Genomic DNA, 57,671 nt, shown 5'->3' with positions numbered 1-57,671 from the left:
GTGGTTCGTCGGCATACAGTGTCGCGTCCGATCACGTGCTCGTGAATCTGACCAGCGTGAATGACGCACCGGTACTGGACAATTCCGGGACGATGACACTGAATTCGATTACCGAGGACAGCATCAACAATGCTGGGCAATCGATCGCTTCTGTCATCGCTTCCGCAGGTGGTGACAGGATTACCGATGTTGACAACGGTGCCGTCGAAGGCATCGCGATTACGACACTGACGCAGGCCAACGGCACGTGGCAGTTTTCGACCAATGGTGGATCGACTTGGGCCGATGTCGGTGCAGTGAGCGACTCGTCGGCATTGCTGCTGCGTAGTTCAGACTTGATTCGTTTCCAGCCGAATGGAATTGACGGAACGACCGCCGACTTTACCTTCCGTGCCTGGGACCAAACGACGGGATCGGCTGGCACCAAGGTCAATGCATCATCCACCGGGGGAACCACGGCGTTTAGTACCGCAACAGAATCTGCGTCGATTTTGGTGACAGCGATCAACGATGACCCCACCAACGCCGGGAGTCTTCCCACCGATATCAGTGTCACCGAAGACCAACTCAGTAATGTTGACTTGTCATTGATTGACCTAAGCGACGTGGATGCCGGTGCGAACGCGATTACCGTGACGCTGACGACCAGCACCGGAGGCCAGCTTTCCGCTTCTTCCGGTGGTGGTGTAACAGTCGGCGGCACGTCAAGTGCGATGACGTTATCAGGAACCGTTGCAAATCTGAATACGTTCTTGAACAACGCTAGCAGCATTCAATACGTGCATTCCACTGCCAACTTGAACGGGAATGACGCCGATACGGTCAATGTCGTTGTCAACGATGGTGGAAACACAGGAACCGGTGGCGGCGGCGACGTCGATTTAGGAACTGTAAATATCGATATCACGGCGGTGAATGACGAGCAGGTTTTGGCAACGAATACCGGTACGACAGTTAGTGAAGGATCGACCGGTAACACCATTACCACCGCGATGCTGCAAACGACCGACGTGGACAATGCGAGTTCACAACTGGTCTATACACTTGATGTCGTCCCGAGCAATGGAACGCTCTATCGCAACGGCGTCGCGCTTATCGCATCCGACACGTTCACGCAAGCAGATATCGATGCCAACCTGATTACATACAGCCACGATGGCAGTCAATCCGCAAGTGATGCATTCGACTTTACCGTCGACGACGGAATCGGGGCGACGACAAGTGCGACATTCAATATCACGGTCAGCAATGTGAATGACGCCCCGGTTGCTTCTGCGATCGAAGGTTCCACACTGAGCTATACCGAAAACGCTGGTGCGGTAGCGATCACATCGACGCTTTCGTTAACCGACGTTGACGATACCAATTTGGAATCAGCGGTTGTCCAAGTCAGCGGCAACTACGTCAATGGTCAAGACGTTTTGGGATTCACCAATCAAAATGGAATCACCGGTTCGTGGGATTCGTCGACCGGGATATTGACATTGACCGGTACGGCAAGTGTTGCCAATTACCAAACGGCTCTGCGAAGTGTCACCTACACCAACAATAGTGATGCCCCAAGCACGAGCCAACGTACGGTCACCTTCACGGTTAATGACGGGGACATCGCCTCGAATTCACAATCACGGACGATCGATGTCACGCCTGTCAACGATGCACCTATACTTGTGCCGTACGCGCCGGTTTACAACACCAGCGAAGATGCGCCGGCATTTGCTACTAATATTGCAACGCTATTGGGGTCCACTTTGACCGATCCGGATAGTGGTGCTCAGGAAGGCATCGCCGTCTTCGGATTCAGTGGTTCCGGTGGTGCGATCGAGTATAGCATTGATGGCGGTGCGAATTGGATCACGCTACCGAGTGTCTCGCCGTCGTCTGCTCTTTTGTTGCGGGACTCGGATTTGGTTCGGTTTGTTCCGGCGACCGACAACGGCGGCACGCTGTTGTTCGATTATCGAGGTTGGGACCAAACGTCAGGTTCCGCAGGCAGTCAAGTGGACGCTACGTCAACTGGCGGGACGACCGCATTTAGTTCCGCATCGGATCGTGTCACGGTCAACGTCGCAAGTGTCAACGACGAACAGGTGTTGGCAACGAACACGGGTGCGACCGTCGCGGAAGGTTCGAGCGCCAATCTCGTTACCACCGCGATGTTGCAAACAACAGATGTTGATAATTCGAGTTCACAACTTGTCTACACGGTCAGTTCCACGCCAGGCAATGGGACGCTGTATCGAAACGGGGTGGCTTTGTCAGCTACGGATACCTTCACGCAGGCCGACATTGATTCGAACCTGATCACGTACACGCATGACGGAAGCGAAACGCTTTCTGACGCGTTTAACTTCACAGTCGATGACGGTGTCGGTGCGACATCCAGTGGCACGTTCAACTGGACGGTGACTCCCGTCAACGACGAACAGGTTCTGGCGACGAATACGGGGGCGACTGTCGCGGAAGGTTCGAGTGCGAACATCGTGACGAACGCGATGCTCCGAACGACCGACGTTGACAACACGAGTGGTCAACTGGTCTACACGGTGGATTCGATCCCAGGAAACGGGACGCTGTATCGAAACGGCGTGGCTTTGTCCGCTACGGATACCTTCACGCAGGCTGACATCGATTCGAACCTGATCACGTATTCGCATGACGGAAGCGAAACGCTATCCGACGCGTTCAACTTCACGGTGGATGACGGTGTCGGCGCGACATCGAGTGGCACGTTCAACTGGACGGTGACTCCCGTCAACGACGAACAGGTTCTCGCAACCAATACGGGTGCGACCGTCGCAGAAGGTTCGAGCGCCAATCTCGTTACCAACGCGATGTTGCAAACAACTGATGTTGACAACACGAGTGGTCAACTGGTCTACACAGTGGATTCGATCCCAGGAAACGGGACGCTATATCGAAACGGCGTGGCTTTGTCTGCTACGGATACCTTCACGCAGGCTGATATCGATTCGAACCTGATCAAGTACACGCATGACGGAAGCGAAACGCTTTCTGATGCGTTTAACTTCACGGTGGATGACGGTGTCGGCGCAACATCCAGTGGCACGTTCAACTGGACCGTAACCCCCGTCAACGACGAACAGGTTCTGGCGACCAATACGGGTGCGACCGTAGCGGAAGGATCCAGTGCGAACATCGTGACGAACGCGATGCTCCGAACGACCGACGTTGACAATACGAGTGGTCAACTGGTCTACACAGTGGATTCGATCCCAGGCAATGGGACGCTGTATCGAAACGGCGTGGCTTTGTCCGCTACGGACACCTTCACGCAGGCTGACATCGATTCGAACCTGATCACGTACACGCATGACGGAAGCGAAACGCTATCCGACGCGTTTAACTTCACAGTCGATGACGGAGTCGGCGCGACATCCAGTGGCACGTTCAACTGGACCGTAACCCCCGTCAACGACGAACAGGTTCTGGCGACGAATACGGGGGCGACTGTCGCGGAAGGATCCAGTGCGAATGTCGTGACGAACGCGATGCTTCGAACGACCGACGTTGACAACACGAGTGGTCAATTGGTCTACACGGTGGATTCGATCCCAGGAAACGGGACGCTATATCGAAACGGCGTGGCTTTGTCAGCTACGGACACCTTCACGCAGGCCGACATCGATTCGAACCTGATCTCGTACACGCATGACGGAAGCGAAACGTTATCCGACGCGTTCAACTTCACAGTCGATGACGGAGTCGGCGCGACATCGAGTGGCACGTTCAACTGGACGGTGACTCCCGTCAACGACGAACAGGTTCTGGCGACGAATACGGGGGCGACTGTCGCGGAAGGATCCAGCGCGAACATCGTGACGAATGCGATGCTCCGAACGACCGACGTTGACAACACGAGTGGTCAATTGGTCTACACGGTGGATTCGATCCCAGGCAATGGGACGCTGTATCGAAACGGCGTGGCGTTGTCTGCTACGGACACCTTCACGCAGGCCGATATCGATTCGAACCTGATCACGTACACGCATGACGGAAGCGAAACGCTATCCGACGCGTTTAACTTCACAGTCGATGACGGTGTCGGTGTAACATCGATCGGTACGTTCAACTGGTCCGTGACAGCCGTCAATGACGAGCAGGTTCTGTCAACCAACGCAGGGGCTACTTTCAATCAGGGTTCGATTGGCAACGTGATTACACAAGCCATGTTGGAAACGACGGATGCCGATAACGCCAGCAACCAATTGGTGTATACGGTGGACGTTATTCCGACAGACGGAACGGTTTATCGGAACGGCGTTGCATTGTCCGCGACAGACACGTTTACTCAAGCGGATATCAATGCCGGATTGATTACGTACGACCACGATGGGACGTTTGCGACAACTGATTCATTCCAATTCACGGTTGACGATGGAGTTGGAGCGACCACCAGCGGAACATTTACCTTGAGTCTTTCGCCTATCAACCATGCTCCGGTGGCAACGGGCGAATCGTTCACGATGAGTTCACCGAGTACTGACCTACGAATTGATATGGCAGGCTTGGTCGTCAATGATACTGATATCGACGGCGATACCTTGTCGGTAGTGCTGGTTTCGAATCCTGCAAATGGAACATTGACTCTCGAGCCCGGTGGGATCCTGCGTTACGTTCCTCGGTCGGGTTTTTCGGGAATCGATCAGTTTACCTACCAAGTCACTGACGGATCGTTGAGTAGCAATACGGTTGCTGTTGATCTCAATGTGCAGATTTCGGCTCCCTACAGTCCACCGCCAAGTCCCGCAGAGTCTGGCAATAGTGACTCCGGCGATGCCGAACCTGAGCAACCAGAGGACAACGAAAGCGATACGAATACAGAAGAAGCGAATGAGAGCGAAGATTCGAATACTGATAACAATTCGACCGAATCAAAAACGCAGGAAACTCAATCGGCCGCGGCTGTTCCGCCACCTGCAAGTGGGCCCGATGCTGCCGGGGCGGTGCCAGTTGTAGGCCAGCAATCCGAATCGGATGCTGATGAGCAGAAGGCGGACAACGAGAAGAAGGAGATTGAGCGAGAAAAGATCGAACGGTTGACGTCTTCGTATCGCTCTGCCCGAACCATTATCTCTGGTGATGGCGTTTTCTCACCTGAATTGGCTCAACTTGATCGGTTGCTCCGCGAAGACATGCAGCAAGCGATTATTTGGAGCCAGTGGGACAGCCGACAGGACTATCAAGAGAAAACGACTGCTTCGGTTAGCTACGTTGGCTATGCGGGGGCAAGTATCGGAATGTTCTCCGTCGGCTACGTCATGTGGGCGCTACGCGGCGGGGCAATGGTCGGCGTGTTCGCTTCGGCATTGCCAGCTTGGCGATTCATCGATCCGATCGCAATGCTTTCGGCATATCGCGATTTCCGAGACAGTACCGAAGATGGCCTAGAATCGTTGATCCGAACAAAACGGTAGTGTTCCAGGCAATCTGCGTGGCGACTTCGGTCTTTCGAATTCAGTGACCCGGTGAAACCTTTGTGTTTTGCCGGGTCTTTCTTTTGCAGGCTGATGACGGCATCGTAGCTTTCACAAATCGATATAATTCCAGTCTGATTGCAACTTATTCCGCCGGAGCATTTCCGTGTTCGAAGCACTTCGTTTTACCAGCCAGTTCGGAAATGCGCCTCAAGGCAAGCCGCGTGATCCAAGCGAGCCGATGCGATTGCTGGTTATGGGGGATTTCGGTGGATCAAGAGAAACACCCGTCGAAAGTCGTAAACTGCACCGTGTTGATGTAGACAACTTCGACGAGGTTCTTGAATCGCTTCGCCCAACAATTGTGATTCCAACTGGCGTCGGTAGCGAACCGATGCGACTTGAAATCACAGAGATGGAGCACTTTCATCCCGATCATCTGGTCGAGGTGTTGCCGGAATTCGAAGACTTAAAATCAGTTCGCATTTCACTGCAACATCCCAAAACGTTTGAAGCGGCCGCAAAACAGCTTCGTGAAATGGTTCCCGGCTTCGATGGCGGTACCGAGGATTCGCCCGCTGCTGGTTTGGTTGATTCAGCAGCAGAAACGGTTCCTGAGGAGTCCAACGCAGACCTCTTTGAACGCGTCCTCGGTCAAACTTCCGTGCAGAATGAGTTGGGGCGAAACGCGTCGGGAGATCGAACGTGTCAAACGTCGATCGACCGTCTGATTCACAGCATCGTCGCGCCCTATATCGAACCCAAGCAAGACCCTCGCCAAGACGACTATGTATCCGCCGTTGATTCGGCTATCTCGGGACATCTTCGAGAAATTTTGCATCATCCCAGATTTCAATCACTCGAAGCAAATTGGCGTGGGTTGGAAGCGTTGGTCCGAAAAGTGACGCTTTCGGTGAACGTTCAGCTCTATGTGCTCGATGCAACAGCCGAGGAGCTTGCCGCCGCAACACAGTCAGATGATTCGATCGAACAGTCGCTGTTGCTAAAACGTTTGGTGCATGATCGCGATCAGCAACCTTGGTCTTTGATCGTGAGCACCATGGAGTTTGGAAACCGGGCGGATGAATTGATTCTTCTTGCCAACTTGGGGGCGATTGCTGCGTTCGCTGGCTGTCCGTTCATCGCATGCGCTAGCCCGACACTTGTTGGCACGTTTGATTGGACAGATGATATTCAGACTGTCGAGAACACATTGACCGCTGACCAAGAAAACTGGGAATCACTTCGCTTGAATCCCGTCGCCAACTTCATCGCCTTGGTCGGTCCGCGTGTCTTCGCCAGGTTGCCCTACGGAGCAGCAACCGACCCGGTGGAGGCGTTTGAATTCGAAGAGATTCCCGACCCGATCAACTCGCATGACGCTTTCCTGTGGGGGCCACCTTCACTCGCCGTAGCTGGTCTGATTGGGAAATCGTTCTTGGATCGTGGTTGGGCGATGAGTCTGGAGGACCAATGCGAATTGTCGTCGCTCCCGGCATACACCTACAAAGTTGATGGTGAGGTCGAATTGAAGCCTTGTGCCGAAGCGTATTTGTCCGAACGACTGGCCGATCATCTCGCGCAGCAGGGAATCCTGCCGCTGGTAAGTTTCAAGAATCGTGACGCGGCACGTCTTTATCGATATCAGTCGATAGCCAACCCTGCTTCAAGTCTCCGCGGGCCCTGGAACAACTAACTGAACCTCCGATGAATCCATGTTGATCTTTGACGCCCATCTGGATCTAAGCTTGAACGCGATGACATACAATCGCGATCTTCGACAAAGCGTTCGCCGAATTCGACAGGAAGAGTCTGGCGAAAGTCACCTTGCGGGATGGGGATGCAACACCGTCGCGTTTCCAGAAATGCGAAAGGCAAACATCGGAATCTGTGTTGCGACACAACTGGCGGGTTGTATGAAGCCGGCCGCTGCCGGCGGCGGATGGAATTCGCCCGAACAAGCTCGCGCAATGACGCAAGGTCAGCTGACATGGTATCGAGCAATGGAAACCTGTGGCGAACTTCGCCAAATCCGTTCACTTGCTGAGTTGGAGTCTCACCTGCAGCGCTGGCAAACGGATGCGTCCCAAACGCCGATCGGATACGTCCTCAGTCTGGAAGGTGCTGATTCGCTTCGGACCCTCGATGATCTATACGAGTCCTACGAAGACGGCTTGCGTGCGATCGGGCCGGCACACTATGGCGAAGGCCGGTACGCCATGGGTCACGACAAAGACGGGCCGCTGAGCAAACCATGTCGCGAGCTTCTCAAGGAGATGGACAGACTTGGGGTGATTCTCGATGCGACGCACCTCTGTGAACGCACCTTTGATGAGGCACTGGAAGCGTTTCATGGGACGGTTTGGGCGAGTCATCATAATTGCCGGGCACTTGTCGACGACCCGCGTCAGCTTTCCGATCGACAGATCAAGACTCTCGCCGAACGAAATGCAGTCATCGGGATTGCGTTTGATATTTGGATGGGCGTTCCCGGGTGGCAGCGACTGGTATCCAACCACAGCAACTATGTCGATGCGAACCTGATGGCGTTGACGAACCATGTCGATCACATCTGTCAATTACTTGGCAATACCGATCACATCGGCATCGGTACAGATCTGGATGGAGGCTTCGGAATCGAGCAGACGCCGTCAGATCTGGATACAATCGCAGACTTACCGGTGTTTCTGGATCGACTTCGACAGAAAGGTTACGGCGAAGATGATTTGAGAAAGATCAGCCACGGGAACTTTTTGCGAGTCTTGCGTTCCGCGTGGCATTAGGCCGATGTAAAAATGAATCGCAATGAACGATCCGCAAGAAAAAACGGAGACCGCTACTCAAACGCAACAGGTGTTTGAGCAGTCTGACCTGTACCGAAATTGCGTTCGCGAGGCGAAATGGATCTTGGCGATTTGGCTGATCGCATTCGCTTGGGTGATCACTTATTGCACTCTTTTCGGCTATCAAGTTTCAGCCGATCACTTGCCGCTAGTCTTTGGGATGCCATCTTGGGTTTTCTGGGGCGTCTTCCTGCCTTGGGGAATTTCTGTGGTCGTTTCGATCTGGTTCGCGTTGACCATGATTCAAAATGACCGGTTAGATGAATAGTGGATCCAACGCGGCACTGTATACCTTTTGTTTCTATACCGTCGCGGTCTTTGTTTTGGCGATCGTTTCCGAACGATTCTCTAAAGGCAAAGAGTTCGTCGGCGAATACTTTTTGGGAAGTCGTGGGTTCGGGGTTTGGGCGTTTGCATTGACCTTCGCCGCAACCAATGCCTCCGGTGGAAGTTTCATGGGCTTCCCCGCGTTAATCTATACCCATGGATGGACGCTCGCATTTTGGATCGCCGGTTTCATGATGGTCCCGTTGATGTCGATGGGCTTGATTGGAAAGCGGATCAACCAAGTTGCCAGGAAATCGAATGCCGTCACGATTCCAGAGATATTGGGCGCGAGATACGCAAGTCCTCGCGTTACCCTCGTCGCGACAGGTCTATTGGTCTTCTTTATGTTTTTCTATTTGCTTGCCCAGTTTAAAGCGGGCGGCAAAATCCTGAGCACTCTGCTCGCCGATGAACCACGATTCCAGTGGCTCGCAGCGACGATGACGCAATGGACACATTCGGTCCCGTGGCTCAATCAAGCATCCGGAGACTATTTGGTCTGTCTGCTGCTGTTTTCAACCGCCGTCATTGTTTATGTCGTGTATGGCGGTTTCCGAGCGGTCGTATGGACCGATGTCATGCAAGGTATCGTGATGTTTGTGGGAGTGATCGGAATGCTCGCGTTGGCGTTGCACCAATCGGGAGGCCTTCGCAACGTGACAACCAAAATGGCGCAAATGACACCGCCAGAGTTCTGCCGCATTGTCGTTTCACAATCCGGTTCGTCCGCTGGCGTATTGCTTGTTCCCAAAGGGACATGGATCAAGAATTCCGAAGAGGTGTTTCGTACCGCAGAAGCTGTCGAACTCGATCACCAGACGCGATCTGCACCGATCAGTGCCATTCGACTGACTACGGAACACGAGATCGAACAAATTGAAGCCGATCCGATTGCCCGTGGAGTCGATGTTGAAGTCGTGGAAATCGTTCCCTACCGATTTGGTGCGAGAGAGAAAGGCGTCTACGTGAGTAATCCTGGGCCGAGCGCAAACAGCGATCTTGGCTTCTTGGCGGTTGGGACCGCGATTAGCTTTTTTGTGTTTTGGCCGTTTGGCGCGACCGGCCAACCGGCGAACATGGTCCGTTTGATGGCGTTTAAAGATAGTCGTACGCTGCGTGTTTCGATTGTGACCGTTTCGGTTTATTACGCAGTGATCTATCTGTCGTTGATCATCATTTTTTGCTGTGCGCGGGTGTTGATGCCGGGTATGGAGATCGATCCTGATCGAACGATGCCAGACTTAGCGACACAGTTGACCACATCGGCTGGTGTTCCTTGGCTCGCTGGATTGCTGGTCGCGGCGCCATTTGCAGCCGTGATGTCGAGCGTCGATAGTTTTTTGCTGGTCGTCTCTTCGTCAGTGGTTCGTGACATCTATCAGAAGCAAATTAGTCCGGACGCGCCGGAGAAAACGCTGAAGCGACTGAGTCGCTTGGTCACGATCGGCATCGGATTGTTCGCCGTCGTATTGGTTGTCAATCCGCCGATGTTCTTGCAGGACCTGATCGTCTTTGCCAGCGGTGGGCTGGCCGCCTGTTTCCTTGTCCCCATCGTGTTATCGCTTTATTGGAAACCGATGACGGCAGCAGGTTCCATCGCAGGAATGTTGGGTGGAACCTTGATGCACGTCGCACTGACCGCTTGGGGGTATCTGCTTCATAGCGAGTTCCGTCCCTTTGAGTTATTCGGACTGAATCCGTTTCTGTGGGACCTCGTAACGTCGCTGGTAGCGGCCGTTACGTTTTCAAGATGGTCTGGCCAGTCTGAAACGTCACCTTCTGGTTTGCGAATGCCGAAGTAAAGAACTCGCTGCGATAACGCTTGGCTATTCGTCGGCCTTGTTCGACGCGTGTGCCAATTCAAGCCTCTGTAGAAATTGTTCCACGCTGTAATGAACGTCGCTGGTCGCCGAAACGACGATCACATGGTCGAGTGGAATGACGCTTCCCGGTCCGTGATTCGCTTCCCAGAAACCAGGCACAATCACGCGAGTGACCATCTCGGCAACCTCTTTGCCTTTCGCTGCCAATTCACCTCGCAGCGAGTAAAGCTCGACAGACAATGCATGTTCAGCAGCCGATCTTGTGGTGAATTGTAGGACGTCATCCTTGATAACGTACGTCAAATCAAGGTCGGAGAGCATCAAACGAAGAAATGAACGGAGCTTTACCGCTTTTAGATTAATTGAGACGGGAATCTCTTCGTCGGCCCCAACTTCGTCGAGGGCCCTGCGATCAATTACAATTGGGATATCATGAACTTGACTCAATTGCTGTGCCGCTTCGATCATTGGCACATCAATGAAGTTTTGCGAAGTCAATTCATTCAACGCGGCACGAATACGCAGTTCGCTGTCGCTTTTGAATTGTTTGTCGCGAATGTTGGCATCTTGTGCCGCAATCGCAACACTGTTCGTCGCAGTGACGGGGCGTGCACTGGGCACTTGATTTTTTTGTGTTGTTACCGTTGCCGGTGAATTACCAAACGGATCGTTCGATTGTGCCTGGACATCGTTGAATCCGATCACGACAAGCAAGAAAAGCGACGCCAGGCATGTGTGCTTTGCGAATGGCATGGAAAAGACTCTCGCAATAGAGAAAAGAAGCGATCGAAGTTGCTATCGACCGAAAAGTGACTTTTCGAAGTAAGCCATGATCGGGTGTCGAAAGGCTTGACGCAAGTTTTCAACTGTTCAGGCGAATTTGACAGTGTCTGATCACCAAAGCTCTGCGGCGCACGGTCAGAGCGGATATCTTGAGGTCGATCGGTTTCCAATGTTCGCCTCTTCGATTCAGCCCTGCCCCGCTTAACATCATGACCCGGAACGGCATCTTTATTTTGGCCCTCGTGCTTTGCAGCGCATGGCTTTGTCGCACAACCGCGTTTGCGAGTGATCGTCCCAACATTGTGATGGCGTTTGCAGATGACTGGGGAAAGTATGCCAGTGTCTATGCGAAAGCGTCTCCGGGTGGGCCATCCGACATCGTCTCGACACCGAACTTTGACCAACTTGCCGCTGACGGATTGCTGTTCAACAACGCCTATGTCAGTGCACCGAGTTGTACTCCGTGTCGGAGTTCGCTTTTATCTGGGCAGCACTTTTGGCGATGCGGTCGCGGTTCGATATTGCAAGGTGCGATCTGGGATTTCACCAATGAAGCCTATCCATTAATCCTTGAGAAATCTGGCTATCACATCGGCCATACCTACAAGGTTTGGTCGCCGGGAACTCCGGCGGATGCGCCGCATGGTGGCAAGCGTACTGCGTTTGTTAAACATGGTCGTAAGTTCAACGGGTTCTCGCAAAACGCGATGGCTGGCAATGACCACGAGGCGGCAAAGGCGAAGCTGTTCGAAGAGGTACGTATGAACTTTCAATCCTTCTTGAATGCGAGCCCGTCGGCGGAGAACGATCCGGATTCGAAACCGCCGTTCTGCTATTGGTTCGGCCCAACGAACTGTCACCGAAAATGGGTCGAAGGCAGTGCCCAAGAACTGTGGGGGATCAATCCGGATGATTTGAAAGGCAAGCTGCCGCCGTACCTTCCGGATGTCGAAGCTGTCCGCCAAGACTTCGCCGACTATCTCGGAGAGGTCCAAGCGTTCGATGCGGCGGTGGGTGTTCTCGTGGAGGAACTCAAACGGGTTGGCGAATTCGAGAACACGATTTTGGTGGTCAGCGGTGACCACGGGATTCCAGGTGTGACTCGTGGGAAATGCAATCTCTATGACTTGGGGACCAACGTCCCTTTGGCGATACACTGGCCGAATGGGATTGAGCATCCGGGGCGAGTGATTGATGACTTTGTATCGCTTCCCGATTTGGCTCCAACGTTCCTGGAAATCGCGGGTGCCGAAATCCCTGATGCGATGACCGCGACGTCAATCACTGGCTTACTTCAAAGTGACAAACAAGGTCGAATCGAGCCCACAAGAGACGCGGTGTTTACCGGACGTGAACGACACGTCGGTGTGGCTCGGGCAGGCAAATTGCCCTATCCGCAGCGAGCGATCCGCACCGAAGAACACTTGTTGATCGTCAACTTTGCGCCCGAGCGGTGGCCAATGGGTGACGGGCCAATGGCTGACGAAACGCTTCCTGATTTCGCGGCGCTGCGTGAGAAAACGATCGCCGCGTTTGGTGACATGGATGCTAGCCCGACGAAAGCGTGGATCGTGACGCACCGCGATGAGGAGCCAGCGTTTTACGACTTTGCCGTCGGTCGTCGTCCGATGTTCGAGTTGTACGACATCAAGTCCGACCCTCATTGCATGAATAACTTGGCCTTAGACAGTCGTCATGCGCAAACACGTGACGCCCTTTACGAACGTTTGACTGACGAAATGAAACGCACGGGTGATCCGCGAGCCAGCGAGAATGTGATTTTTGAAAAAGCACCCTACACCGACTGATCGGTTAGGCGATTGAGTAGCAGCACGATCTTGCGTTTCTGACTAAGGCGGACCATCTGTTCCGGACTTAAGACGACTTTTGTTTTGGGGTTCGCTAGGTCCGAACAATGCAGTTTGGTCGGATCATCTTGATCGATCGCCGATTCCAATAGAAAACACCGATCGCCTTTGCGGAGCAGATACACGGCTTCGATGATGACATCTTCGACTCGGTCGAGGGCTTGAAAGTCATAGCGGGTCGCGATCAGATCCAATTGTCGGTCGCCGATCAACTGACCGAACTGTTTGATGTATTCGACATCGATATCGGTCGGGTGCAACGACAGAACCGCTGCTTGCTCGGTTTCCGATTTGGAATCGTCTGACGACTCGTCTCGCTGCGACTTGCTATCTTCGCGGGCGCGTTCTTTGTCGGCGAGTCGCTCCAGTTGGGCGAGGTAGTCCTCGTACCGATCGAGCAGTTCACGAGCGGTTTCTTGACGGCGAATGAGTCGCCGAATTTGCCGGTCTCGATCGGGTGTCTTGGCGTCGTATTGCTTTTCAGGATCCTGACGCAGGATTCTCCGTCGGCTTTCTTTGTACGTCTCGTACGATTCGCTCAGTTTACTGTGGGCATCCTGCATTTGCCTTTCCAGAAAAAAGGCACGAGCATCCATCAACGCAGGGCCTGCACTACTGCCGCGAAGTTCGCTGTACAGTTCCTGAAGGTCATCGACCGACAAGGGCGTGCGCGTTGTTTTTGCGTTCAAGAGACTTGTCCGATTGCGAAGTTAAGTGCAAAGAAGAGACCTTCATCTTAGCAATCTGCGACTCGCCGAGGGTTTGAACCTCGGCGAATTCGTTAACAAAGCTGGTCGTTATGACGCCGCTTTTGCGAGCACTTCTCGCATCAGGGTGATCGCATGATCGATGTGTTCCTTGGTCGTAACGACGGGGGGGGGCAAGAAACGAATCCGTGTCGGATTGCTTCCGCAGACAAATCCCAACAGTCCGGTTTCGAACATCGACATCATCATCGCTTTGGCCGCATCAAAGCTGCCATCGCCTGGCGTGAAAGCGATCATCATTCCCTCGCCGAAGGGGCCCGCGATCTGTTTCGGAGACTCCGCCGCGAGTACGGCGAGTTGGTCTTGGAAGTACTTCGAAAGCTGCATGTTCGTTCCGTCGCTGCCGAAACAACCCCGTTCTTCGAAGCGGTTCAGCGTTTCGATACCGGTCGCGATCGAACCTGTCGAACCGGTAAAGGTTTGGCTGAGGATCGGCCCGGTCGGTTTCATTTCGTCGCTGTAAAGCGTCGCGCAGACCTGTGTGACTTTGCCGACCGTCACAACATCCGCGTACTTGTCCAAGCCGTAATGCTGGAAAGCGAACGGTTGGCTGGTCCGTGAGAAGCTTTGAATTTCGTCAAAGATGATTGGCACGCCGGCGTCCTTAAGCGGTTCGCAAAGTGCGGCATAAAAATCATGACTGCCGGGATAGTATCCGCCTTCACCGGCAATCGGTTCGACCCAGAATGCCGCGTAGCGACCGGGATGACGCTTCAGCAACCGATGCAGTTCAGCGACCGCGCGTTTCTGGCTGCCTTCGGGATCATTGGCGTCGCGTGCCGGCAAGTAATCGACAGCGACAGTCACTGGCAATCCGGCGCGATAGTTTGGCCGATCGGTGACGGCGGCCATGGCAAGCGAACGTCCCGCAAATGCATTTTCGAATGCGATCACTCGGTCAGCGGGCGTCGCCTTATGCATCGCGATCTTGAGAGCGTTTTCATTGGCCATCGCACCGCTGGTGGTCAGCAGGCAATACGGCAGCGACGCGCCGCCTTGCTGGGCCAACCCGATCAGTTTTTCCATCATCACGACACTGGCCGGGTTTTGTTGCAAGTTGCCTTGCATCACCGTGTCTGCGATCGCGGCACTCACCGCTGCATCGATCATCCCCGGGTCACTGTGCCCTGTTCCATAGACGCCAATGCCGCCAATGAAGTCCAGCTTGACGCTGCCGTCAGCCAGCTCCACATAGGGGCCACGGCCGATACCGGAGGTCAAGTAGGGCCAGATCGGAGGGGCACCGCGTACGGCCGTCAAACGATCCAGCCAATCCGAGTAGCTGGCTTGCAACTCAGCTTGGGCCGGTCGGACCTGCAAACGCGCGGCGTGTTCCTCGACGGCTTCGCGGATTAAACGTTTGGCCTCAAGGATACGTTCATCTTGGCGAAGCGAATCGGCGACGGACACGGACGGTTCGGTAGCAGGTTGGCTCACTTGCGGCTCTCGGCGGATGCGATTGAAAGGTGGTTAGGGAATCAGAATTGATCCAAGTAATGTAACGAAAGTGCCCCAGCAGGTTCAGGGCGACTTGGCGAGCCAGAGTTGATCGGCGTGTTCCTGAGCGGAACTACCAAATTTCGGCTTCGCAGAGTTGCTTGGTGGCCGTTCCTGCCCAGTCTCGGTTGGCCGCCGGCGAAGCGGGGCTTGGGTGCAGGATTCGCGAAATTTTCGGCGGTTGGGGCAGACGCTCGGCAACGCGTTTCAGGCAGGCTTCTGCATAAGCCCCGACGCCGACCGCGTGATCGGGTGAAAGCGTCTTGAGCACCGACAACAGGTGAGCGTCGCAGACGGCATCCAGCGGCGTCCGTTCGGAAGCCGGCAATTTGTCCGGCGTCCGGTTACGGGCACTGCTTTCCATGAACACCAACGGACAGTAATTCAGCACGAAGTGCGTTTCGAAAAAAGCGTCGGGGGTGCCAAATTTTTCCTGGAACAGTCCCCACAGTCGTCGCCCGCTGACTTCACTGCGGCGACAAGCTAGCCCTTCGACGGGACGTTTTTCATGTTCAAGCGGTGGCTTGCCGATCGGTTGGTCGATCTGCATCCAATCACGAACGGCCGCGATTTCACCGAAGGGGACACCCGTTTGTGCCATGCCCCAGGGGCCGGGGTTCATCCCCAAAAACACGGTCTGGATAGTGTCACCCGCCAACGACAGGTAGGCCTCATGTGACTTTCGCGCGTAGGCCAGCGGGTTGTAGACATGGGTGACTGGCTCGGCAAACTCCAGTTGATCCACTGCCTTGGACAACTTGCGAGCTGCCGTAATGAGGGCCTTCGAACTCACCTGAAAACCTATGTTTAAACCGCCAAGTATTCTTCGATGGCTTCCGTTAAGACATCTTCATCAGGTTGTTGTTTTACCCAATGCGACAGGCAAGTCATCAGGACGCCGATCCGAATCTCCTCTCGCCCCCAAACGCTATACCCCAATTCGCGGATCGCTTCGTGATCGTTATCGCTTGACGCAAAGTCAATCACCAAGGTCCGATTCGATGCCCGAGGCCACTGATCGGGCTCAATCGACTCGGCGATGACAATCAAATCAGCTTGCTCGATCGCTTCGGGCGACGCCCAGCCGATCGGCGATTGATGCTGTTCGGCCGCGATGTCGTCTGGAATTGACGCTACCGGCGACCCAATTCGAAGCAACGATTTGACGGGCGGGAGACCACCGGATGGAGTCTCGGATTCGCCTTCGGCAAAAAATGCGCGAATCGCAATGTCTAGCCAGTGCCGGATCGCGTCGGCGGACTGGAATTGCTTTTCGCTAGGCTCATCGCGCCAAAACAAGTTGGCACCAGCCAAGGAATCAGCCCCGGCGACCAAGTTCTGGTCAAGTAGTAACCCGCGGAATCCCAGGATGACGGCACCTTCGATTGCTTCGCCCAATCGTTCCGGCGAAACGTCGCACGAAAACACTCGCCAGGGCAAATGCAGAGCGTCGAAAGCCCGCTCGAGTGCGAATTGCGCAGGGTTCCCCGCGATTGGATGTCCGAGTACCAGTACGACGGGCTCGGTAATGCCGTCCATGACGATCGTCAGTTCGAGGGAGAGATAAAGTGATTTCGCTGACCTAGTCTGACCAGCATCACCCCCACTTGGCAAGACCGTAGTTGTTTAACAAAAGGTTAGTCGTTCAGACTCCCCTCTGCAGATGTCATGGGCCGAATCCAAAATGAACCGGCGTTGCAAAGCTGTCTAGGCAATGATGTCATGCACGACGTTACCGTACACGTCGGTCAATCGAAAATCGCGACCGGCATAACGGTAGGTCAGTTGCTCGTGATCGAGCCCCATCAGGTGCAGCACCGTCGCGTGCCAGTCGTGGACATGGCACGGGTTCTCGACCGCTTCGAAACCGTGTTCGTCCGTCGCACCGTAGCTGAATCCGCCTTTGACCCCGCCGCCTGCCATCCACAACGTGTAGCCTTTGTTGTTGTGATTGCGGCCGTCGCCACTTTGTGCCGATGGGGTTCGCCCGAATTCGCCGCCCCAGATCACCAGCGTTTCGTCCAACATGTTGCGGGCTTTCAAATCGGCCAACAACGCGGCGATCGGCTTGTCACAGGCTTCCGCACGCGCCGCATGATCGGCGGTCAGCCGAGTGTGCTGGTCCCAGTTGCCGTGCGTGATTTCGATAAAGCGGACACCGGCTTCGGCAAATCGTCGTGCCAACAAACATTGTTTGCCAAACGTTTCCGTCGGTCCGCCGTCGGCACCATACGCTTTCAATGTCTTTGCGTTTTCGCCCGCAAGGTCCATCAGCGATGGCATCGCGTCTTGCATCCGAAATGCCAGTTCATACGACTGAATCACACCGTCCACATTGGATGTGTCACCGGCGGGCATCTGACTTTGGTTCAGCTTTTGAATCAGGTTTAATTGGCGGCGCTGCTCGCGATCGCTCAAGTTCGGATTGCGGATGTCAGGCACCGAGTCTTGAGTGCTGCCCGATCGACGTGCTAGTTGTGCAAACCGGCTGCCAGGACGACCGACTTTGGTGCCGCCATAAATTGCCGGCAGAAACGCGCTGCCATAGTTTCTGGAGTTGCCGACCGGAGGGCTGAGTGAGACGAACCCCGGCAAGCTTTCGTTCTCCGTTCCCAAGCCGTACAACGTCCACGCGCCAATCGATGGCCGCACGAACTGCGCCGTGCCGGTATGCATTTGTGTCATCGCCCCAGGATGCACTGGCTGGTCACAGTGCATCGACCGGATCAAGCACATCTCGTCGGCGTGTTCGGCGACTTGTGGAAACAGATCGGAAATCCAAAGCCCGCTTTCGCCGCGTTGGCGAAATTCCCATGGCGACTTCAGCAGCGCACCGCCGTACTTGCCGCGTTTACCGTGGTCCCGTTGCAAATCGGGTTTGTAGTCGAATGTATCAACATGTGACGGCCCGCCTTGCATGCACAAGAAGATCACCCGTTTCGCCTTGGCTGCGAAATGAGGCTGCTTTGGTGCCAATGGGCTGGTGGCGGTTGATTCCGCCGCGTGAGCCATTCCAGCCATCGCCATGTAACCAAAACCGGCCGACGAATGTTTCAGCAATTCACGTCGAGTTAGCATGATTCAAAGTCCAAACAGAAAAGGCAAAGGCGGCTAGTTCAGGTAACGGAATTCGGCGGCGGCAAACAACGCTTGGCAAAACGCAGACAAAGCTTCATCGTCATCAAGATCGGTGTTGCGAAAGAACTCGTACGATGCACGGCGTTCGTCATTGTTTGGCGATCGACCGTACGCCAGCATGAATGCCAAAACAATTTGATCCTTTCGCATCTTGGCTTCGTCATTCAAACGATCCGCAAACGACGCACTGAGTCGCAAGGTGATCGGATTGTTCATCATGAAGAGAGCTTGGTTGGGTGTGTTTGATGTCTCGCGAGTTCCACTGATCAGGCTCGGGTCGGCAAAGTCAAACACCTCCAGCGAACGCGGGACGAAATCACGAACAACAGGCAGATAAACGCTTCGCAAATTCGATTGTGGTTGATCCAGGGATTTGTCGTCTTGCGGCGTTGCAGAGGGTTGGCCGCGGCGGTTGCCCAATTCACGCAGACGGTCACGCGCCGCCAAGCGGTCTTGCGGAGTGCCTGAACGCAGTTGTTGCATCAAACGTCCTGCTTCTTCGCGATTCGACGTGAACGTCGTTTGAAACCGACGGCGGATCGCATCACGCGGATCTTCGAGCGATTCACCGCGAACACGTGTGAATCCAGCTTCGGCGACCAACGAACCGTTCGGGCGTTCGGTCTCCAGTTCACTGGCAACCGACAACATCGCGTCGCGGATCGACTCGGCTTCTAACCGTTTCACGTTGGCTCGCCAAAGTAGCCGGTTGTCAGGGTCCTTTTGATGGCTTTCGCTATCGAACGTTGATTGCATGCGATACGTTCGCGATGTCACCAGTTGCCGAACCATCGTTTTGATCGACCAGTCGGACCGTACAAATTCGATCGCCAAGTGATCGAGCAGTTCAGGATGTGAGGGTGGCATCCCCGTCGCCCCAAAGTCTTCGGTCGACGGCACGATGCCTTGACCAAACACGTGATGCCAAATGCGATTGACCATGACTCGCGCGGTCAGCGGATTTTCATCACTTGCGATCCACCGGGCCAATTCCAACCGGCCACTCGATCCAGGAGCGATTTTTAGCGGTTCATCACGCATTACAGTGGGTAAGTCACGCGGAACACGATCGGCCGGTTGATCGACTTCGCCGCGGACAAGCAGCGGTGCGTTGCCGACCGTTCGTTGATCTTGCACGCCCATGCAATAACTGCGTGGGTTTCCGTTGTCATCGACCACACTGATCTTGGCACCCAGTTCGGACAACTCGTTGTTCAGCCGCAACCGCATTTGTTGTGCAGTCGCATTGGGACGCCCACTGGATGTCCCGCCGCCGCGAATCGTAACGAGCTGTTCTTGTTTCGCTTGGATCTCGTCTTTGATCGATTGCAGCTCTGCCTTGGAATAGGCCTTGCCGATCGGGTTGGTGTCTTGCACTGGCAACAACAGCAGACTGCTGCGTTGGCGCTGTTGAACACCGGCGAAGTTTCCGAACTCCGATGGCGGGTTACCAAAGTACGTTTTGGTGCTGCGAAAGATTCCAGCTAAGGCGTAGTAATCGGTTTGGCGGATCGGGTCAAACTTATGATCGTGACAGCGAGCACAGGCGACCGAGGTTCCCAAGAATACTCGTGTGGTCGCATCGATCTGTTCGTCCGCCAAGTCGGCGGCAAACTGCATCGAACTCTGCTCATTCAGGTTCTTGGTGCCGATGGCAAGGAACCCCGTCGCGACTAAGTTCTCCGTCCATTGTTGGTCGGTTTCCGCCGGCATCAAATCACCGGCGATCTGTTGTTGGACAAACACATTGAACGGTTTGTCGTGGTTGAGTGAATCGATCACAAAGTCACGGTACCGCCACGCGTGAGGGAACGTCATGTTGACTTCGCGTCCGCTCGATTCGGCATACCGAGCAACATCCAGCCAATGCCTAGCCCAGTGTTCGCCGAAAGCGTCGGAATCTAACAATCGATCGGCAACGCGTTCGACAGCGGCGTCGGCGTCCGCAGCATAGGCGGTTTCGAACCAACGGACTTGTTCGGGTGTTGGGGGCAGGCCGACCAAGTCAAAGCACAGCCGGCGCAGCAGTGTCGCCGCATCGGTGTCTTCGGCCGGTGTCATGCCGGCCTTGGTCAGTTCGGCTTCGATGTATCGATCGATCGAACTTTTCGCCCATTGGCCCTGGGGCGGCATCTGGGACTTGGGCGGTTGGTAAGCCCAAAAGGTGTCTTTCGCCCGCGCGATGGTGTCTTCGCCAATCGACGACTGAGGCATCTGCACTGCTTCGGTCACACGTGGGTCCGGAGCCCCGTCCAGAATCCATTTTCGAAAGTCGGCGATTTCCGAGTCCGAAAGCTTGCGTTTCGGCGGCATCACAAAGTCTTGATGCGTGATCGCGGTGTACAGCAAACTGTTGTCGAGGTCACCCGGGATGACCGCCGCACCGCTGTCGCCACCCAGTAACGATGCCGCTTGGGTATCCAGCTTCAATCCGCCTTTGTTCTGTCCCGATTGCTCGCTGTGACAGCCATAGCATTCGCGAACCAGCACAGGGCGAATCTTGGATTCAAAGAACGTTAACTGTTCTGGTGTGACGGCATCATTCGTCGCCGCGTCCATCTCTTCGGCACGCGCACTGGAGGCGTTCCAGCCTAGCGCCGCGAAGCCGAGTACCAAACAAAACCGTGACGAGAAACGCATGCGATCTATCCCTCACATCAGGGGCAATCGAAGTTGCAGTCGTGTTTGGACACCAAGCCGTCGCCGCCTGAGTGGGTTGGCTTTCCCTTAACGACATTCAATTAGAAAAGGAGTGTACAGATTCAAACCCTACCTCAGAATGAAAGTTTCGCAGCTGTCCAAAAACGTTGCTGCGGCGAAACTGAAGCTCACAATTTCGCGAACCCCGCTAGCGATTGGTTTGTCCGAGTGGCACTCGGATTGAACGACTTTACTCAGGCGACACGGCCATGCTTGGCGACTATTTTCGATTGCCGCTTCCGGTTCGCATCCTTTGCTTCGGTTCATTTGTCAATCGAGCCGGATCGTTCGCGGTCATCTTCCTGTCGATCTACGCCAGCGAACAGTTGGGGTTTGGTGTCAGCTTCGCGACGTTGTGTATCGGCATGCTAGGAATCGGCGCGATGGCGGGGGCCTTGCTTGGCGGATTTCTCTCTGACCGCATCGGACGGTTGCCAGTCATGCTGCTGGCGCTCTTTGGCGGCGGTGTGTTGTTGCTGTTGCTCGGATCGATGACCCAGAAATTGCCCTTCGCGCTTTGCGTGTGTGCCTTCGCCTTGGTCAGCGATTTGTACCGTCCCGCCGCATCCGCCTTGATCGCCGATTTGACGCCGATCGACCGACGGACCCATTCATTCGCATTGATGTATATCTCGGTGAACTTGGGATTCGCGATCGCGCCACCACTGGGCGGAATTTTGGCCGGCTACAGTTTCAAGCTGCTGTTTTGGTTGGACGCGATCACGATGTGTGCGTACGGTTTGATCATTTGGTTTTGGATCAGCGAAGCACCGGTTCGAGATCGGGTCAGCGAAAGCGAACCGACGGAATCGATTGTGGTGCAGCGCGGGAACGTGCGGGAGTCGATCGGAATCATCATGAACGACGCAACGTTTCTGATGTTTTGCATGTCAACGTTGTTGATCGAGTTGGTCTTCGTCCAAGCCTTTTCGACGCTACCGCTTTACATCCGCCAAGTCGGATTCAGCAACTTGGAATTTGGGCTGTTGATGTCCATCAACGGAGTGCTGATCGTCTTGTTGCAGTTGCCGTTGACGCACTGGTTCACCCGTTACAACGCGATGAGCATTGTGACGTTGGGAGCGGTGTTGATCTCGCTCGGGTTTGGTGTCACCGGATTGGGCGGAAGCTTTGTGCTGATCGGGATCAGCATCAGTGTTTGGACGCTTGGCGAGATCTTGCAAGCACCGACGAAGCAATCGATCATTTCCAAGTTGGCGCCCGAGCATTGCCGCGGCGCATACATGGGATTATCGACGACCTGCTATGCGTTAGCGCTTGCAGTGGGGGCACCACTGGGCGGCGAAGTGTTGCAGCGACTGGGGCCGACAACATTGTGGGTTGCCAGCTGCATCCTTTCGGCAGTCGCTGTGTTGATCTACCTCGCGATTCATCCCCTCGTCACCCGTCGCGTGATGTCGTAGCGGATGTGATTGCTTTCGGGAGCCCGCTAAGTAAGCGGTTGAAGTTTGCGGCGGGCTCGGATTGCTAGGACTGGCTGTGCGACGACGGCTGACAGAATCATCACAGCACCGATGTAAAAATCGGGACCGAGGTACTGGTGGTCGCCGAAAAAGAGTGCACCCAAGGTGATGCCGTAAATCGGTTCCAAGTTGTTGGCAAAGTTGATCGTGAAGACCGATAGGCGATGCAGCAAACTGACATAGATGTGATAGGCCAGCAGCGTTCCGCCCAAGACGAGCATCCCGAGAAACAAGCCTTCACGCGGCGTCAACATCCAGCGGTCCGATGCCAACCCCAATCCAAATGCTTCACTGACTAGCAGCGTGGCGGCACACACGATCGCCGCGCCAGCCATCTCGTACATGACGATGCTCTGTTCGCTGGCTCGTGAAGCGAGTTGGCCGTTGGCAATCGAAAAGAGTGTTGCCAGGATCGCGCCGATCAATCCGACCGCAAGTCCGTAGTGGAACTGTGATTCGTGCCGGTAGATCGAATAGATCCCGGTCATCACCACCATCCCAAGGATCAGGTTGACCCATTGGAACCGACAGCTTTTCACGAGCAGTGGTTCTAACAGCGCGGTCCAAAACGAGATCGTCGCCATTGCGATCATACAGATCGAAACATTGGCGACCTTCACCGCCAAGAAGAAAAAGATCCAGTGCGTTCCCAAGACTGCACCGTTTAGCAGCAGCAACGCGGCAGTGGCGACAGGAAGCTTGGCGTGACGCCGTAAGAACACGAACAGCAATGCCGCGGCCAGGCTACTGCGGTAAAAGACGAGTTGCGTCGCGCTGAGTTCGATCAGGTTGCCAAGAATGGCAGTCGAACCCCACAGCAAGATCACAAAGTGCAATTTGAGGTAGTCGGACATGGTTGCCTGCGGCGGCCAAACGAGGCGCGAGTGCTTGGGTGGTCGACCGCTCGAAAGAAACGGAGCGGGTCGGTTTGTTCAGAAATCGTTGCTGAGGGTGACACCCAACGACCGTCCGGGTTCAGTGTCGCAACCAACAAGTCCAACAACGCGCTCTGGAGCGGCATTCTGATCGCAACAGGGACCGTGACAATGGGATTGGCGAAGCGTTCTGCTTTATTGGGGGCCATTACCCCAGTAGCTCAGACGCGACCGAATCGGCGAAGTGGATCCCCCGTTCGGTCAGTTTGAGTTTTCGTTCGGTGCGTTCGACCAATCCTTGGCGAAGCATTTGCTCGATCTCGTTCGCACAGAGCTGCCACAACTCCATTTCGTATTGTTGGCCGATGGCGTCCAAGTCGACGCCGTCGATCATGCGGACTCCAAACGCCGCAGCCTCACGGGCAGCTTGTTCGGTGGTCACCCGTTCCGACTCCGCCACCGGTGATTCACCCGATTCGAGTCGCTTCAAGTACGCGGTCGTACTGCGGTGGTTGACGTTTCGATACCCGTCCACATACGCCGCGGCACCGGGACCGGCGGCGTACCAGCCAAGTCCTCGCCAATAGCTCAAATTGTGTCGGCACGGAAACCCAGGCTTAGCGAAATTCGAGATCTCGTAGTGTTGCATTCCCGCCGCGGCGAAGTGCTCCCTGGCAAGATCGTACATGTGCAGTTCGACTTCTTCGGGTGATTCATGAAGCGTGCCCTTCAGCCGACGTGACCAAAACGACGTGCCTTTTTCAAAGGTCAACGCATAAGTCGACGCGTGTTTGATCGGAAGCGAAGTCGCGATGTTTAGATCATTTTGCCAGTCGTTAATCGATTCACCCGGTGCGGCGAAGATCAGATCCAGAGAAACGTTATCGATCACCTCCGCGACGGTTTCGATAATTCGACGGACCTGCTGTCCATCGTGACTGCGTTCCAGGATGGCGAGCTTTTCATCATTGAACGACTGAACGCCCAAGCTGACCCGATTAATGCCGTACTGATTCAGCAAGGCGAGTTTAGTCGCATCGATATCCTCGGGATTGGCTTCGACGCTCCATTCGAATCCGGGAGCTAGCCGGAATCGATCGGTGAGCATTTGGCACAGTCGCTGAAGCCGGGCCGGGTCGAGGTGGGTGGGGGTGCCACCGCCGATGAAGATCGTGTCCAGTTCGGGGGCCGAAGATAAGCCGGAGACGATTTGATCGAGTTCGATCTCGACGGCACCGAGAAAACGGTCCATCAGGTCATCGCGGCCGGCGATCACACTGAAATTGCAGTATCCACAACGGTGCCGGCAGAACGGCACGTGAACATAAATGGATCGACACAAGGGAGTGGTGAGCAGCGAAATCGAGAGCGGCAAGTGAGCCGCGGGGACGAGGCCTTGGTGTCTCGTCCAATACCGCAGGCGGCTTAGGTTCTATTGTCCCGATCGCAGCTTGTCAAAGTAGTCCTTGGCGTGCTCGCGTTCGGTCCGTGGCAGTTGTTGGTTTTCCAAGGGATCGCTCTCTTCGGAAAACGCGCTTTCCACGGCCCGTTTCAATTCTTCTCGGGTGACGCCTTTGCGGTTGGGGCCGTCGGCGAACCCGGTGATTTTCGCTTTGCCTTGGCGGACTTTACCACGGACTTGAGTTTCGTAAGTGCTGGTTTCGTCCTCTTCCTCGGGGCGGTCGCCTTGACCATTCCCTTCGCCCAAACCATTTCCGTTTCCGTTGCCATTGCCTTGCCCCATTCCCATCCCCTGGCATTGCTGGCAACCGGCGCCGCCACATTTGGTGCAGCGCATTTGGTCTTTCGATTGAGAGAGGTCGTTCATAGCGCTTTCGAGATCTTGCAGCTCGCTCATTTCTTGCTGCATGTCGCCAAGTTGATCGGCCATGTCTTGCAACGAGCTGGCGGCTTGATCGGCGTCACCATTTTGCATTGCTTGCGAAGCTTGGCCGAGTTTTTCGGCCATCTGTTGCATTTGCTGCATCTGTTGTTTCGATTGCTGCTGCATCTCGTTGAGCTGCTGCTGCATTTTTGCCGCGTCTTGCGATCGGCCTTCGCGTTTGGCTTGTTCGATTTGGTCGCGCAACTGTTGCTGTTTTTGCTTTTGTTCGTCGATCGCCTTTTGGAGCTGATTTTTGAGCTGATCAACCTGTTTTTTCAGTTCCTGTTTTTGTTGCTCGTCGAGCTTGCCATCTTTCATTTTCGAGGCGAGCTCACGCATGATTTTTTCAGCTTTGCCGAAGTCACCTTTGGCGATCGATTTGGCCGCTTCACCGGCCTCGCCTGATTGCAGAGATTGCATTTGGGACATCGCTTTTCGCAATTGGTCGTTAGACCCGAGTTGTTCGCGTCGGTCTTCGAGCTGTTTTTTCAGGTCGTTGAGCGCGATCATTGCCTCTTTGCGATCAATGTTTTTCTTCTCAGTGATCTGATTCAGATCCTTTTCCAGTTTGTCAAACAGGTCACGAGCTTCTTCCAGGCCCTTGGCGTCTGCTTTGCGTTTTTGCTGGGCGATGCGTTTTTTGAGCTGCAGCGACGCCCGTTTGATTTGTGCAGTGATCTCCGGATCGATGTCACGGCCAGCTTGGGCGACGTTGGTTGCCGGTTCGACCAAGACCAGGACCACCGCCAAGATGGGGGCGATCGCGAGTGGCAGCCATCCCAGTCGACTTGGCTTGTAGGCGAATTGTTCGGCGATTTTTAGTTTATCTGCACGCCGGTCGGCATCGGAAATGACCGCCAAACCGAATTCGCTTTCGCGGTCAGTGGCTGACATCGACAATGAACTGCTCAGCCGTTCGCCCAGAGCAAAACGCTTGTCGACTTCGAGCGCGACACGCTCTTGAGATGGTCGGGTGAACACTGCGTAGGCTGCTGCCGAAACCAACGCGGCGAGGATCGATCCTCCGATCCAGGCTTGGTTCCAGCGTTCCACATCGACATCCATCACTTGGATGCCCGGAAGGGCACAGGCGATCGTGGCAACCACCAAGGCAATGAACAGGGTGACGCAAATCGATCGGCCGAACGTGCCGAGGATAATACGCCGTTGGGCACGACGAACTTGAGATTCAATTCGATTCATAGCAGTAGCCTTGATGAAGGGACAGCCTACAATCCCAGTATAGGGAGTGTTTAGGATCGCCTGTTACCGCAATTTTTCCTTCACAATCGCGATTTCGCTCGAAAAGATGGCTTCTGTGACTACCGAAAACACGACGCTCGTTCGCGACGGCGAAGTTTTGCGCGGAGGGGAAGACGGTCTACCCGATCCCGACGCACGGAAAGACGCCGATGTGGTGATTTATGACGGCAATTGCCGGTTCTGTATTGCCCAGGTTAAAAATCTGCAACGATTGGATTGTTGTGGCAATCGGCTGAGCTTCCTTTCGCTGCACGACCCACGCGTCCACGAGCGATATCCGGATCTGACTCACGAGCAGATGATGGAACAAATGTATGTGGTCGACCAAAACGGAGGCCGACATGGCGGGGGAGACGCGGTTCGCTATTTGACCCGGCGTTTGCCGTTGCTGTGGATCGCCGCTCCGCTGTTGCATCTACCCGGGACCGCCGGCCTGTGGCGGTGGGGGTATCATCAAATCGCCAAACGGCGTTACAAAATCGCCGGGAAAAAATCAGACGCAGGATGCGACGGCGATGCCTGTTCGGTTCATTTCGGCGACTGACGCGTTCTGAGGTGGTTGCTGTCTGTGTTAAACTGCGGCCGTCACAACCTTTTGATCTGCTTCTCGCTTGCTCACGTCGAACGCTTCCATGAAGCTCCCTGAATACCTCGGTCCGTACCGCATTGGAGAATTGTTGGGCAAAGGCGGGATGGGAGCCGTTTACAAAGCCGAACATGCGAAATCGGGTGATACCGTCGCGGTCAAGCTGATTGCGTTGCAGATTTCTGATGAAATGCGTTTTCGGCGCCGCTTTGATGCCGAGATCAAGACGCTGAAATGTCTGAGCCATCCCAACATCGTCAAGTTAGTCGGTTTTGGCGAAGAACACGATTTGCTGTTCTATTCGATGGAGTACGTCGACGGACAATCGCTTCAAGACAAGATTCGTGCCGAGAAAAAAATCCACTGGACTCAAGCCTTGGACATCGCCATCCAGGTTTGTTCGGCCCTGAAACATGCCCACGACATCGGCGTGATCCACCGGGATCTCAAGCCAGCGAATTTGCTGATCAAAGGCGACGGCACCGTGAAGCTGGTCGACTTCGGAATCAGCAAACTGTTCGGCAACAACTTGACGGCGGCCGGTTCGATCATGGGGACGGCCGACTACATGGCCCCCGAACAGGCCACCGAAGGCGGAACGACGATTCGCTCGGATTTGTATTCGCTCGGTTGTGTGATCTACGCAATGCTGTGCGGAAGGCCTCCGTTTCGTGGCAAGAATATCACCGAGGTCATCGAAGCGGTGAAGCACAAAGACCACGTCCCGCTGGACATGGTGGATCCCGAGTTGCCGGACGATATCGTCCAGTTGGTCAATGAGCTGCTTCAAAAGTCACCTGCCGATCGGCCGCCCACTGCTCTCGCGGTGATGAACCGACTTAAAGCGATGCGTTCCGGGCTGCAACGCATGGCCACAATGGCGGATACTCCGTCGACAGGACAGCCGTCATCCGATGCCCCGATGTCGGACACTCGCGTGTCGGAGCCGCCCGAAAGCAAAACAAATCACACGGATCCGGCCAAGACCGTCGCTCGCGACGACAAGACACGGCCCGATGACACGGTGCAGTTCAATTCGGACGATTTTGCATCCAAAGGCACGGAAGCGACGTGGGTGAATCCGTCTGCCAAAACATTGCGATCTGATCAAGACGCCGGTGGAAAAACGATTCCTTCAACGACGCCCCCTTCTGCCGCCGCCGGGGCCGTTGCTAGTGGTCATTCGGTCGATTTCTCGCTGGCGGATCCGCCCGGGCTGGATACATCGATCGGAACAGAATCGAAAACACATTTTCAAACCGTCTCTGATTCCGAAGGACAAGGCGGAACCTATCGTGAAACGCATCCATCCGAAGAACACTTCTCCGCCCGATACCTGTCGATCGGTCTAATCGTGATTGCTTTGGCGGTCGGAGGTTACATCCTGCTGACTCAACTGGGGCACCCTTCGCCGGATGATTTGATCACAAAGATCGAGGCGATTTCGGATGACGAATCACTTGAATTAAAGAACGAGTTAGAACGATTCGTGAAGCTCTATCCGGAGCACCCGCAAGCCGATTTCTTTCGTGACCGATTGATGGTCTATCAAGTCAATGCGGCCGTGAAACGATTGAAGCTTCGTGCAAAGCTTCGCACCGACGAAGGACCACTCTACGAAACCTCATTCTTGCAAGCGATGGACTTACGTGACAGCGATCCGAGTGAAGCAAGGAAACAGTTGCAGCACTGGATCGATGTCTTTCAAGAGTCCGCCCAAGCCGACCAGACGCAGCGCGAACTCGGCCAACTGGCCGCGTTCGAAATTGAGCGACTCGATGCGGCAACGAAGGACTCAAGTCTGCGTCGCGATGATCCCAAACTGGCGGAGTTGAGCGACCGGATCGACGAGGCCGAGAAGCTTGCCCCCGAAGAACAACGCCGCCTGCTGGAAGGGATATTAAATCTCTATCACGGTCAGACCTGGGCCGAGCCGGCATTGGAGCGTGCGAGGGAATTGTTAAAGCAGTCGTCTTAATCGATCGGCATTTGGCCTGGATCGCGACTTTGATCACAGCGACAGCTTTCCGGCTCGTCCGGCGGCCCAATTCTGTAATCCGCGAAGTCGTTGCTTGGCACGGTTGAAGTACGTTTCGTCAAGCGATTCAAGGTGTTGCTTCGCCTGCGACTGGTAAACGGATTCGGCATCGTCCCGGTTGGTGATATTCAATAAGCGAATCAATTGCGACGCGACATCGGCCCCGATCTGTTGGTGCCCCGCGATCGTCGGATGGACATGATCGACGAATCGATCGGGATCGGGAATGCCGTCGGGCAACGGTCGACGGCTTGAATCGGTCTGATCGAAACGAATCGGGCAATTCACCATCACAACGTTTAGTTCGTCAGATAGCTTTTGTAGCGACTGGATCATCGGTGTGGTCGCCCGCAGCGGACAGACATCAACATCTCGGGCGGCCATCAAGTGTTTGCGTGCCAACTCCGAACGATTGTGCTGCCAATGGATCCTGCCGGCAAGGTAGTGTGCCCCGGCGTGGTCGGGATCGGTTGCCAAGCACAACTGGCAGGCTTGCAATCGATCGGCATCGGAACGTTCACGGTCTTGCGCGATCGCCCACTGAGATTGAAATGCAGCAACGCGATCAGGGTCATGCGTTTCTTTATCGAGTTCGACAATCTTAAAGGGCGGCGTATTAACGATTTCACTTGTCGGTACGCACACGACCAACGGCACATCGGCATTTCGACAAGCGACGATCATTCGCCGCATTGTTTCGATGTAGTGTTGCTCGACAGAGCGGCGCCATTCTGGATCACGTACATAGCGCCGCATGCCTTCGACAAGATCCAGTCGTGTCTGTGTTTCAGCGGGCAATGGCTGGAGTTGGACCGTCGCTTTGCCCAGTTGTCGACGAATCGATTGAATTAGCTGCGAATGCGAAGCGATCGCCTGCAGTGTCCCTTGATTCGATGACAACGTTCCGTAAGAGCGTTCTTCTAAGAATTCGTTGTGACCGCAGTAAATCGCGATCGCATCGGGCTGATAGCCGAGAACTTCATCCAAAATGACAGCGACTCGATAGCTCGCATAAGAAACGCCGCCACAGTTAACAACTTCCCAAGAGAACGTTGGGTCGGCGGCTTGAAGTCGTTGTTTGGTCCACTCGCTAAACGACGTTTCGATTTCGTACGGCCGACCTTGGACGGTGGATCCGCCGAGTACAAAAACACGTTTGGTCTGCGGTGTTTTGACTGCTTCAAACGATGCCGGTCGGAAAAAATTAAGGCGTTGTTCGTCTACGCGATACTTTGCAGATGCGGAATCAAGACGGAACAACCGTGGTTGGGCAGAGGTATCGAAGATCGGATCCCATGTCAGATCGTCGCTAGGACGATCCGACATGACTTGCAAGTAGGTTTCTGCGATCGCGAAAGGTGTCAACGCCAGCAGCACACTGATCAATCGAAAGAGTCGACGTCGCTGGCGTGATGGCGTTGGCGGGTTTGAGATCGAGTTCACTGCCAATAGCCAGGCGTGACAGGATGAATCGGCTTCACGATTTTGGGGGCTACGTGTTGAATCGTCGGGTGTTGAATCACCATTGGCCGTGTGGAGAACGTTGGCTGCGGGGTGACAACTTTGTGGTGAGGCGTCACATATTGGTGACCGTAGCCGGTGTGTCGTGGTTGGATGTAATGTGGCTGTACGTGACGTGACTGTACATAACGTGGCTGTACATTGTAAATCGATCGGGACGTGGAGTGTCGCTGGAAGTTGGCGTTCTTGTTGCTCGTGTAAAACGCGCCCATGCGTTTATTCATTGGCTTCGACCAGCCCCAGCTGTGACCACCCGCTTGAGCGTTCGTTGCACAGAATGTGACCGATGCGGTCAAGATCAAAGCGATGGCGAAACGGATGGCGGGAAATTGGCGGAATCGTTTGGCGGACATTGAATTGCCTAAGGGGCTTGTGAGCGATGGATTGTTGTTGGTGTCGTTGACATCAAGCCAAGCGGGAGAGCCGATCGCTTGTTACACAACAATTTTGAAAAGACCGAATCAGGCTGCCTGCCAGCGTAAAATCGCCTCATTGGGGAACACGAGCATGATCACATTCAAAATCAGTGAATCACGGATCGTGGCCATCAACACAACTTCGGTGACAACAAACAGTACGAGTGACGATTGCCATCGAAGCCGACTTGCGATCAGGTATCCAATCAGACAAGACGCCAAATCGGCCAGGCTGTTTGCGATTGAGTCGCCGTAGTAATCCAGTGAAATCGTGGCCGCCCGATAACGGTCGATCACCAGCGGTGTGTTCTCAAGGATTTCCCATGCCGCTTCGATCAGCAACGCAATCAGCAAACGTTGCGCCGGGAGCAACGGAATCGCGCGTCCGAACCAGGGAATCGATGCGGAACGGAACAGCCAAAGGATGGCAAAGAAAACCACGCCATGAAGCACATGGGTGAACGTATACGGATCGATAAAATGCTGTGAGTTGTGTGATGAGTTCACCTCCCAAGACCAGGGTGTCGGGTTTCCGCAATCACACCAGACCTGTCGCCCCATGAAGTACAGGATGGTGGCCATCGCTGTGGCAATCAAAGCCGCACCGGACACTGACCACCGATCGATCGGGAAAGTTGCTCTCTGATCGGACTCAAGGCCGGCGGATGAGCGACAAGGCGAAGCGTTCGACTTTGGTGAATCAGCATTGGGAAGTGGTGTTGGCATCTTGTTAGGAACCAGGTCGAACGACAAATGGGTGTAGGAACGCCGACAACGAACAGCCTTCATTAATTATTAACGAAAAAAATGCGTCGTCGCGGATAAAGTTGGGGAAGATAGCTGCACTTGCGAGGTCGGTAACGGTGTAGATCGCCGCCTTTTTTCGCAGACGCCTAGCGTGCGTTTCCGCATACCCCGACAAAGTGCTGGTCAGCGTTTTACGCATTGACCAAATTAGGTTCGCAATGGAGATGAAACGCGACTCCGGCTGGCTGCTTCGATCATTGAATGATTGCAGCCGATACAGGTGCATTCCCCTACCCCCTAAGCAATTCTCATGAAGCTTCTGCTAACAGCGTTGGTCGTGACGATGGCGTTGGTTTCGACAACCGGATGTGGCTCCTCGGAGAACACCGTGATCGAGCCGCAGGATTATCAGATGACCGAACAGGAAGAATCCAATCGCGAGCGAGAGAAAGCCGCACTGGCATCTCAACAGCAATAGCCGCCTGGAATCGCAAGACCATCACCATCGAGCGTTTGTTCAAACGAAGGAATGAGAGGTGGGAACGAAACGCTTTCGGGACGTCCGGGATGGAGTTTAAGACGTCTAAGTTACATCTATCCTTTATTGTCGACTTGTTTAAGTCACAGGTACCGAAATGATTCGAAACAAATCCGGTTCGAAAGGTTTCACCCTTGTCGAACTTTTGGTCGTGATTGCGATCATCGGGATTTTGGTTGGGTTGTTGTTGCCGGCCGTACAAGCCGCTCGTGAAGCGGCGCGACGTATGAGCTGCAGTAACAACTTCAAGCAAATCGGCCTCGCATCGCACAACTACCACTCTGCTTTTAAACAGCTTCCTACACACATGGGCGGCACGCGGCGACTTCCAGCCGGTGCAAGCTGGTTCAGCGGATACGGCGACGACTGCAACATGATGATGTTGAGCGTCTTTGTTGGCCTCACGCCGTTCTTTGAACAACAAGGCTTGTGGGACACGATTGCCAATCCGAACTCGGTCGATTTGACCAATCCAAACACTCCACGGAACCCGCCGTGGCCGGCGATGGGACCGACCCCAACGGAAGAGGACAATGACGTTGTCAAGGTGAACCAACGCAACACCGCGTATCCACCTTGGATGACTGAAATCCCAACACTGCGTTGCCCTAGCGACCCCGGACAAGGTCTGCCTGCGATGGGACGCAGCAACTACGCCGCGTGTCTCGGTGACGCTCTGCATTACACCGACAACGGGTCGTATTGGTACAACCTTCGCGGCTGGCCAAAAATCGAAGTTCACACCAACAGCAACTTGTCCACACAAGCTGCTTGCCGTGGTGTTTTCATTCCGCGTCGTGCGATGAAGTTCCGTGACATTTTGGACGGACTTTCGAACACCATCATGATGGGCGAAATCGCGACCGATTTGGGTGACCGTGACGTTCGGACGTTGCCGCACACTTTCGCGCCAGGGACCTTCACCGGTCTTCGCAACAATCCCTACGTCTGCCATTCGGATGTTGACCCAGAGCGGCCTAAATTTTGGATGTCGAACCTGACCGACGTTGCCGCCGGAAACCAAGGTCGTGGATTCCGTTGGGCCAGCGGTTGCCAGCCCTACACGGCGATGAACACGATTCTGCCACCGAACAGCGAAACCTGTATGTCGCTTGGTGACACCTCGCCAGGGGCGTTGTCGGCAAGCAGTCGCCACCAAGGTGGAACGCACGTGTTGATGAGCGACGGTGCGGTGGTGTTTATCACCGATTCAATCGAAGCTGGTTCGCCGACCAACGGTACGGTGGTGCTCGGTGAAACCGGCAATCGCGCTCCTGGATCGGCCAGCCCCTATGGTTTGTGGGGTTCGCTCGGAACGCGAGCGAGCCGCGAAGTCATCTCCGAAAGCATCAACTAATTCTACGATCGGTCCGGCCCGGCAACGGGCCAGTTGATCGCATCTGACGCAGTGTCACCAAGATTGTGACGCTGCGTTTTTTTATGGGGTCAGGTTGGGAGTCTACCGCCGGGGCGGTACTCGGGTGTGGCGGCAGTCGCGCGATGACCCGAATCAAGCAGCGTCCCAATTGATGAGGTACACTCCACCAGCAGGGAACAGATCGGCAAGCGGGGCGGCACCGGGTATGTCGGCGGTTCCCCTTACCGTAGCGATTGCCGACAAACGAACGCGCCCCGTTTCGAATCAGGTTCGGCCTAGCGGCTTAACCGACCCGCTCCCCTCCCCCCACACTTCTCGCGACGCACATGTCTCAGTCGGCTGAAAGCCATCGACGGAAAAAGGATTCGAACAAGCCCGTCCCGGTGCAAATGAATCCCTGGCTGATGATTGCAATCGTTTTGGCGACGATGGTGGCAAGTGCCGTTTTGTTTCGACAAGGAGATCCGATCGCGGCGATCAGCTTGGTACTGATCAGTTTCTCGTCGATGGTCGCTTTCAAGATGGGGGTGATCGGGATTGCGTCGAGTCTGATCGGGCTGACTGCGGCGTTCTATTTTGCACCTGCGGCGGCACCGACCCTGGAGCCCTATGCGACGCGTTATTTTGAAACCACCGGATTGGCGAACCGCTTCTTGAGTATCGCCGTGGCGGGTGTGCTGATCTCGATGATCGTTTCGTTGTTGGTGACGGCGCTACTGGGCGGCACGATCGCTCATCGTCAGCGTTTAGCAAAGGCGAACCACTATGGCGGTTTCGTCTTGGGCGCAATCGAGGGCACGCTATTAGTCTGGTTGGCATTGGGCGGATTGATCAGCATGCAGCTTTGGCAGCGTGACGCGAACAAAAGCGAAAACGCTGTCGCTCAGTGGGTTGATCATTGGGCCGCACAAACGCGACAAAGTGCGATCGGACCGTTTGTTCGCGATTACAACCCGTTCGAGCGGATCGAACCGCTCGCTGAAACTCAAAAGTTGCCCGCGGCGGTACGCCAATTGTCATCGCCAGGCGCTGTTGATCGTTTATTGGCCGACCCCGAGATTCGCTCGCTTCGAAATGATCCCGAAGTTTCTCGGGCGATCGAAGAGCTCCGTGGCGAGCCGCAATTGGCGGGGGTGTTCCGCGGCGGTCAACCGCTCGGCCAAGAGGAGTTGCTGTTCTTGATGAACAGTCCTGCCGTGATGAAACTTGCCGACGATCCCGAGTTTCGACAGGGGGTAAGACGCGTTCTCGAAACACACGCCAACACCCATCGTGTCGATCGCTAGATCGTAATCTGTCGAGCCCGTGCGGTAACCGGCCAGCGCTCGATCGCGAGACCATCCTGCACACACCAAACGTGGTCGTACAGTGCGACGGTGGGACAAATATGAACTGGCATCCCATACAGGACGCTTCCAACGGGATAGTCAGCGGCAAAATCGGTTTTCAGAACCAAGTGTTCTTCGCTTTGCATCACGAACTCGGCATCTTCAAGACCACGAAATACGATTCGTGGTGGCTGCATTTCCGCGGCGACCGACTTGTGGCCGACATCGATACAAAGCGTTGATTCGGTAGGCCGGCTGATGATACGGGCAAGCAACAAGGCGGCGTTTTCGAAATCCATTGGCGGAGAAAACGTTGGCTGACCGGCGTCCCATAAAACGGATGTGCCAGCGCTGACTTCGACGTCACAATCGGGGGCGTTTTGAAGCATCAATTTTGACGTTGGCGTGCCGCACCCGACAACTTTGGGAACGACCAAGCCGCGGCTTTCGATTTGGCGTTTCCATTCCCAAACTGGCGTAAACGCTTCATAGACAAGGTTGACGACAGTTTCGGGATCGGTGTGATGGATGTGTCCATCGTAAGCATGCAGCCCCACCGCATTGCAGGATGGCGATTCGGAGATGAAGCGATAGAGGCGTTCCGCTGACTCGCCGACATGAATCCCGGTCCGATTCATCCCGACATTCAAGTCGACGAATAAATCGATGACCGCCCCGATGCGTGTCGCTTCATCGGAAAGCTGTTGGGCAATTTCCAAGCAATCGACGATGGTTGAAAAGCGACAATCCGGAAACGTTTCAACAAGAGTCAAGAATCGACGGATATTCGGGCCGACCGGCTGATACGCCATCAAAATGTCTTCGCCGCCCGCCTCGGCCGTCATTTCGCATTCGGCGATCGTTGACGTTTTGAATTTTGTGATGCCGGCCTTCAGTTTCAGTTGAACGATCTGAGGCAGCTTGTGTGTTTTGACGTGGGGGCGGAGGACTTCTGGGCCTCGTTGACCCGCCCACCGAATCATCCGCTGCAAGTTGGACTTTACACGGCCGATGTCAATTAAAAGAGATGGCGAAGGGACTTCTTCGACATTGTTGATTTCAAACCAGCGTTTGTCGTCGTTCACTTTGGCAGTTCGGTCGGCTAAGAAGGCGATGAAATGGACGCTCTTGCGAAAGCGACCTCTCACGTCAACATAACGTTAGCCGTGCTGCTGTGCAGCCAAGCGGCCTGCCCGTTTTACCATCGCGACGAAGTCATTGCGAAAGCCACTCGGATCCTCGCCACTCGCATTAGCAGCAATTTTTTCGATGAACTCGAAATCCGTTAATCCATCAGCAACCGGGCTGTCGCCCGTGTGACGGACGGTGATCTGATTGGCAGGACTCCGCAACAACATCCCGAATGCGGCGGCAGCCGAAGCGAAGCGAAAACTCTCCGGCGCGTCATCAAAGGCGATACCGGTGTCTTGAAGACTGACTTCGATCGAATCGAAATCTTGCCCCGATTGCGTGTCGTGGTAGCGTAGCTTCAAGGTTAGCACTTCACCGCTGTTGGCATCATCGTTTAACGCGACGGGGGTTTGGTACTTCAATCCTTCGACGTTTGAGTCTGTCGGGGCGCCAGCCCCCAAACCGTTTTGTGGGATGATTTCATAAAGCGCGGTAACGGCATGTCCCGAATACACGTCGCCAGACCAAGGAAGGTCGCTAGTGGCGACCATCGCGCCACGTTGATCTTCGTAACCGATTAATCGATAAGCTTTGACTTCACGTGGGTTGAATTCAACTCGGACATCAACGTCGCTAGCGATTTGTTCGGAGTGGAGCTGAATTTGGTCAAGAAATTGTGACTCTGCGTCGCCACGGTTCTTCACCACGCGATAGTCCCCGTTTCCTTTATTGCAGAGCCGTTTCATCAATTTGTGATCGCCAGCATCTGCCCCAAACTGGATCGCCGAAAAGGCAACTTGGTCGCTTCGAGTCAAAACAAAGTCGGCAAGTTCGTTGCTACTTTCGAATCCGATTTGGCAGTTATTGTCCGTGCAAAGAATGACCGCATTGTTTCCGCCAGGAATGTACTGGCGTTGAGCGATCCGATACGCCAATTGCAGTCCTTCGCCCGACTTTGTCGAGCCGCCGCTGCGGATACGGTGGATGGCGTCAATGATTTTGAGTTTTTGATCGCCTGTCGTCGCGTCCAGAGCAATTCCTTTGGCGCCGGAGTAAACAACGATTGCGAGTGAGTCGTTTTTGTCGAGCTGTTCGACAATTGTGAGCAGCCCCTTGACCGCAAGCGGTAATTTTTCAGGCCGATTCATCGTTCCAGAGACATCGACCAGAAACACGAGATTCGCCGGTCGTCGTGACTGTTGTGACTCACGTCCTTGAATCCCAACACGTGCCAAGCGGTTTGATGGATTCCAGGGACAGCTCGCGATATCCATCGAAACGGCAAACGTTTTTCCATCCTCTGGGCGGGCATATTCGTAATCAAACGTATTGATCAATTGCTCGACATAGACGTCATTGGATTGAGGAAGCGACTTGCGATCAATCAGTTTGCGAACCGCCCAGTAAGATTCCCGCTCGATGTTGATAGGGAAATTCGAAAGTGGGCTGACGGCAGCGGATTCGAAAACGCCCGACCGAAACGGCCTGGATTGTCCAGCAACCTTTACCCGACTTGGTGAGAGCGTATCGTCCATTAAACGCTGGGATTCGAGCACATCAGCCGCGATAACTGATGGGTCGTCAACCGCAGTCTCATTTTCGTTTGGCAAATCGTGATCGAGATTCGTTGGCGACAAATCGCTTGGCGAGCCAGACAAAGAATCGCCGGCGCTGCCCATCGCAGCGACGTTACTGGCTGTTTCCTCGTGCGTCTGATTTGAAACCGCGGCAACATCTGTTGAAGACACATCAACTGGATTCACATCCGCTGTGGTGTCGAGATTATTCGTGCTTGTTTGATCATTATTGACCACCGCGCTTGATGGTGGTGCCACAGTTGACTGCTGCCGATCGAGTGCGAGCTGAACCTGCAATGACTGAATTTGTGATTCGAATTGGCGATTGCGTTCGGCCAACAGGCGGTTTTGACGTTCGACTTCTTGGATTCGTGAACGAAGTAGTTTCGTTTCTGTCCGAGCGGAAATAACGCGGTTTAGGGCCGGCAACGTCAGGCCACAAGCCAGCAGCAGCGAAGCGGCAATGGCGAGTACAAAGCCGAACGAACTCGAAGGCGATTGCGGGGACGGGACCGCTTGTGCGACGCCCAATTCTTCGCTTGTGCCCGGTTCGATCGGCGGCACGGGGACCTGCTCGGCGCGACGGATGGCGGCTTCAATCGTTTGACGACTTTGTTCGGAAAGAGATTGTGTCTTGGTGTCGAACTCGCTTGCCAATGTCGTTGCGGTTTCGCGGATCGCATTGACGGTTTCACACAGCGTCGGCGAGTGTTCCATCCGTTGCACAAACTCCGCTTCTTGTTGGGCGGATAATTCGCCGAACACGAATGCAGTCGCCTGCTCGTGTAATTGCAAATCGTTTGGGTCGGAATCGTTTGGCACAATCATTTCAACGCGTGATTACTTTTCGGTGGGAACAAGTCGTTCGCGAACGGTTTTCAGTCCCGTGCTCAGCAGGTAGCCCACGTTGCCGACACTCAAGCCCGTCGCGTGGCTGATTTCGCGATAACTCAGCCCGCTTTCAATCTTTAATCGGATCACTTCTTGTTGCCGTTCCGGTAGATTCCCGAGCTGATCCAATGCGTCGCTATACCGTTCGGCCATTTCAACTTTCGTCACCGGGTCGCCATCCCGGCTGACTTCTTTTTCCGCTACCGTGTCATCAAGCGGTCGAATTCGACCTTCCTTCTTCATGACGTCGAACGCCCGGTTTCGACAAACACGGAACAGCCACTGACGTACTTTCCCACGCACCTTTTCCTGGGGCTGTTTGCACAGCCTCAAAAACGCGTCCTGCACCAAGTCGTTGGCACGATCCCGATCACCCACCAAGTGTTTCGCATAACTCATCAGCGCCACCTCATTGTCGCGGAAAGCCTCGGACAACCAGCTTTCACTGGCCGCCGATCGTTCACCACCCGGCGGGGGTGGCGTTTCCGGTGAATCTGGATGGGAATCGATCTGCTTCATTGCCTGTTGCAGGCTTCGAAAAGGAACGCGGATCCTTGCATCTTTACAACGATCCGCGTGAAGAATCCTTAGAAAGGAATTTGTGTTGGAGGCAGAACGGCAGTGTCGATGCCGCTGAGTGCGAACGTATTCTATCCAAAAAGCTACGGCATCGATTTGTGTTGGCAGGCGACTTTTGTTGCCAATCCACGCTGTATTTCTCAAAATCGTGCGTATCGGATCCCCTGCCGGGGGCTCGAAAAGGGATTGGCATTTGCCGATTAGTGATTCGATTTTCCCGCCCATTTTCCCACGGGGTCTGCGACGATGTCACACTCGTCAGCCTTCTTCGCAGGTCGGACGTACCGTTCGGCCGCCTGTGCCGTGATGCTGTTTTTCATGGCCGTTCCCACTCACGCCGCTGCCGACGATTCGCCGCTGGCGGTCAGTTCATCCAAGCACGCGCCACTTCGCGATGGTCCGTACCGTGTCTACGTCGGCACCGTCAAGCTGCCCGCACAAGGTGTTTGGCGAATCGACACCAGCAAAGTCGATGAACACGTTCGTGAAGTTTATCTCGTACCTCTTGATCCATTGCGTGTCCACCAACTGGGCAAGCGGATGTACGAAGCCATCGAGGAGCGTGTGATCAACGCGTCACGATGGCAACTCAACGTCGGCTATGAGCCATGCCGTGATTTTGCGTTGGCACATCAGAACGTCGGCCCCACTTCGCTGAAGGAGCTCAGCGAATATCAAGATGACAAGTACGGATCGGCGTTCTTCTGGGATCGAATGTCCTACCGGCTTCGTGATTTGGAAGGCCTGATCGCGATCGATGCGGTCGATGGCCCCTTTGTGCACTTGATACCGAACGTCACCTTCGAATTTGAAGATCCGCCGGCGACTGATCAGTCAGCTGATCCGAATTTACGTCAACGACGAGGCGTTCCCAAAGACAAACGCAAGGTCTTGGCATTCGAGTTGCGGCCGCTAATCGATGATGGCAAACATTGGGTGCTCTCTACCGATGGCAATTGCGAACGAGTCGACATCGATCAAGATTTGGTGCGCACACAAAAGGCGACGATTCGGCCGATCTTGTCGCAAGAGACGATCGAACGAAACGACCAGACAGAGGTTACAACGTATACCGTCACGGCGATCGTGGATGAAGTAATCTCCGCCAAGCAGGTCGTGAGAGTTGACAACGCGATTGCCAATCAACAGGTTCAGCTGGAATGGAATTTTGATCAAGCAAAAGAAGTCGACTTTGATCTTGTCGAAAACACACTCTTTGATGCCCGACGCTATGGCTGGACGCCATACTTGATCGCCGGAAACGGTGGCGTGTTGGATCTTTGGAATCGCAAAGTGACGCCGCACTCGGATGCCATTGGGCCTGCTAGTCCGCGTCCAAACAATTTGTCGATGTATTCGATTCTGGGGGGGCGTGCAGCGATCGAAGAAACGTTGCAAATGCAAGTGTTGGCAGTCGGCAAGTCGAAAACCGATGACATGGTCGAGCTGTCGACATTAAAAGGGGTGGAGGTCAAGTCGCATCCGTTTGAGGCAATGCTTGCCAATCATGGTGGAGGCGAAGAACTTGCGATGGCAAGTTTTGTCCCGGCCGATCGGTTCTATGTCTATGTCGGAAAACCGGAAACCATTCCGGCACTGCTCGACAGTGGCGCACCTTTTATCGCAAGCTTGGGAACGGCGCTTTCGGGAAACTGTCTGCAGTACAACTTGGAATCACGATACCTCGCGCGATTGGGTTTGAATCGCGATTGGGTCGATTCCGTTTTGACGTCGGGCATGGCCAGCGAGCTGTCGATCTACACGCCAGACTTGTTCTTTATCGACGGAACCGATGTGACGGTCATCGCACGTTTACGGCAACCGCAGTTGCTGCACCGAATGTTGTCGATATTAGTGATCGCCGATGTTACCGGTGGCGGCGTGGTGGAAATTCCCGCAAGCGGAGAACGAAACGCCTACGTTTCGCTTCAAGACGATTTGTTGATGATCAGCACCAACCGGCAAGAGTTGGAACTGGCGATCGACTTGCGCGAGCGAGACGGTGTGGGCAGCTTGGGGGCGAGCGACGAATTTCGTTACATGCTCGGTCAGTTGCCGGTGGATGAGAAAACCAGGCTGTACGCGTATTTATCTGACCCCTTTGTCCGACGATTGGTTGGCCCCGAAGCCAAGATCGGCCAGCGCCGACGCGTGCTCGAAAAAGCGAAATTAGAAGCGATCACCGCGTATCGCTTGAAAGCCAAACTTGATGGACTGAGCGAAGGTGAGACGACGCAGATTCTTCAACAACGCGGTTACTTGCCGAGCGACCTTAATGACACGACTGTTTCAATTCAGCCGAACGGATTGGTGCGGTCGGAACGCTACGGAACACTTCCGAATATGCGCAGCCTGCCGGAGGTACCGCTCAAGAAGGTCACTCGCGAGGAAGCACAGCAGTACGACCGGTATCGCGAGAACTATTCGCGTTATTGGAGTCGATATTTCGATCCGATCGCGGTTCGGTTGAACGACGTCGGACCGGGCGAGTTGGAACTTTCGACATTCATTTTGCCATTGGTCGACAATTCAATTTACAACGGGCTGCGTGGTGTTCTTGCGCATCAGTCCGATGGTAAATCACTTTCGATTCCGGTTGTCCAGCCGGCACCGGTGCTGCAGTTTTCGCTGAACTTGCGAGATGAGGCGTGGCAGCAAATTGCTGGGAACTTCTCGGAGTTCTTTTCGCACTACTCGGGAGTCAGTTCGGCGATCCTTGATGACTTTGGTCCGAGTGCACACGTCGCGGTGTTTGACGCCGACCCGGTGATCGCACTTGGCAGTGGTGATGTCTTCGGGGCGTTTGGCAATGCGGCACGGCGTGGCAATTCGAACTTTATGTTGATGTCGCCGGTGATGATTTCGATGTTGACGCGGCCGTGCAGCATCATGGTCGAAACACAATCACCAGAACGTACCGCACAGTACCTCCGCCAAGCGGCACTTGCGCATTCGATGGGTGTGGGACAAGACAGTGCCTTTCGTCCTTCGTTTTACCAAGAGGGTGACGAAGACAAGTGGGTTTGGGTGCTGGATATCTTTGGGATGGTCAAGCTGCGCTATGGAGTCGAAGTCATCGACAAGTATTTGGTGATTCGCAACATCCCGTGGTCAAGCGATGACCGGGTCGTCAGCACGGGGATAGCAGCACTCAACGGGGCGCAATTGTCGGTGAATCCCGGTGCGTGCCAATTGCAGTTGCCTGGATTACACGCGGCAGCATCAGACAACAATCGCAAGTCGGTGATGTCAGGCCTTGGACGGTTGTATCCGTTCATGCTGGCCGGTTCGGACAGTGTCGAGTCGGCGATGGCAGAGCATCAACGGCTGTTTGGTTTCCATCCGCGACAGCTTCCCGGCGACCAATGGTTATGGGAGGGCCAAGCGATGGTCAGTCGGGTTTATGGTCAGCCGGTGCGGCAGCGCCAGCCGGCCTTTGATCCGGATCAGCCGTTCGGTTTGATGAGCCGCATCGATTCGCTATCGTTGAACATGCAATTCGAATCGGACGGGCTGCGAAGTAGCGTTCGCTGGCGACTTCGTTAGTTCGAAGCTCGACGATCGACTGTGTTAATCGGAATAACTCGTCGAGGAGATTTCCTCGGCGAGCTTGCGGCGCTCGCGAATGTAGTTCGTATGATCGCGTTGATACGATTCGGCTTTCGAAAAGGTCCGGATCGCGTTGAAGATTCCGAAGATCACAAATAGCACCCCAAACAGCGGGAAAATCATAAAGATCCCGGGTGCGCCGGCGCGGCTTGCGCCGGACGAAATGCCAGTGGCCATGACGGTCCAGAAGATCCCAAAGAGCACGACAAAGCCGCCACCGAAGATCGCACCGGCTTTCGACGGCAGGTGCGTTGCACCATGTTTGTCCTGGACGAGATGATTCGCCCGTTCGTTTTGCCACTGTTGATCCAGGCGTTCGATCGCGTTACTGGACTTGATTTGTTCGACGTCGCGGGCGATCCGCTGAGTCGTTTCTCGAATGTCATCGAGGACTTCGGTGGAATAACTGCTTCCGGTGTGTCGAATGGTCAAGCGAGCGTTGCAAAAACTGCAAGTCACAAAGCGTGCTTTGGCATCAACCTCTAATGGCGCGCCGCAGTGGTTGCAGTTCAGCGGGATGACTTTCATGGATTATGGACTAGGTTTCTGCTCGGGACGAAGGTTGGTTTGGGTGCCGCCGCTAGCCCATGTTTCGGCCCCGGTTACATGAACACGTACAGCGATCATTCCTGCGTGAGCATCGTTTACTGGAATGTTGAATGTTACCGAATGCCCGGATTCGATGGGTTCCGTTTGAGTCGCCAGGGTGACGACGTTGGGATCTCTGGCCGGCTGTCCGGGCTTGGATTGTGGGCCTTGGCCCAAGGGATGGTCCAGCATCACTGTGCACTCGCCATCAATAGGGCTTACGACGGTCACGGTCACGGGCGCGCCAAAATCGAAACCGGTTTCGGTGGTGACTTCAAGTGGAAGGGGCGGGTGCATTTTAAGCAGCGGGTCGCCGAGCAAGCCGTACAGCGCCGCGTGTTCGCGTCGTTCGTCAGCCAATTTGGTGCCGGTCGGGCTGACCAGCATCGCGATCGAATCGACCAGCGTGCGGAAATGCGTTTTCTCGCTCGTATCATCGGCTTCCAATCGTTGCTTGGCCGCCACAAACGCCTCGCCCAGGGTCTTCGCAGGCGGCGTCACTTCGATTTTGTCGTCGACCTTGTGTGACGAACCGTAAATCGAATCGATCAGACCGAGCGTCAAAATGGTGTTTCCGTAAGGCATCGTGACACGATTGCCTGCGATCACGGCAATCGGGCCACAGCGGTGCAGCAGCAGTCGTTCGGAGAAACTCTCGGTGCCAGCGTCGATTGCCCCGGTGAAACAACACAACAGCAACGCGATCGGCGCGTTGGCTGGATCGCATTCGAGATTCCCGACCGTCGTTTTATCGAGCACGGGAATGCCGGTCGGGCCTGATGGTACGCGGTCGAGTTGTTCGACCATGCCGTGACCGGCATAGACCCAAAACCGACAACCGTTGGCATAGCGTTCGGTGATGGAATCGGTAAACCGTTTGCGAGGATAGAACATGTGCCCGGGACTTCCGAAGGCGACCGACGTCTGCACGGGCATCGGCAATGATGCCGTAACGATCATTCGCGTGACAGATTCGATTGCGGCATCGGCAAGCATTCCAAATCCGCCAACACCACCGACGAGTTGTACTTGTCGCCGCCAAGCGGAAAAGTCACGACTGTTTTCGTACGCCTTGATTCGTTGCAGAAACGCATTCAGTTGGCTCGCTTGGCTGATCGGAATGCGACCGACTGCGATGTCTGTTTGTCCGTCGCCATCGGTGTCGCCATACGGATGGTCGGTTGCCATCGTCGGCGTGCTGCCGAACTTCGATGATACCGTCGTGGCGATGTAGTGCATCGGGACTTGATGACTCGGTTCGGTCGGCAGACCGATGATCGGTGCGTCACCGATCAACAGGATCGCTTCATCGTTAGGCGTGACCTGTTGGCGAATCGATTTTTGTAGTGCCGGCGCGGTCGTGTCTGAATCGATTACGCGCACATCGATCCCTTGAGAGCGTCGGTAGTCGACCCAAGGCTGTAGCGCGCCACGAAAATCGGAGGGGCAGACCACCAAGACCGATCGTGTATCGGGAACGGACGGCGGTTCGGGAATCACTTGACCGTTCGCGACGGATTTCCAACCAAGCATCAACGCGAGCGTTAGCAACACCGGTAAGGTTCGCGAACGAAAGCGTCGGGCGGGGCTAAGAATCATGTTGCCTGGGCGTCGGTGCATCGATTCGCTGGTCATCAGGTACTTGGATTGGTCGCCAGATGTTAGATTAACGTAAGTATCTCAACGGATTTCCCTACCGGGCACCAGACCAATGTCGCACGAAACATCTACCCACAGCGGTCCGGCGCGATCCCGAGATTTGCCACGGATAGCAATCACGGTCGGCGACGCCGCCGGCGTAGGACCCGAGTTGGCACTGAAGTGTGCCGCAGAAGCAACCGTTGTGCAGCGATGCCAGCCTATTTTAGTCGGGCCAGAAGCTCCGATCCGCCAAGTTGCAGCGAAACTGAGGCTCGCCGTGCCGCCAACCATTACGCTCGGTGATTTGGAATCCCCAGGTGCTCAGGAAGGACCGCTGTCGCTAGGGCCGCTGTTGCTAGCGTGTGGCGACGTCCCCTTGGACGGTTTTCAGCCGGGAACATTTTCGGCGGCAACCGGCCGGGCCTCGTTCGAAGCCGTTGAGTTGGCGATCGAAGGAACCATGGGTGGACTTTTTGACGGGATCGTGACGGGCCCCATCCAAAAAGAGGCTTGGCATGCGGCGGGCACCGGATATCTGGGGCACACCGAATTACTGGCTGACCGAACGGAGACCAGTGATTTTTGCATGATGTTGTCCGGTGAAGCTTGTTCCACCGTTTTGGCGACAATCCATCTGCCGCTCGCTGATGCGATTAAAACACTGTCCGGCGAGCAGATTAAGCGGGCGATTCGGCAGGGTGCTACTGCGATGGAAAAACGCTACGGTCGTCCCCCACGCGTGACGGTATTGGGGCTCAATCCACATGCGGGCGAAGGCGGATTGCTAAGCCACGGCGAAGAGGAAAACATCATTCAGCCTGCGATCGAATCGGTTCGACGGTGGGCTCATTCACAGGACAAAGACTGGACGATTACCGGCCCCGTACCACCGGATACCGCATTCACGCCGGCCATGCGAGCGGCAACGGACGTGCACGTTTGCATGTATCACGATCAGGGATTAATTCCTCTCAAGGCACTTTCCTTTGATGATGCGGTGAACGTCACCCTGGGACTGCCAATTGTCCGCACAAGCGTCGACCACGGCACCGCTATGGACTTGGCTTGGAAAGGCGATGCTAAAACCGGCAGCATGCTCGCGGCGATCACGATGGCGATCGACTTGTGTGAGTAGGTCGTTGTTCTAAAAGCCTGAGCAACGGTTCAGTACGCTACAATGGGGGCCTGTCATTGTGTCGTCGAACCTCAGTGTGTCGGAGCCAAGATGTCTCTTGGGCAGAATTTTCAGGTCAATCTAAGCGGCGTGATTCGCTTGCTGTCGGATCACCTTTACGGCGGTCCTGAAGTTTACGCCCGCGAACTGTTGCAGAACGGCGTAGACGCGATCACCGCGCGTCGGTTGCTTGACCCAACCCATCATGGCACCATCCGTGTCGAAGTGGTCGAATCGGAGGATGCGAAAACGATCTTGGTGGAAGACAACGGGATCGGATTGACCGAGTCTGAGGTACACCAATTCCTTGCAACGATTGGCCAGTCATCCAAATCCGGAGACTTTTCGCGAGACGACTTCATTGGCCAATTCGGGATCGGCTTGTTGTCCGCTTTCGTCGTTTCTGACGAGATCACCGTCATCACACAGTCAGCCCGCGAACCCGGCGCGGCCGTCGAATGGAAAGGCCGCGTCGACGGCACGTATGCGGTGCGATTGCTTGACCAATCATTGTCACCCGGCACCCGGGTTTACTTGCGTGCGAAAGAAGGAAAAGAGGAGTTCTTTACGGCCGAGAAAGTAAAGGGGCTGCTTTGTCACTACGGGCATCATTTGCCGCACGAGATCCAACTGGAAATCGATGGCAATGTCGAGTCAATCAACGAAGACGCTCCTTGGTCGGATGGTGGTTTGTCACGTTCGAACCAAGAGTTGCTCGACTACGGAAAGGAAGTCTTCGGTATCGATTTCCTAGACGCGATTCCGATCGCCAGTGAAACCGGACGCGTCAGTGGCGTCGCGTATGTACTGCCCTTCTCCGTCAGCCCCGCATCGCGTCAATCGCATCGGGTCTACTTAAAACAGATGTTGTTGTCGGAGTCGGTCGACGGGATGGTGCCTGATTGGGCGTTCTTCATTCGCTGCGTCGTTAACTCTGATCGACTGCGTCCCAACGCCGCCCGCGAAGCGTTCTATGAAGACGACTTGCTAGAACAGACCCGAGCTGAGATCGGTCAATGTTTAAAAACCTATTTGACTGGTCTGGCCGAAAATCATCGTGCAAAGCTGGACCGGATCATCCGCCTGCACTACCTGCCGATCAAAGCACTTGCGGTCGAAGACGAAGAATTCTTTCGTCTGTTCATTCAGTGGCTGCCGTTTGAAACATCGATCGGATCGATCACGTTAGACGAGTACTTTAGTGAAGAACACTTCGGCCCCGAAGCGACGTTGCGCTACGTTCGCGATCTCGATCAGTTTCGTCAAATCGCGAGCGTTGCCGGAGCGCAAGGTCTTTGTGTCTTTAACGGGGGCTACACCTACGACGCAGACTTGTTGGACTTGGTCGCCGAAGAATTCCCGTCGCGTGACATTCGTGCGATTGACGCGACTGACTTGGTGCAAAACTTTGAAGAATTGACATTCGAAGAACAGCAGGATGCGTTTGACCTCGTCAAGCTCGCTGATCTTGTGTTGCAAAAGTACAAGTGTTCGGCCGAGGCCAGAAAGTTCGATCCGGCAGAATTGCCGACGCTGTATACGGCCAGCGAATCGGCGACTTTTATGCGTTCGGTAGAGCAATCTCAGGAAGACGCCGACGAGTTATGGGGTGGAATCCTGAACAACGTTGCGAGCGCCGTAGGAAACGATGGCTATGCACAACTGGTGCTGAACTATCGTAACCCGTTGATCCGACGCCTGATTCGAATCGACGACGAAAAACTTCACAAACGGATCATCGAAATTCTGTATCTGCAGTCGTTGTTGCTTGGTCATTATCCCCTGTCTTCGTCCGAGCGAACAATCTTGGGCGATGGGTTGTTGGGTTTGATCGAATACTTCTTGGGAGAGTGATCGTGAGTTCTGATTACAGCGAATTGTACGAGCGTCTGTACCAATCGGATGGCCGAGAAGAATTAGCCATCTACGAAGAATTAATTCGTCTGGCGGACTCGAACAAGGATCTCCCAACCGCATACGATTTTCGCAGTGCGTATTGTTCTCGTGCCTGTGAAGAGGGCTTTCCTGAAAAAGGCATCGTCGCGTTTTCGTGGTGTCTGGCACAGTACGACAAAGATCCATCGCTGGATGACCCTTACAACTTGATCTGGCAATACAAGGTGATGTTAGAGTTGATCCCGATCTTTGAAACAGTGACTCGAGATCAGATCATCAAGATGCAAGAAGACATGGCGAAGCGGCTCGCTTGGATGGGGGAAACCGAACGCACCGCGCATTATTATCGCTCATGGAATCTGATGCGAATGGGCGACTATGAAAAGGCGGCTGAGTTTCAGGAGACTTACCTGGGGATGACGCGAACGGGAATGTCGGATTGCGATGCGTGTGAACGTGACCGCCAAGTCGAGTTGTTGGTTCGGATGCACCGTGACGAAGAAGCCCTCCAAAAGGGTAAAACGATTATGGAAGGCAAGATGTACTGTGGTGAAGTGCCTGAGTTCACCAACGGGCATTTGGTGAAGGCACTTGCCAGGTTGGGAAAAGAGGAAGAGGCGACGAAGCGGGCCACCAAGGGGTACGAGTTGATCCGCAGGGAGCGAAAGTACTTGGGCACGATTGGCGATTTGATGCTGATCACCGTCCGCAATCGAGATTTCAATCTCGGAATGCGGCAGGTCACCAAACACCTGCCCTGGGTGGTGGATTCCGCAGCTGGCGAGTTGAAATACCGGTTTTTAAATGCTGTGGCGTTGTTTTTCGAGGCTTTATCAAAAGACAAGCCGAGAACAACGAAAGTCCGCATCCCGCGTGAGCTAGCCTGTTATCGAAAAGGCGATAGCTACGATATGGGGGAGCTCGCCGCCTGGTTTGCCGAGGAGACTCGCCGGTATGCTGATCGCTTTAACCAACGCAACGGCAATTCGCGGTACGACGAAATGATTCGTGACAATCGCGAAATCGCCGCATTGGATTAGACCGCAGATAACTTTTACACGTCGTTAGGCCCGAAGCTTGCCAACGGTCAAGATTCGGTGGGTGATGGAACGCGAGAACTCGAAATCAACACGAATGGTTGCCGCGACCGAGTTCGTCGCGTTGCTTGCTTTGTTTTTTGTCTACGCCGGTGATTTGCCGCCAGCGGTCAATGAAGCACACTATTTGGTTAAGGCCAAAAATTTTTGGGACCCCTCTTTCGCCGCGACAGATTTGTTTGCCGCGTCAGGCAAAGCTCACACCACGTTCTATTGGGTGTTCGGCTGGCTAACAAAGTATGTCTCGCTCGAGGCGACAGCATGGATCGGTCGGGTGATCGGTTGGAGCGTCTTGGCCGCCGGGTTGATACTTTGCAATCGACGCCTATCGCTGCCACCTTTCGTGTCTCTTGCCGTCGCGGTGTTGTGGATCGCTGGGATCGAAAAAGGCAACTTGGCTGGTGAGTGGGTGATCGGCGGGATCGAAGGAAAAGTCCCGGCGTACGGCTTCGGGTTGATCGGACTGGCAAGTGTGATCCAGCGGCGCTGGTCGACGGCCTGGATCTGGTTTGGCATCGCATCAGCATTCCATGTGCTCACCGGGGGCTGGTTGGTGGTGGCGTCGATGGTTGCTTTCGTCGCAACAGAGCGCCGACGAAAAAATGGCGAACACGACGGACCGGCGGCTCGGTTCTTTACACCGGGGTTGTTCATCGGGGGAGCGATTGCGATGGCGGGCTTGATTCCCGCGCTCGAATTGACGATGGCAGCCACCGCCGAGCAGCGCAGTCTTGCCGCGCGGATCTATAGCTATGTTCGAATCCGGCATCACTTGTTGCCCAGCGATTTTCCGGCCCATTGGTTCATTCGGCACGGCATCTTAGTCGCCGGAATGTATGCGTTGGTGTTCTTGGGACGCGGATCGGCCGTTCGTCGACGACTCGGTTGGGTGGGCGTCGGCGCGACGCTGATCACGGCGATGGGATTTGTCGTGGGGGCATTGCCCGCGGTGGCGCCAGACCTCGCAGCCAAGTTGCTGCGTTACTACTGGTTTCGGCTCGGTGATGCGATCGTCCCATTGGTGATTGCGCTGTTGTTGGCCGATGCTCTCTTTAACACCAATGGTGGTCAGCCTTGGCCGGTCCAAGTTCGCCAAGGCCTGCGTTGGATTGCCGTTGTCGCGATTGGGATTGCGGTGTTTGTGGTGGGTGAGTCTTCCTATGACCGGTTGCGCATCGGTGTTCCGCCATCGGCAAGCCACCGTTTGCTCGGATTCGATCCGAACGCGAGTGCAGAACAACTGCAGCAAGGGTTTCGCGATTGGGTGGCCGTCTGTGATTGGATACGGTCATCCACGCCGGAGGACGAAGTTTTTCTGACGCCACGGCATCAGCAAACATTCAAGTGGTACGCCGGTCGCGGTGAAGTGGCAAATTGGAAGGACGTGCCGCAAGATGCGAGGTCGTTGATCACATGGCTGGAAAGGTTTGACGATATCTTTCCCAAGCAGCTTGGCGATGTTTCGATCAACGCGATGCGAGTTCCCATCAACTATTCAAAGCTGCGCAAGTACGGAAAGCGATACGGGGTGCGGTTTATGGTTGTGGACAATCGAATCGCTAGCTCGATTCCGCTCGCAAAAATTTACCCGGTCGCAAACCAGCAAAATGCCACTTACAGCGTCTATGAATTGCCATACTGATTAGACTGGTTTGGTCAGAACCCCCAAAGCGGTCTAGTGTGTCAACGTTGAAATAGAATGAATACAAAATCAGCGTTGACGAAATTCGTGATTGATTTGCTCGGCGAAGGACGAGTGAAGACACGCGGGCGCATCCACCTGCATCAGGCCAGCCAGGCAGATCGCGAATCGGCGAGCATGGTGCTGGTGGGGTCAGCTGTCATCGCGGCGGATGAAGTTCCAGGCGTCGCACCGGCCTTTGTTTTGCCAGCCGCATTGTGGGCTGCAGAGGCGTTTGCTTGGGCATGTGGGATGTTGATCGATCGGGCCGAAGTCGAAACAAACATTCCGCCCTGGATTATCAAGTCCCGTCCAGCGACAAACGATCTGTCCAGTCATTGGTCGGTGGACTTGGTCTTTCGTTTTGCGTACGACTTGATCAAACGTTCGGAATCGATTTCGCCAAACGATGATTTGCACGCCCAACTGCTCGAATTGTTTACGCCATGGCCAGTTTCGGCTGTGGGGTTGCATCATGAACCTCCGCAGGCAGAGTCTAATCTGGTTTTGACACATTCGACGTTGCGACAGATGTTGGTCGATCGAACGCTATTACGTCAGGACAAACATTGGTTGCAGGATTCGCGAATCAAGCATGATATTGAAGTCGTGCTTGGTGGGTATCCAGAGCTTTTTACCTAAGAGACACTCCATCCATGGACGACGGTCACTCACGCGAAAGCACCGCATCGCTGGCGACGTGCTTGCGGGATCAAGTCTTGCGGCCGGTCAAAGACACACTGGTCGGCAAGGATGAAATTGTTGAATTGCTAGGTGTCGCACTGGTGGCAGGTGAAAACTTGTTTTTGCTCGGGCCACCAGGGACCGGAAAGAGTGCGTTGGTCAAAGAGATCGCATCGCGTCTCTCGGGGAATGCATTCGATTACTTGCTGACGCGTTTCACCGAACCGAGCGAACTATTCGGTCCGTTCGATTTGAGAAAGCTCAAGGACGGCGAGCTGGTAACGAATACCGAAGGGATGTTGCCCGAAGCTGACTTTGTCTTTTTGGATGAATTGCTCAACGCCAACAGTGCGATCTTGAACAGTCTGCTGTTGGCGCTCAACGAACGAATCTTTCGTCGTGGACGCCAGACGATTCAGCTGCCTATGTTGTTGACGGTCGGGGCAAGTAACCGACTGCCGGATGATGATGCCCTGGCCGCCTTGTTTGATCGGTTTCTATTGCGAGTCGTTTGTGACAATGTGGATGATGACGGGCTGGAGGACGTGTTGCAGGCAGGATGGCTGCGCGAGTCAAAGCCGATGGCAACGATCGGGATGAAAATCGAACAGCTCAAAGAGTTGCGATCACGGACGTTGGAAGTCGACTTGAAACCAGCGACGCCAGCCTATTTGCAGTTGATTCGCAGTTTACGAAAAGCGGGCATGCCGATCAGCGATCGCCGGGCAGTGCGTCTGCAACGTATCTTGGCCGCGAGTGCGATCTTGTGTGGTCGAGACTTTGTGGATGTTTCCGATCTGTGGGTGGTCCGCTACATCTGGGACACCCCGGCTCAATCCGAATTGTTGGCGGCGCATCTCGATGCGATTACCCAGGAACACGCCAAAGAGCTATCGGGAGATGACGTCAAACGCCATCCGCTTTCGCAAGTCGATTCCGGTGTTGATCCAGAAGTATTAGGGAGGGCCATCGAAGTGATCACATCCGATCTCGCAAATCCTGCGGCGGCGGATCAGCTTTCCTTGCTGGCTGCGCGGGTCGAATGGGTTAAAAACGAAGTGGCTCGACAGGATTTGCGGCAACGAATTGTCGACGTTCGCGATCAAATCCACGCCCGGCAAGTGGCGGGGCAATGATTCGCAACGGTTTGCGCGTCGAACGCTATCCTGCTGGAAATCTCTACTGCTCCAACAAGGGGAATTCGTCGTGACGACGTATCTGTACCTGCGTCTCGAGAATGCTGATGCGACTTCGCGACTTGTGACGCTACTGGGACAGGGGTGCGAAGCGGCCGAAATTGAAGGCGAAATCAGGTGGCTGAGAACGGCAATCGCCTCTCTTTCGAATCCTGCTGACTCACAGACTGATTTACGGAAGATACCTGGAACGCTTTTTGTCGGCGGTGCTGACGGGCTTTTAAAAAAATGGGGTGATGGCGTTGCCTCGGTTCGGATTCCTGATGGCTTACATTGGGACTTGGTCGATCGGTTGATGCGATTTGAAGTACCTGTCGCATCAATTGCCGGTTCAGGTCGATTCGTTGAGCCGACCGAGTTGAAGTTGGTACGATGCGATCGGGAACGTTCTTGCCAAGCAATGATTGTCGAGAAGTCGGATCTCTTGCGATGGGTTACCAACGCGAGCGAGCTTCGTTTGAAACGATTGCGTTGGTGTGTGAACCAAACGGGGCAAGCTCTTGTCATCGGTGAGCCGCTGCCCGCGATCAATGGGCGTTGGCTTTATCAGGATGGAAACGTGCTGATTCAAGCGGGCTTTCGATTTGAACCCAATCTAGGCGGAACCGATGTGCTGGCTCTGTTTAAACGTGACGGTTGGTTGATTTGTCAGCAGGACCAACCATGGGCGTTGATCGACGATGACCAATTGGCTGCGATATCGCGAGGTTCAGTCCGAGCTTGGGCGCATGCAGAGGCCTGCGGTAACTCGGACACAAACGTCTCTGCAGACATGACACTTTGAAGCGATGATTTCAGCGTCGGGACGAAATCGGTTCGATCACTAGTACGATGGACGCAAATAGCAACGTGGAACCCAACGATCTCGCAAACATTGACGCGCAGTCAGAGTATCTGCGGCCTCCCGTGTTCGGGCTTTGGCAGTGGCAGGAGGCCGGTGACGTTTTGGTCTGGAATGAATTGCCAGGACATTCCGGCGAACAGACTGCGGCGATGGTTGGTCAGTTGCATCTGTTGTTGGGAAAAATGGCTGATTCGATGGGGCGTTTGCCCTCGCTGACCGCCGTGTTGTTTGTGCTGGATGCTTGTCGTGATCAGTGGGACGTGGAGCTTTGCACACGACGGTTGGTCGAAATCGAGGTCAGGAGCAATTTGGCGGTGCCGTTTACGCTCGACACCGAGAGCGAATCGCCACTCGATGTCGCGGCTCAGTGGTTCGCTGATCTGCATTCGTTGCCTGCTGACCTGCGCCACGGCATTGATGCACAAGCTGTCTTGTTGGAGTTTGTGCTTCATCAAGCGAATCAACGCGCGTTCGAAATTTTCGGTGACACCGTCGGGGAAACCTTGGCGGAGCTATCGCTTTCCGGCGAAGATCGCGAGGCGAATTGGGGCAAGAGTTTTCAACCCTACCAACCGCAGCGTCGTGTGAAGCAGTTCTGGAGTGCAATTGTCGCGATGTCGTCGATTAAGATCGATGAAGTGCGGCTGCGAGCATTTCATCGTACCGCAGTCGCCAGCCTTCCTTCAGAACGCGGTGAACAATTTGATCGTGATCGGTCGACGAATCCCATCGCGAAGTTGTTGAATGAATTGAAGACAGACGCCGAGCTTGCTGCGATCGCGAAAGCGGCGATGGATGTCTCCAGTTTGCTTTCGATCCCTCGTCGTCCGAGCGACCCGATGGATTTGCCAATCGGTGGTGTGTCGGATGTCGTCAATCGTGGTGATCCAGAGCGGTTGCTGATGACCGAACTTGCGCAGCCGCCGCTCGTACTGCTGGCGCGAATTGCGACCGGGCAAGCGTTGTATCTACGACGAGAGACGCCGCCGGGGCCGACACCACAATTTAGACCGGTGTTGATCGAGTCAACGATTCGGATGTGGGGGAATCGACGTTGTCAGGCACTGGCGATTGCATTGGCGATCGGCGCGATTGACGAAAGGCAGACAAAGCTTCCCACCATGTTCTGGACGCTCCAGGGGAAACATCGAATTGGTGAAGATCTCACTTCACGCGATGGCGTAATTAAACAACTTGAACGCTTAGGCACAGCCGAGCATCCCGGCGATGCGATGCGAGGTTGGCTCGACTACAGCGACCAAAGTGAGGACGCATTTGCCGAACCGATCGTGATCGTCAGTCAAGCGACAATGAACGACTCACGATTCCGAGTGGCATTTGATCGTATGCCTGCCGGGACCTTAATCGTGATGATCGAATTCGATCAGACAGTCCGGCTACTACGCCACAGCATTTCTGCACAGGAAATGCTACAGACTCTGTCCGTCGAAATTGATCACCAGGTTCAGGCGAAACCGAAGCAGGTCCGTCTTGATACGGCAGAAACACTCTATATCGGACATGCCGAGCCACCACTGCGGACCTCTGACACGGCAGACGGAATGTGGTTGATGGCGATTGATGAGCAGCAAACTCTGGCGATTTCAGCTGATCGACGTTTGCTGTTATTCGATCGCCCTCGCTTGGGTGCGATCGAACTGCACTCAAGTTTGCCGGCCCGGTATCTGCTTGCCTATGAAGTCGATGATGAATCGGTCCAGCTCATTTTGCAGCGGGATCACGAGACTCATTTTTTGATTGAGCTGTGTCTACCGACAGGTAAGGTCTCGGTCGAGCCGATTGAGCAGAGTGGCGATTCGTTGGTTAAGTATGTCATTGATCGAGGGGCCATTTTTCGAATCGGTCGACGCGTCGAGTTGATCGATCAATCGGGAAAGGTCGTCGATCACTTTTCACTTCGAGCAGAAAGACTTTCGCATATCGGTGGGCCTGTCGTCGCGAGCGCGTACGCCGAAGAGTATTACGTGCTTTCGTCACAGCAAGGGAGGATGCAGCGTCAACGTTTTTCGTGCAAAGTCGATCGACGGAAAGTCGTCGGTTTCGTTCGGAATATTTCAAATGAATTGGTACCACTGGAAGTTGGATTGGACCATAGCGGTACATTGGACTTGCGTGTTGTTGGTCATTCGCTGGATCGGCAATGGTTTTCGCTGATTGCAAGCGATGACGGGCAGACGGCCTATTGGTTGAACCAAAAAACTCGTGAAGCACTTCAACGCTACGGCAAAAACTCACTTGCCTTCCACGAGAGTTACAAGCCATCGGGACGACCGTATCTGTATTTGCGGCAGTTGCTAACACAGGTTAACGGAGTGCGGGTCGCAAGTGGATCAATCGAAATCCGACTGAAGGGCAGACGATTCAAAAAGATGTTTCGTGAATCGACAGGGCATCTCGTTATTCGGCCGACGGAATTCGGCGGGGCATTCAATGAGTTTACAGAGACAAGCTATCTGCAACGTGACCACGGTCGTCCGGGGTGGAGACTGCGGACAGCGGATTTTGGCCCAAATCGAATCCTCTTTGATAGTCGCGGGATGTTGCACTTAATCAAGTCCAGCGATCAGTCCGAGATGACACTCGTCTTAAATGAAGAGTGTGTCAGTGGTTGGACCAGTTGGGGAGAAGTTTTCGGAGAACAATACTTCACAGGGTTGGATACCTGTCCGCCTTCGGATCGAGTCTTTTATTGGTTGAATGAGTTGACGAGACAATGCCAGATATCAGAATCGATCTAGTTCGATTGCCGGAGACGCAATCACGATTGTCGGTTGGTGATGTCAACGCATCGCAAGGGTTCGTGCTGCGCACCGATCACATGGTCCAGTCGTTGACGTGGCTTCAAGACCGATTCCCAAAGACACGATGTGTTTACCTCCCAACGTCTCGCCAGGATATCCGTCCGGCAGGGTTGGTCGTGTTTCTTGATGAGGCTGTTCGCAAAGAACAATTGCCAGTCGGCTTGATCCCGCTGCGCCGTCTAAGCGGTGTTGATTCACCGCGGGTGTGGATGCCGGTTGATGCAAGGTTGTCGGCGCGGTTGCCAGATGTGATTCAGGAAGACCTTTACCCGAAACACTTCGATGATTTGGTTTGGTTGCCTGATCTTGGGATCGTTGGCTTTGGTAGCGAAGATGTGGTCAAGCACACAGACTGGATCGCCGCACCCGCATCCACATCGTTGCTGTCTTGGTCCAGCCCGCCAGCGACAGACACATTGCCAACTCGGTTGATCGAGTTGTCATCCGCAAGTTTCGATCAGCCGAATTCGTTCGAAGTCAGCATGCAGGAGCAGTTCGGTTCGGAAGAACAGCCTTGGTGGGAAGCGGTCGAATCGGATGGCCCCAAGTCGGGTTCTGGGATTCGGTCAAAGGTCACTGGGTGGTTGCTCAGCAAGTTGGATGCGATGTCTGAAGCTGTGGCCAAACGCAAAGCGAAAGCAGCAGAACAGAATCGTTCAATGAAACGGAACTCCGCGGCAATGCAAGGTGCTGGTCGCAATGACGCTTCGATCACCCGACCGATCTCGGCGATGATGGCCATGAAGCTCGCAGCGATGTTGCAGGGAAAACGTGAGCAGCAAATCGAGAAGCTTTTGAAGATGCTTCGTGACGATCCCGAAAAAGCACTTCAGTTTGCGATCCCGCTTGGCGGAATGGCGGATGCCTTTCGTGGATTTGCGATGCCAGGGGCTGCGCTGATGTCGCGTTTAACCGATTTTTCTTTGGGCGGGCTTTCGGCAAGCGGCGGGCCAGTCGATGCATGGTCGATCGGAAATCAATACCAGACAAAGCTATTGCGGTCGTATCGTGAGTTGGC

The 57,671-nt window shown here is 54.6% G+C and carries 40 protein-coding genes (2 of these 40 cut by a window edge); 22 read left to right on the top strand and 18 right to left on the bottom strand.

Annotated features, from left to right (window positions below; all coding sequences use genetic code 11):
* The 5 genes from CGZ80_RS08760 to CGZ80_RS08740 form a co-directional block, all read left to right on the top strand.
* Positions 1-5,438, top strand: the 3' end of a protein-coding gene (locus CGZ80_RS08760) for a cadherin-like domain-containing protein (protein ID WP_158222616.1). Its footprint begins 7,111 nt before the window's first position; 5,438 of the gene's 12,549 nt are visible here — the last part of the coding sequence; its start codon lies off the left edge, out of view; it ends in the stop codon at positions 5,436-5,438.
* Between the two features lie 166 nt (positions 5,439-5,604).
* Entirely contained in the window at positions 5,605-7,134 is a 1,530-nt protein-coding gene (locus CGZ80_RS08755; protein ID WP_094413409.1) for a type VI secretion system contractile sheath domain-containing protein, read from the top strand.
* 19 nt (positions 7,135-7,153) lie between these two features.
* On the top strand, positions 7,154-8,221 hold the full coding sequence (locus tag CGZ80_RS08750; RefSeq protein ID WP_094413407.1) for a dipeptidase: 1,068 nt from the start codon (positions 7,154-7,156) through the stop codon (positions 8,219-8,221).
* Between the two features lie 22 nt (positions 8,222-8,243).
* Entirely contained in the window at positions 8,244-8,549 is a 306-nt protein-coding gene (locus CGZ80_RS08745) for a DUF997 family protein (protein WP_094413405.1), read from the top strand.
* Positions 8,542-10,410, top strand: a complete 1,869-nt coding sequence (locus CGZ80_RS08740; RefSeq protein ID WP_094413403.1) for a sodium:solute symporter family transporter — start codon at positions 8,542-8,544, stop codon at positions 10,408-10,410. Before CGZ80_RS08745 ends, CGZ80_RS08740 begins: the two co-directional genes overlap by 8 nt.
* A 24-nt stretch (positions 10,411-10,434) precedes the next feature.
* On the opposite strand, the gene CGZ80_RS08735 is transcribed toward CGZ80_RS08740, so the two are convergent.
* Positions 10,435-11,184: a hypothetical protein gene (locus CGZ80_RS08735; RefSeq protein WP_143543809.1), complete on the bottom strand. Its 750-nt coding sequence runs from the start codon at positions 11,182-11,184 to the stop codon at positions 10,435-10,437.
* Positions 11,185-11,423: 239 nt separating this feature from the next.
* On the opposite strand from CGZ80_RS08735, the gene CGZ80_RS08725 reads away from it, so the two are divergent.
* Positions 11,424-13,022 (top strand): sulfatase, encoded by a 1,599-nt coding sequence (locus CGZ80_RS08725; protein ID WP_094413397.1) that lies wholly within the window; start codon positions 11,424-11,426, stop codon positions 13,020-13,022.
* On the opposite strand, the gene CGZ80_RS08720 is transcribed toward CGZ80_RS08725, so the two are convergent.
* From CGZ80_RS08720 to CGZ80_RS08695, 6 genes are all read right to left on the bottom strand, one after another.
* Positions 13,010-13,771, bottom strand: a complete 762-nt coding sequence (locus tag CGZ80_RS08720) for a hypothetical protein (protein ID WP_094413395.1) — start codon at positions 13,769-13,771, stop codon at positions 13,010-13,012. The two genes, CGZ80_RS08725 and CGZ80_RS08720, sit on opposite strands and share 13 nt — an antisense overlap.
* Positions 13,772-13,879: 108 nt before the next feature.
* Positions 13,880-15,286, bottom strand: a complete 1,407-nt coding sequence (locus tag CGZ80_RS08715) for an aminotransferase class III-fold pyridoxal phosphate-dependent enzyme (RefSeq protein ID WP_233148314.1) — start codon at positions 15,284-15,286, stop codon at positions 13,880-13,882.
* A 133-nt stretch (positions 15,287-15,419) separates the two neighbouring features.
* Positions 15,420-16,139 (bottom strand): single-stranded DNA-binding protein, encoded by a 720-nt coding sequence (locus CGZ80_RS08710; RefSeq protein WP_233148313.1) that lies wholly within the window; start codon positions 16,137-16,139, stop codon positions 15,420-15,422.
* Positions 16,140-16,153: 14 nt separating this feature from the next.
* Positions 16,154-16,885 carry a hypothetical protein gene (locus CGZ80_RS08705; RefSeq protein ID WP_094413391.1) on the bottom strand — a complete coding sequence of 244 codons (732 nt, stop codon included), beginning with the start codon at positions 16,883-16,885 and terminating at the stop codon, positions 16,154-16,156.
* A 168-nt stretch (positions 16,886-17,053) separates the two neighbouring features.
* Complete coding sequence (locus CGZ80_RS08700) at positions 17,054-18,424, bottom strand: DUF1501 domain-containing protein (protein ID WP_094413389.1); 1,371 nt, start codon at positions 18,422-18,424, stop codon at positions 17,054-17,056.
* 33 nt (positions 18,425-18,457) lie between these two features.
* Positions 18,458-21,124 (bottom strand): PSD1 and planctomycete cytochrome C domain-containing protein, encoded by a 2,667-nt coding sequence (locus CGZ80_RS08695; protein WP_233148312.1) that lies wholly within the window; start codon positions 21,122-21,124, stop codon positions 18,458-18,460.
* A 269-nt stretch (positions 21,125-21,393) separates the two neighbouring features.
* On the opposite strand from CGZ80_RS08695, the gene CGZ80_RS08690 reads away from it, so the two are divergent.
* A complete protein-coding gene (locus CGZ80_RS08690) occupies positions 21,394-22,608 on the top strand; it encodes an MDR family MFS transporter (RefSeq protein ID WP_094413387.1) in 1,215 nt (404 codons plus the stop codon).
* A 26-nt stretch (positions 22,609-22,634) separates the two neighbouring features.
* Here the strand turns inward: CGZ80_RS08690 and CGZ80_RS08685 are convergent, their stop codons facing one another.
* From CGZ80_RS08685 to CGZ80_RS08670, 3 genes are all read right to left on the bottom strand, one after another.
* Complete coding sequence (locus CGZ80_RS08685; protein ID WP_094413385.1) at positions 22,635-23,522, bottom strand: DMT family transporter; 888 nt, start codon at positions 23,520-23,522, stop codon at positions 22,635-22,637.
* 229 nt (positions 23,523-23,751) lie between these two features.
* Positions 23,752-24,885 (bottom strand): radical SAM family heme chaperone HemW, encoded by a 1,134-nt coding sequence (hemW, locus tag CGZ80_RS08675; protein WP_255407701.1) that lies wholly within the window; start codon positions 24,883-24,885, stop codon positions 23,752-23,754.
* Between the two features lie 90 nt (positions 24,886-24,975).
* Positions 24,976-26,631: a hypothetical protein gene (locus CGZ80_RS08670; protein ID WP_094413381.1), complete on the bottom strand. Its 1,656-nt coding sequence runs from the start codon at positions 26,629-26,631 to the stop codon at positions 24,976-24,978.
* Positions 26,632-26,737: 106 nt separating this feature from the next.
* Between CGZ80_RS08670 and CGZ80_RS08665 the strand changes: the two genes are divergently transcribed.
* Positions 26,738-27,235 (top strand): thiol-disulfide oxidoreductase DCC family protein, encoded by a 498-nt coding sequence (locus tag CGZ80_RS08665; RefSeq protein ID WP_094413379.1) that lies wholly within the window; start codon positions 26,738-26,740, stop codon positions 27,233-27,235.
* A gap of 88 nt (positions 27,236-27,323) precedes the next feature.
* Positions 27,324-29,255, top strand: coding sequence for a serine/threonine-protein kinase (locus CGZ80_RS08660; RefSeq protein ID WP_094413377.1), 1,932 nt, complete (start codon positions 27,324-27,326; stop codon positions 29,253-29,255).
* A gap of 33 nt (positions 29,256-29,288) precedes the next feature.
* Here the strand turns inward: CGZ80_RS08660 and CGZ80_RS08655 are convergent, their stop codons facing one another.
* From CGZ80_RS08655 to CGZ80_RS08645, 3 genes are all read right to left on the bottom strand, one after another.
* Positions 29,289-30,758, bottom strand: a complete 1,470-nt coding sequence (locus CGZ80_RS08655) for an SGNH/GDSL hydrolase family protein (RefSeq protein ID WP_094413375.1) — start codon at positions 30,756-30,758, stop codon at positions 29,289-29,291.
* Positions 30,755-31,189 (bottom strand): hypothetical protein, encoded by a 435-nt coding sequence (locus CGZ80_RS08650; RefSeq protein WP_094413373.1) that lies wholly within the window; start codon positions 31,187-31,189, stop codon positions 30,755-30,757. Before CGZ80_RS08650 ends, CGZ80_RS08655 begins: the two co-directional genes overlap by 4 nt.
* Positions 31,190-31,297: 108 nt before the next feature.
* A complete protein-coding gene (locus CGZ80_RS08645; RefSeq protein WP_233148310.1) occupies positions 31,298-31,834 on the bottom strand; it encodes a DUF2585 family protein in 537 nt (178 codons plus the stop codon).
* A gap of 475 nt (positions 31,835-32,309) precedes the next feature.
* Between CGZ80_RS08645 and CGZ80_RS27895 the strand changes: the two genes are divergently transcribed.
* The 3 genes from CGZ80_RS27895 (at position 32,310) to CGZ80_RS08630 (ending at position 35,201) form a co-directional block, all read left to right on the top strand.
* Entirely contained in the window at positions 32,310-32,477 is a 168-nt protein-coding gene (locus CGZ80_RS27895; RefSeq protein ID WP_158222615.1) for a hypothetical protein, read from the top strand.
* Positions 32,478-32,634: 157 nt separating this feature from the next.
* Positions 32,635-33,894: a DUF1559 domain-containing protein gene (locus tag CGZ80_RS08635; protein ID WP_094413366.1), complete on the top strand. Its 1,260-nt coding sequence runs from the start codon at positions 32,635-32,637 to the stop codon at positions 33,892-33,894.
* A 425-nt stretch (positions 33,895-34,319) separates the two neighbouring features.
* Positions 34,320-35,201 carry a CvpA family protein gene (locus CGZ80_RS08630; protein WP_158222614.1) on the top strand — a complete coding sequence of 294 codons (882 nt, stop codon included), beginning with the start codon at positions 34,320-34,322 and terminating at the stop codon, positions 35,199-35,201.
* On the opposite strand, the gene CGZ80_RS08625 is transcribed toward CGZ80_RS08630, so the two are convergent.
* From CGZ80_RS08625 to CGZ80_RS08615, 3 genes are all read right to left on the bottom strand, one after another.
* Positions 35,198-36,328, bottom strand: a complete 1,131-nt coding sequence (locus tag CGZ80_RS08625) for a D-TA family PLP-dependent enzyme (RefSeq protein WP_233148309.1) — start codon at positions 36,326-36,328, stop codon at positions 35,198-35,200. The genes CGZ80_RS08630 and CGZ80_RS08625 overlap by 4 nt on opposite strands.
* Positions 36,329-36,403: 75 nt before the next feature.
* Positions 36,404-38,779, bottom strand: a complete 2,376-nt coding sequence (locus tag CGZ80_RS08620; protein ID WP_094413362.1) for a von Willebrand factor type A domain-containing protein — start codon at positions 38,777-38,779, stop codon at positions 36,404-36,406.
* A 12-nt stretch (positions 38,780-38,791) separates the two neighbouring features.
* Complete coding sequence (locus tag CGZ80_RS08615; protein WP_158222613.1) at positions 38,792-39,361, bottom strand: RNA polymerase sigma factor; 570 nt, start codon at positions 39,359-39,361, stop codon at positions 38,792-38,794.
* Between the two features lie 306 nt (positions 39,362-39,667).
* On the opposite strand from CGZ80_RS08615, the gene CGZ80_RS08610 reads away from it, so the two are divergent.
* The gene (locus tag CGZ80_RS08610; protein ID WP_094413358.1) at positions 39,668-42,967 is read left to right on the top strand and encodes a hypothetical protein; all 3,300 of its coding nucleotides are present in this window, start codon (positions 39,668-39,670) and stop codon (positions 42,965-42,967) included.
* A gap of 24 nt (positions 42,968-42,991) precedes the next feature.
* On the opposite strand, the gene CGZ80_RS08605 is transcribed toward CGZ80_RS08610, so the two are convergent.
* Positions 42,992-43,558, bottom strand: coding sequence for a hypothetical protein (locus tag CGZ80_RS08605; protein WP_094413356.1), 567 nt, complete (start codon positions 43,556-43,558; stop codon positions 42,992-42,994).
* A gap of 3 nt (positions 43,559-43,561) precedes the next feature.
* Complete coding sequence (locus CGZ80_RS08600) at positions 43,562-45,238, bottom strand: C25 family cysteine peptidase (RefSeq protein ID WP_158222612.1); 1,677 nt, start codon at positions 45,236-45,238, stop codon at positions 43,562-43,564.
* Positions 45,239-45,329: 91 nt separating this feature from the next.
* On the opposite strand from CGZ80_RS08600, the gene pdxA reads away from it, so the two are divergent.
* The 9 genes from pdxA to CGZ80_RS08555 form a co-directional block, all read left to right on the top strand.
* On the top strand, positions 45,330-46,394 hold the full coding sequence (gene pdxA, locus CGZ80_RS08595) for a 4-hydroxythreonine-4-phosphate dehydrogenase PdxA (RefSeq protein WP_094413352.1): 1,065 nt from the start codon (positions 45,330-45,332) through the stop codon (positions 46,392-46,394).
* A 90-nt stretch (positions 46,395-46,484) separates the two neighbouring features.
* A complete protein-coding gene (locus CGZ80_RS08590; protein ID WP_158222611.1) occupies positions 46,485-48,287 on the top strand; it encodes an HSP90 family protein in 1,803 nt (600 codons plus the stop codon).
* A 2-nt stretch (positions 48,288-48,289) separates the two neighbouring features.
* A complete protein-coding gene (locus CGZ80_RS08585; RefSeq protein ID WP_143543808.1) occupies positions 48,290-49,369 on the top strand; it encodes a hypothetical protein in 1,080 nt (359 codons plus the stop codon).
* A 64-nt stretch (positions 49,370-49,433) separates the two neighbouring features.
* Positions 49,434-51,068 carry a DUF6798 domain-containing protein gene (locus tag CGZ80_RS08580; RefSeq protein WP_233148308.1) on the top strand — a complete coding sequence of 545 codons (1,635 nt, stop codon included), beginning with the start codon at positions 49,434-49,436 and terminating at the stop codon, positions 51,066-51,068.
* Between the two features lie 57 nt (positions 51,069-51,125).
* Complete coding sequence (locus CGZ80_RS08575; protein WP_094413346.1) at positions 51,126-51,749, top strand: hypothetical protein; 624 nt, start codon at positions 51,126-51,128, stop codon at positions 51,747-51,749.
* Between the two features lie 14 nt (positions 51,750-51,763).
* Entirely contained in the window at positions 51,764-52,927 is a 1,164-nt protein-coding gene (locus CGZ80_RS08570) for an AAA family ATPase (protein WP_094413344.1), read from the top strand.
* A 70-nt stretch (positions 52,928-52,997) separates the two neighbouring features.
* Positions 52,998-53,771 (top strand): hypothetical protein, encoded by a 774-nt coding sequence (locus tag CGZ80_RS08565; RefSeq protein ID WP_143543807.1) that lies wholly within the window; start codon positions 52,998-53,000, stop codon positions 53,769-53,771.
* A 47-nt stretch (positions 53,772-53,818) separates the two neighbouring features.
* Positions 53,819-56,590 carry a hypothetical protein gene (locus CGZ80_RS08560; protein WP_094413340.1) on the top strand — a complete coding sequence of 924 codons (2,772 nt, stop codon included), beginning with the start codon at positions 53,819-53,821 and terminating at the stop codon, positions 56,588-56,590.
* Positions 56,566-57,671 carry the 5' end (the start) of a hypothetical protein gene (locus tag CGZ80_RS08555; RefSeq protein WP_094413338.1) on the top strand. 1,726 nt of this gene lie beyond the right edge of the window, so only the first 1,106 of its 2,832 coding nucleotides appear in the window; its start codon is at positions 56,566-56,568; its stop codon lies beyond the right edge, outside the window. Before CGZ80_RS08560 ends, CGZ80_RS08555 begins: the two co-directional genes overlap by 25 nt.

Origin of the sequence: Rhodopirellula sp. MGV, from assembly GCF_002251265.1 — a bacterium.
Lineage (GTDB): Bacteria > Planctomycetota > Planctomycetia > Pirellulales > Pirellulaceae > Stieleria > Stieleria baltica_A.
Note: the sequence above shows the minus strand (reverse complement) of the source record. Positions and strands in the feature narration are given on the sequence as shown.

Excerpts from the sequence above, each read along its gene's own strand:
- CGZ80_RS08750 (WP_094413407.1), top strand. The coding sequence starts at position 7,154 with ATGTTGATCTTTGACGCCCATCTGGATCTAAGCTTGAACGCGATGACA.
- CGZ80_RS08745 (WP_094413405.1), top strand. The coding sequence starts at position 8,244 with ATGAACGATCCGCAAGAAAAAACGGAGACCGCTACTCAAACGCAACAG.
- CGZ80_RS08740 (WP_094413403.1), top strand. The coding sequence starts at position 8,542 with ATGAATAGTGGATCCAACGCGGCACTGTATACCTTTTGTTTCTATACC.
- CGZ80_RS08735 (WP_143543809.1), bottom strand. The coding sequence starts at position 11,184 with ATGCCATTCGCAAAGCACACATGCCTGGCGTCGCTTTTCTTGCTTGTC.
- CGZ80_RS08725 (WP_094413397.1), top strand. The coding sequence starts at position 11,424 with ATGACCCGGAACGGCATCTTTATTTTGGCCCTCGTGCTTTGCAGCGCA.
- CGZ80_RS08705 (WP_094413391.1), bottom strand. The coding sequence starts at position 16,885 with ATGGACGGCATTACCGAGCCCGTCGTACTGGTACTCGGACATCCAATC.
- CGZ80_RS08700 (WP_094413389.1), bottom strand. The coding sequence starts at position 18,424 with ATGCTAACTCGACGTGAATTGCTGAAACATTCGTCGGCCGGTTTTGGT.
- CGZ80_RS08695 (WP_233148312.1), bottom strand. The coding sequence starts at position 21,124 with ATGCGTTTCTCGTCACGGTTTTGTTTGGTACTCGGCTTCGCGGCGCTA.
- CGZ80_RS08690 (WP_094413387.1), top strand. The coding sequence starts at position 21,394 with ATGCTTGGCGACTATTTTCGATTGCCGCTTCCGGTTCGCATCCTTTGC.
- CGZ80_RS08685 (WP_094413385.1), bottom strand. The coding sequence starts at position 23,522 with ATGTCCGACTACCTCAAATTGCACTTTGTGATCTTGCTGTGGGGTTCG.
- CGZ80_RS08670 (WP_094413381.1), bottom strand. The coding sequence starts at position 26,631 with ATGAATCGAATTGAATCTCAAGTTCGTCGTGCCCAACGGCGTATTATC.
- CGZ80_RS08665 (WP_094413379.1), top strand. The coding sequence starts at position 26,738 with ATGGCTTCTGTGACTACCGAAAACACGACGCTCGTTCGCGACGGCGAA.
- CGZ80_RS08660 (WP_094413377.1), top strand. The coding sequence starts at position 27,324 with ATGAAGCTCCCTGAATACCTCGGTCCGTACCGCATTGGAGAATTGTTG.
- CGZ80_RS08650 (WP_094413373.1), bottom strand. The coding sequence starts at position 31,189 with ATGTCCGCCAAACGATTCCGCCAATTTCCCGCCATCCGTTTCGCCATC.
- CGZ80_RS08645 (WP_233148310.1), bottom strand. The coding sequence starts at position 31,834 with ATGGCCACCATCCTGTACTTCATGGGGCGACAGGTCTGGTGTGATTGC.
- CGZ80_RS27895 (WP_158222615.1), top strand. The coding sequence starts at position 32,310 with ATGAAGCTTCTGCTAACAGCGTTGGTCGTGACGATGGCGTTGGTTTCG.
- CGZ80_RS08635 (WP_094413366.1), top strand. The coding sequence starts at position 32,635 with ATGATTCGAAACAAATCCGGTTCGAAAGGTTTCACCCTTGTCGAACTT.
- CGZ80_RS08630 (WP_158222614.1), top strand. The coding sequence starts at position 34,320 with ATGATTGCAATCGTTTTGGCGACGATGGTGGCAAGTGCCGTTTTGTTT.
- CGZ80_RS08620 (WP_094413362.1), bottom strand. The coding sequence starts at position 38,779 with ATGATTGTGCCAAACGATTCCGACCCAAACGATTTGCAATTACACGAG.
- CGZ80_RS08615 (WP_158222613.1), bottom strand. The coding sequence starts at position 39,361 with ATGAAGCAGATCGATTCCCATCCAGATTCACCGGAAACGCCACCCCCG.
- CGZ80_RS08610 (WP_094413358.1), top strand. The coding sequence starts at position 39,668 with ATGTCACACTCGTCAGCCTTCTTCGCAGGTCGGACGTACCGTTCGGCC.
- CGZ80_RS08605 (WP_094413356.1), bottom strand. The coding sequence starts at position 43,558 with ATGAAAGTCATCCCGCTGAACTGCAACCACTGCGGCGCGCCATTAGAG.
- CGZ80_RS08600 (WP_158222612.1), bottom strand. The coding sequence starts at position 45,238 with ATGCACCGACGCCCAGGCAACATGATTCTTAGCCCCGCCCGACGCTTT.
- pdxA (WP_094413352.1), top strand. The coding sequence starts at position 45,330 with ATGTCGCACGAAACATCTACCCACAGCGGTCCGGCGCGATCCCGAGAT.
- CGZ80_RS08590 (WP_158222611.1), top strand. The coding sequence starts at position 46,485 with ATGTCTCTTGGGCAGAATTTTCAGGTCAATCTAAGCGGCGTGATTCGC.
- CGZ80_RS08580 (WP_233148308.1), top strand. The coding sequence starts at position 49,434 with ATGGAACGCGAGAACTCGAAATCAACACGAATGGTTGCCGCGACCGAG.
- CGZ80_RS08575 (WP_094413346.1), top strand. The coding sequence starts at position 51,126 with ATGAATACAAAATCAGCGTTGACGAAATTCGTGATTGATTTGCTCGGC.
- CGZ80_RS08570 (WP_094413344.1), top strand. The coding sequence starts at position 51,764 with ATGGACGACGGTCACTCACGCGAAAGCACCGCATCGCTGGCGACGTGC.
- CGZ80_RS08560 (WP_094413340.1), top strand. The coding sequence starts at position 53,819 with ATGGACGCAAATAGCAACGTGGAACCCAACGATCTCGCAAACATTGAC.